Origin of the sequence: Streptomyces sp. NPDC079141 (genome assembly GCF_040686775.1) — a bacterium.
Taxonomy (GTDB): domain Bacteria; phylum Actinomycetota; class Actinomycetes; order Streptomycetales; family Streptomycetaceae; genus Streptomyces.
In genome coordinates this window covers 113,825-170,800 of sequence record NZ_JBFBLP010000017.1, presented here as the reverse complement: position 1 = coordinate 170,800, position 56,976 = coordinate 113,825, and the positions used below count along the sequence as shown (strand labels likewise).

At 70.9% G+C, this 56,976-nt stretch carries 50 protein-coding genes (1 of these 50 running past the window's edge); 26 read left to right on the top strand and 24 right to left on the bottom strand.

What is annotated here, in order from left to right:
• The first annotated feature begins 56 nt into the window (after window positions 1-56).
• From AB0Q90_RS34355 to serA, 4 genes are all read left to right on the top strand, one after another.
• On the top strand, window positions 57-1,907 hold the full coding sequence (locus AB0Q90_RS34355; protein WP_363162444.1) for an acetolactate synthase large subunit: 1,851 nt from the start codon (window positions 57-59) through the stop codon (window positions 1,905-1,907).
• A 19-nt stretch (window positions 1,908-1,926) separates the two neighbouring features.
• Window positions 1,927-2,451: an acetolactate synthase small subunit gene (gene ilvN, locus AB0Q90_RS34350; protein WP_363162443.1), complete on the top strand. Its 525-nt coding sequence runs from the start codon at window positions 1,927-1,929 to the stop codon at window positions 2,449-2,451.
• A 118-nt stretch (window positions 2,452-2,569) separates the two neighbouring features.
• Window positions 2,570-3,568 carry a ketol-acid reductoisomerase gene (gene ilvC / locus AB0Q90_RS34345; RefSeq protein ID WP_363162442.1) on the top strand — a complete coding sequence of 333 codons (999 nt, stop codon included), beginning with the start codon at window positions 2,570-2,572 and terminating at the stop codon, window positions 3,566-3,568.
• Between the two features lie 229 nt (window positions 3,569-3,797).
• On the top strand, window positions 3,798-5,387 hold the full coding sequence (serA, locus tag AB0Q90_RS34340; RefSeq protein ID WP_363162441.1) for a phosphoglycerate dehydrogenase: 1,590 nt from the start codon (window positions 3,798-3,800) through the stop codon (window positions 5,385-5,387).
• A gap of 122 nt (window positions 5,388-5,509) precedes the next feature.
• Here the strand turns inward: serA and AB0Q90_RS34335 are convergent, their stop codons facing one another.
• Window positions 5,510-7,036 (bottom strand): MFS transporter, encoded by a 1,527-nt coding sequence (locus tag AB0Q90_RS34335; RefSeq protein ID WP_363162440.1) that lies wholly within the window; start codon window positions 7,034-7,036, stop codon window positions 5,510-5,512.
• Window positions 7,037-7,119: 83 nt separating this feature from the next.
• On the opposite strand from AB0Q90_RS34335, the gene AB0Q90_RS34330 reads away from it, so the two are divergent.
• Window positions 7,120-7,695 carry a TetR/AcrR family transcriptional regulator gene (locus AB0Q90_RS34330; protein ID WP_363162439.1) on the top strand — a complete coding sequence of 192 codons (576 nt, stop codon included), beginning with the start codon at window positions 7,120-7,122 and terminating at the stop codon, window positions 7,693-7,695.
• Here the strand turns inward: AB0Q90_RS34330 and AB0Q90_RS34325 are convergent.
• The 7 genes from AB0Q90_RS34325 to AB0Q90_RS34295 form a co-directional block, all read right to left on the bottom strand.
• Window positions 7,649-8,359 (bottom strand): dipeptide/oligopeptide/nickel ABC transporter ATP-binding protein, encoded by a 711-nt coding sequence (locus AB0Q90_RS34325; RefSeq protein ID WP_363162438.1) that lies wholly within the window; start codon window positions 8,357-8,359, stop codon window positions 7,649-7,651. The two genes, AB0Q90_RS34330 and AB0Q90_RS34325, sit on opposite strands and share 47 nt — an antisense overlap.
• Window positions 8,356-9,276 (bottom strand): ABC transporter ATP-binding protein, encoded by a 921-nt coding sequence (locus AB0Q90_RS34320; RefSeq protein ID WP_363162437.1) that lies wholly within the window; start codon window positions 9,274-9,276, stop codon window positions 8,356-8,358. Before AB0Q90_RS34320 ends, AB0Q90_RS34325 begins: the two co-directional genes overlap by 4 nt.
• Before the next feature lie 67 nt (window positions 9,277-9,343).
• The gene (locus AB0Q90_RS34315) at window positions 9,344-11,095 is read right to left on the bottom strand and encodes an ABC transporter permease subunit (RefSeq protein ID WP_363162436.1); all 1,752 of its coding nucleotides are present in this window, start codon (window positions 11,093-11,095) and stop codon (window positions 9,344-9,346) included.
• Window positions 11,092-12,576, bottom strand: coding sequence for an ABC transporter substrate-binding protein (locus AB0Q90_RS34310; RefSeq protein WP_363162435.1), 1,485 nt, complete (start codon window positions 12,574-12,576; stop codon window positions 11,092-11,094). The genes AB0Q90_RS34315 and AB0Q90_RS34310 overlap by 4 nt, the downstream gene beginning before the upstream one ends.
• A gap of 148 nt (window positions 12,577-12,724) precedes the next feature.
• The gene (locus AB0Q90_RS34305) at window positions 12,725-14,659 is read right to left on the bottom strand and encodes a collagenase (RefSeq protein WP_363162434.1); all 1,935 of its coding nucleotides are present in this window, start codon (window positions 14,657-14,659) and stop codon (window positions 12,725-12,727) included.
• A gap of 196 nt (window positions 14,660-14,855) precedes the next feature.
• Window positions 14,856-15,794 carry a LysR family transcriptional regulator gene (locus AB0Q90_RS34300; protein ID WP_363162433.1) on the bottom strand — a complete coding sequence of 313 codons (939 nt, stop codon included), beginning with the start codon at window positions 15,792-15,794 and terminating at the stop codon, window positions 14,856-14,858.
• Between the two features lie 50 nt (window positions 15,795-15,844).
• Window positions 15,845-17,032 (bottom strand): helix-turn-helix domain-containing protein, encoded by a 1,188-nt coding sequence (locus AB0Q90_RS34295; protein WP_363162432.1) that lies wholly within the window; start codon window positions 17,030-17,032, stop codon window positions 15,845-15,847.
• 163 nt (window positions 17,033-17,195) lie between these two features.
• Between AB0Q90_RS34295 and AB0Q90_RS34290 the strand changes: the two genes are divergently transcribed.
• The 3 genes from AB0Q90_RS34290 to AB0Q90_RS34280 are packed head-to-tail and all read left to right on the top strand — an operon-like array spanning window position 17,196 to window position 20,182.
• The gene (locus AB0Q90_RS34290; RefSeq protein ID WP_363162431.1) at window positions 17,196-18,122 is read left to right on the top strand and encodes a proline dehydrogenase family protein; all 927 of its coding nucleotides are present in this window, start codon (window positions 17,196-17,198) and stop codon (window positions 18,120-18,122) included.
• A gap of 40 nt (window positions 18,123-18,162) precedes the next feature.
• Window positions 18,163-19,794 (top strand): L-glutamate gamma-semialdehyde dehydrogenase, encoded by a 1,632-nt coding sequence (gene pruA, locus AB0Q90_RS34285; RefSeq protein WP_363162430.1) that lies wholly within the window; start codon window positions 18,163-18,165, stop codon window positions 19,792-19,794.
• A gap of 49 nt (window positions 19,795-19,843) precedes the next feature.
• Window positions 19,844-20,182 (top strand): alpha/beta hydrolase, encoded by a 339-nt coding sequence (locus AB0Q90_RS34280; RefSeq protein WP_363162429.1) that lies wholly within the window; start codon window positions 19,844-19,846, stop codon window positions 20,180-20,182.
• Here AB0Q90_RS34280 and AB0Q90_RS34275 read toward each other — a convergent pair.
• Window positions 20,179-20,385, bottom strand: a complete 207-nt coding sequence (locus AB0Q90_RS34275; protein WP_363162428.1) for a DUF5988 family protein — start codon at window positions 20,383-20,385, stop codon at window positions 20,179-20,181. The two genes, AB0Q90_RS34280 and AB0Q90_RS34275, sit on opposite strands and share 4 nt — an antisense overlap.
• 45 nt (window positions 20,386-20,430) lie before the next feature.
• A complete protein-coding gene (locus AB0Q90_RS34270; RefSeq protein WP_363162427.1) occupies window positions 20,431-21,324 on the bottom strand; it encodes an alpha/beta fold hydrolase in 894 nt (297 codons plus the stop codon).
• A 134-nt stretch (window positions 21,325-21,458) separates the two neighbouring features.
• Between AB0Q90_RS34270 and AB0Q90_RS34265 the strand changes: the two genes are divergently transcribed.
• Window positions 21,459-21,848: a hypothetical protein gene (locus AB0Q90_RS34265; RefSeq protein WP_363162426.1), complete on the top strand. Its 390-nt coding sequence runs from the start codon at window positions 21,459-21,461 to the stop codon at window positions 21,846-21,848.
• Between the two features lie 267 nt (window positions 21,849-22,115).
• Entirely contained in the window at window positions 22,116-22,256 is a 141-nt protein-coding gene (locus tag AB0Q90_RS34260; protein WP_363162425.1) for a hypothetical protein, read from the top strand.
• 44 nt (window positions 22,257-22,300) lie between these two features.
• Here the strand turns inward: AB0Q90_RS34260 and AB0Q90_RS34255 are convergent, their stop codons facing one another.
• Window positions 22,301-23,857 (bottom strand): metallophosphoesterase family protein, encoded by a 1,557-nt coding sequence (locus tag AB0Q90_RS34255; RefSeq protein WP_363162424.1) that lies wholly within the window; start codon window positions 23,855-23,857, stop codon window positions 22,301-22,303.
• Window positions 23,858-23,998: 141 nt separating this feature from the next.
• Between AB0Q90_RS34255 and AB0Q90_RS34250 the strand changes: the two genes are divergently transcribed.
• Entirely contained in the window at window positions 23,999-25,042 is a 1,044-nt protein-coding gene (locus AB0Q90_RS34250; protein ID WP_363162423.1) for a 3-isopropylmalate dehydrogenase, read from the top strand.
• A gap of 241 nt (window positions 25,043-25,283) precedes the next feature.
• The gene (locus tag AB0Q90_RS34245; RefSeq protein WP_363162422.1) at window positions 25,284-26,372 is read left to right on the top strand and encodes a branched-chain amino acid aminotransferase; all 1,089 of its coding nucleotides are present in this window, start codon (window positions 25,284-25,286) and stop codon (window positions 26,370-26,372) included.
• Here AB0Q90_RS34245 and AB0Q90_RS34240 read toward each other — a convergent pair.
• Complete coding sequence (locus AB0Q90_RS34240) at window positions 26,369-27,805, bottom strand: cytosine permease (protein ID WP_363162421.1); 1,437 nt, start codon at window positions 27,803-27,805, stop codon at window positions 26,369-26,371. The genes AB0Q90_RS34245 and AB0Q90_RS34240 overlap by 4 nt on opposite strands.
• A gap of 147 nt (window positions 27,806-27,952) precedes the next feature.
• Between AB0Q90_RS34240 and ureA the strand changes: the two genes are divergently transcribed.
• The 8 genes from ureA to AB0Q90_RS34200 all read left to right on the top strand — a co-directional run bounded on the left by ureA (window position 27,953) and on the right by AB0Q90_RS34200 (window position 40,030).
• On the top strand, window positions 27,953-28,648 hold the full coding sequence (gene ureA / locus AB0Q90_RS34235) for an urease subunit gamma (RefSeq protein ID WP_363162420.1): 696 nt from the start codon (window positions 27,953-27,955) through the stop codon (window positions 28,646-28,648).
• Window positions 28,645-30,354: an urease subunit alpha gene (locus tag AB0Q90_RS34230; protein WP_363162419.1), complete on the top strand. Its 1,710-nt coding sequence runs from the start codon at window positions 28,645-28,647 to the stop codon at window positions 30,352-30,354. The genes ureA and AB0Q90_RS34230 overlap by 4 nt, the downstream gene beginning before the upstream one ends.
• 8 nt (window positions 30,355-30,362) lie before the next feature.
• A complete protein-coding gene (locus tag AB0Q90_RS34225; protein WP_363162418.1) occupies window positions 30,363-31,379 on the top strand; it encodes an agmatine deiminase family protein in 1,017 nt (338 codons plus the stop codon).
• A gap of 10 nt (window positions 31,380-31,389) precedes the next feature.
• Complete coding sequence (locus AB0Q90_RS34220) at window positions 31,390-31,998, top strand: TetR/AcrR family transcriptional regulator (RefSeq protein ID WP_363162417.1); 609 nt, start codon at window positions 31,390-31,392, stop codon at window positions 31,996-31,998.
• 136 nt (window positions 31,999-32,134) lie between these two features.
• The gene (locus AB0Q90_RS34215) at window positions 32,135-33,382 is read left to right on the top strand and encodes a hypothetical protein (protein ID WP_363162416.1); all 1,248 of its coding nucleotides are present in this window, start codon (window positions 32,135-32,137) and stop codon (window positions 33,380-33,382) included.
• Window positions 33,383-33,683: 301 nt separating this feature from the next.
• Window positions 33,684-35,288: a citramalate synthase gene (cimA, locus tag AB0Q90_RS34210; protein ID WP_363162415.1), complete on the top strand. Its 1,605-nt coding sequence runs from the start codon at window positions 33,684-33,686 to the stop codon at window positions 35,286-35,288.
• Window positions 35,289-35,481: 193 nt separating this feature from the next.
• Window positions 35,482-38,487 (top strand): glycoside hydrolase family 3 N-terminal domain-containing protein, encoded by a 3,006-nt coding sequence (locus AB0Q90_RS34205; protein ID WP_363162414.1) that lies wholly within the window; start codon window positions 35,482-35,484, stop codon window positions 38,485-38,487.
• Window positions 38,488-38,689: 202 nt separating this feature from the next.
• A complete protein-coding gene (locus AB0Q90_RS34200) occupies window positions 38,690-40,030 on the top strand; it encodes a hypothetical protein (RefSeq protein ID WP_363162413.1) in 1,341 nt (446 codons plus the stop codon).
• 18 nt (window positions 40,031-40,048) lie between these two features.
• Here AB0Q90_RS34200 and AB0Q90_RS34195 read toward each other — a convergent pair whose 3' ends face one another.
• The 3 genes from AB0Q90_RS34195 to AB0Q90_RS34185 all read right to left on the bottom strand — a co-directional run bounded on the left by AB0Q90_RS34195 (window position 40,049) and on the right by AB0Q90_RS34185 (window position 42,464).
• Window positions 40,049-40,828, bottom strand: coding sequence for a serine protease (locus AB0Q90_RS34195; RefSeq protein WP_363162412.1), 780 nt, complete (start codon window positions 40,826-40,828; stop codon window positions 40,049-40,051).
• Window positions 40,829-40,983: 155 nt separating this feature from the next.
• Window positions 40,984-41,202, bottom strand: coding sequence for a hypothetical protein (locus AB0Q90_RS34190; protein ID WP_363162410.1), 219 nt, complete (start codon window positions 41,200-41,202; stop codon window positions 40,984-40,986).
• A 95-nt stretch (window positions 41,203-41,297) separates the two neighbouring features.
• Entirely contained in the window at window positions 41,298-42,464 is a 1,167-nt protein-coding gene (locus AB0Q90_RS34185; RefSeq protein WP_363162409.1) for a Cmx/CmrA family chloramphenicol efflux MFS transporter, read from the bottom strand.
• 285 nt (window positions 42,465-42,749) lie between these two features.
• Here AB0Q90_RS34185 and AB0Q90_RS34180 point away from each other — a divergent pair, with 285 nt between their 5' ends.
• The 3 genes from AB0Q90_RS34180 to AB0Q90_RS34170 are packed head-to-tail and all read left to right on the top strand — an operon-like array spanning window position 42,750 to window position 44,848.
• A complete protein-coding gene (locus AB0Q90_RS34180) occupies window positions 42,750-43,316 on the top strand; it encodes a YdeI/OmpD-associated family protein (RefSeq protein ID WP_363162408.1) in 567 nt (188 codons plus the stop codon).
• A 26-nt stretch (window positions 43,317-43,342) separates the two neighbouring features.
• On the top strand, window positions 43,343-43,951 hold the full coding sequence (locus AB0Q90_RS34175) for an isochorismatase family protein (RefSeq protein ID WP_363162407.1): 609 nt from the start codon (window positions 43,343-43,345) through the stop codon (window positions 43,949-43,951).
• Between the two features lie 30 nt (window positions 43,952-43,981).
• Entirely contained in the window at window positions 43,982-44,848 is an 867-nt protein-coding gene (locus AB0Q90_RS34170; RefSeq protein ID WP_363162406.1) for an AraC family transcriptional regulator, read from the top strand.
• Window positions 44,849-44,940: 92 nt separating this feature from the next.
• On the opposite strand, the gene AB0Q90_RS34165 is transcribed toward AB0Q90_RS34170, so the two are convergent.
• Window positions 44,941-45,549, bottom strand: coding sequence for a YceI family protein (locus tag AB0Q90_RS34165; RefSeq protein ID WP_363162405.1), 609 nt, complete (start codon window positions 45,547-45,549; stop codon window positions 44,941-44,943).
• A gap of 185 nt (window positions 45,550-45,734) precedes the next feature.
• Between AB0Q90_RS34165 and AB0Q90_RS34160 the strand changes: the two genes are divergently transcribed.
• From AB0Q90_RS34160 to AB0Q90_RS34150, 3 genes are all read left to right on the top strand, one after another.
• Window positions 45,735-48,041, top strand: a complete 2,307-nt coding sequence (locus AB0Q90_RS34160) for a polysaccharide lyase 8 family protein (RefSeq protein WP_363162404.1) — start codon at window positions 45,735-45,737, stop codon at window positions 48,039-48,041.
• A 154-nt stretch (window positions 48,042-48,195) separates the two neighbouring features.
• Entirely contained in the window at window positions 48,196-49,779 is a 1,584-nt protein-coding gene (locus AB0Q90_RS34155) for an acyl-CoA carboxylase subunit beta (RefSeq protein WP_363162403.1), read from the top strand.
• Window positions 49,780-49,825: 46 nt separating this feature from the next.
• The gene (locus tag AB0Q90_RS34150; protein ID WP_363162402.1) at window positions 49,826-50,014 is read left to right on the top strand and encodes an acyl-CoA carboxylase subunit epsilon; all 189 of its coding nucleotides are present in this window, start codon (window positions 49,826-49,828) and stop codon (window positions 50,012-50,014) included.
• 170 nt (window positions 50,015-50,184) lie between these two features.
• Here the strand turns inward: AB0Q90_RS34150 and AB0Q90_RS34145 are convergent, their stop codons facing one another.
• From AB0Q90_RS34145 to AB0Q90_RS34110, 8 genes are all read right to left on the bottom strand, one after another.
• The gene (locus AB0Q90_RS34145) at window positions 50,185-50,766 is read right to left on the bottom strand and encodes an ATP/GTP-binding protein (RefSeq protein ID WP_361694537.1); all 582 of its coding nucleotides are present in this window, start codon (window positions 50,764-50,766) and stop codon (window positions 50,185-50,187) included.
• On the bottom strand, window positions 50,747-51,328 hold the full coding sequence (locus tag AB0Q90_RS34140) for a DUF742 domain-containing protein (protein WP_363162401.1): 582 nt from the start codon (window positions 51,326-51,328) through the stop codon (window positions 50,747-50,749). The genes AB0Q90_RS34145 and AB0Q90_RS34140 overlap by 20 nt, the downstream gene beginning before the upstream one ends.
• Window positions 51,329-51,423: 95 nt before the next feature.
• Window positions 51,424-51,837, bottom strand: coding sequence for a roadblock/LC7 domain-containing protein (locus AB0Q90_RS34135; RefSeq protein ID WP_004983065.1), 414 nt, complete (start codon window positions 51,835-51,837; stop codon window positions 51,424-51,426).
• 10 nt (window positions 51,838-51,847) lie between these two features.
• Window positions 51,848-55,045, bottom strand: coding sequence for a nitrate- and nitrite sensing domain-containing protein (locus AB0Q90_RS34130; protein ID WP_363162400.1), 3,198 nt, complete (start codon window positions 55,043-55,045; stop codon window positions 51,848-51,850).
• 377 nt (window positions 55,046-55,422) lie between these two features.
• A complete protein-coding gene (locus tag AB0Q90_RS34125; protein ID WP_015657619.1) occupies window positions 55,423-55,998 on the bottom strand; it encodes an ATP/GTP-binding protein in 576 nt (191 codons plus the stop codon).
• On the bottom strand, window positions 55,979-56,377 hold the full coding sequence (locus AB0Q90_RS34120) for a DUF742 domain-containing protein (protein ID WP_015657618.1): 399 nt from the start codon (window positions 56,375-56,377) through the stop codon (window positions 55,979-55,981). The genes AB0Q90_RS34125 and AB0Q90_RS34120 overlap by 20 nt, the downstream gene beginning before the upstream one ends.
• Before the next feature lie 110 nt (window positions 56,378-56,487).
• Complete coding sequence (locus tag AB0Q90_RS34115; RefSeq protein ID WP_030231800.1) at window positions 56,488-56,901, bottom strand: roadblock/LC7 domain-containing protein; 414 nt, start codon at window positions 56,899-56,901, stop codon at window positions 56,488-56,490.
• A 9-nt stretch (window positions 56,902-56,910) separates the two neighbouring features.
• Window positions 56,911-56,976, bottom strand: partial view of a nitrate- and nitrite sensing domain-containing protein gene (locus AB0Q90_RS34110; protein ID WP_363162399.1) — the end only. It continues 3,651 nt past the right edge of the window; 66 of the gene's 3,717 nt are visible here — the last part of the coding sequence; the start codon falls outside the window, past its right edge; the stop codon is at window positions 56,911-56,913.

Here is a 56,976-nt window from a genome sequence, read left to right as displayed (position 1 = left end):
CAGGGCAACACCGCACAAACTTCGCAAAAACCCTCAGCATCGAGAAGAGAATGCCGATGACCGAGCAGGCCACCGGGGCCCATCATCCGCAGCCGCGGCCCCGATCCGGAGGACAGCAGTCCGCGCCCGAGCACGTCACGGGTGCGAAGTCCCTCATCCGCTCCCTTGAGGAGGTCGGCGCCGACACGGTATTCGGGATTCCCGGCGGTGCGATCCTTCCGGCGTACGACCCGCTGATGGACTCCACCAAGGTCCGCCACGTCCTGGTCCGACACGAGCAGGGCGCCGGCCACGCCGCCACCGGTTACGCGCAGGCCACCGGCCGCGTCGGTGTCTGCATGGCGACCTCCGGCCCCGGCGCCACCAACCTGGTGACCCCGATCGCGGACGCCCACATGGACTCCGTGCCGCTGGTCGCGATCACCGGCCAGGTCGCCTCCAAGGCGATCGGCACGGACGCCTTCCAGGAGGCGGACATCGTCGGCATCACCATGCCGATCACCAAGCACAACTTCCTGGTCACCAAGGCCGAGGACATCCCGCGGGTGATCGCGCAGGCGTTCCACATCGCCTCCACCGGCCGCCCCGGCCCGGTCCTGGTCGACATCGCCAAGGACGCCCTCCAGGCGCAGACCACCTTCTCCTGGCCGCCCACCATGGACCTGCCCGGCTACCGCCCGGTGACCAAGCCGCACGCCAAGCAGATCCGCGAGGCCGCCAAGCTGATCACCGCCGCCAAGCGGCCGATCCTCTACGTCGGCGGCGGCGTCCTCAAGGCGCAGGCGACGGCCGAGCTGAAGGTGCTCGCCGAGCTGACCGGCGCGCCCGTCACCACCACGCTGATGGCGCTCGGCGCGTTCCCCGACACCCACCCCCAGCACCTGGGCATGCCCGGCATGCACGGCTCGGTGGCCGCCGTCACCGGTCTGCAGAAGGCCGACCTGATCGTCGCCCTCGGCGCCCGCTTCGACGACCGCGTCACCGGCAAGCTGGACAGCTTCGCCCCGTACGCCAAGATCGTGCACGCCGACATCGACCCGGCCGAGATCGGCAAGAACCGTGCCGCGGACGTGCCGATCGTGGGCGACGCCCGCGAGGTCATCGCCGATCTGATCCAGGCCGTGCAGAAGGAGCACAGCGAGGGCCACCAGGGCGACTACAGCGCCTGGTGGACCGACCTGAAGCGCTGGCGCGAGACCTACCCGCTCGGCTACGACCAGCCCGAGGACGGCTCGCTCTCCCCGCAGCAGGTCATCGAGCGCATCGGTCAACTCGCCCCCGAGGGCACGATCTTCGCGGCGGGCGTCGGCCAGCACCAGATGTGGGCCGCGCACTTCATCCAGTACGAGAAGCCCGCCACCTGGCTGAACTCCGGCGGCGCCGGAACGATGGGCTACGCGGTCCCGGCCGCGATGGGAGCCAAGGCCGGCGCCCCCGACAAGGCCGTCTGGGCGATCGACGGTGACGGCTGCTTCCAGATGACCAATCAGGAGCTCACCACCTGCGCCCTGAACAACATCCCGATCAAGGTCGCCATCATCAACAACGGCGCCCTCGGGATGGTCCGCCAGTGGCAGACCCTCTTCTACAACCAGCGCTACTCCAACACCGTGCTGCACTCCGGCCCGGAGGCGGACGGCAAGCAGCCGAGCGCCGGCACCCGCGTCCCCGACTTCGTCAAGCTGTCGGAGGCCATGGGCTGTTACGCGATCCGCTGCGAGGACCCGGCCGACCTCGACAAGGTCATCGAAGAGGCGAACTCGATCAACGACCGCCCGGTCGTCATCGACTTCATCGTCCACGAGGACGCCATGGTGTGGCCGATGGTCGCCGCCGGCACCTCCAACGACGAGATCATGGCCGCCCGGGACGTCCGCCCGGACTTCGGCGACAACGAAGACGACTGAGCGAGAGAGACGTAGAGAAATGTCCAAGCACACGCTCTCGGTCCTGGTGGAGAACACGCCGGGCATCCTGGCCCGGATCGCCGCCCTGTTCTCCCGCCGCGGCTTCAACATCGACTCGCTCGCGGTCGGCGTCACCGAGCACCCCGACATCTCCCGCATCACCATCGTGGTGAGCGTGGACGACCTGCCGCTGGAGCAGGTGACCAAGCAGCTCAACAAGCTCGTCAACGTGCTGAAGATCGTCGAGCTGGAGCCCGGTTCGGCCGTTCAGCGCGAACTCGTTCTGGTGAAGGTGCGCGCCGACAACGAGACGCGCTCCCAGATCATCGAGATCGTCCAGCTCTTCCGCGCCAAGACCGTCGACGTCTCCCCGGAGGCCGTCACGATCGAGGCCACCGGTGGCAGCGACAAGCTGGAGGCCATGCTCAAGATGCTGGAGCCGTTCGGCATCAAGGAGCTCGTCCAGTCCGGCACGATCGCGATCGGCCGTGGCGCCCGTTCGATCACGGACCGCTCGCTGCGCGCCCTCGACCGGTCGGCATAACGACGGATTCGGGCGGTCGGGGGACACCGGCCGCCCGTATACCGAGACCCCGAAACTTCCCTTCCCCCCGCCGTCATACGGTGGGACGCAACACCTGCACTCAAGGAGAGAACCCAAAGTGGCCGAGCTGTTCTACGACGCCGACGCCGACCTGTCCATCATCCAGGGCCGCAAGGTCGCGGTCATCGGTTACGGCAGCCAGGGCCACGCCCACGCGCTGTCGCTCCGTGACTCGGGTGTCGACGTGCGTGTCGGTCTGCACGAGGGCTCCAAGTCCAAGGCGAAGGCCGAGGAGCAGGGCCTGCGCGTGGTGACCCCGTCGGAGGCCGCCGCCGAGGCCGACGTCATCATGATCCTCGTCCCGGACCCGATCCAGGCCCAGGTCTACGAGGAGCACATCGCCCCGAACCTGAAGGACGGCGACGCGCTGTTCTTCGGCCACGGCTTCAACATCCGCTTCGGCTTCATCAAGCCCCCGGCCGGCGTGGACGTCTGCATGGTCGCCCCGAAGGGCCCGGGCCACCTGGTGCGCCGCCAGTACGAGGAGGGCCGCGGCGTTCCCTGCATCGCCGCCGTCGAGCAGGACGCCACCGGCAACGGCTTCGCGCTCGCCCTGTCCTACGCCAAGGGCATCGGCGGCACCCGCGCCGGCGTCATCAAGACCACCTTCACCGAGGAGACCGAGACCGACCTGTTCGGTGAGCAGGCCGTCCTCTGCGGTGGCACCGCCGCCCTGGTCAAGGCCGGTTTCGAGACGCTGACCGAGGCCGGCTACCAGCCGGAGATCGCGTACTTCGAGTGCCTGCACGAGCTGAAGCTGATCGTGGACCTCATGTACGAGGGCGGCCTGGAGAAGATGCGCTGGTCGATCTCCGAGACCGCCGAGTGGGGCGACTACGTCACCGGCCCGCGGATCATCACCGACGCCACCAAGGCGGAGATGAAGCAGGTCCTCGCGGAGATCCAGGACGGCACGTTCGCCCAGCAGTGGATGGACGAGTACCACGGCGGTCTGAAGAAGTACAACGAGTACAAGACGGCCGACTCCGAGCACCTGCTGGAGACCACGGGCAAGGAGCTGCGCAAGCTCATGAGCTGGGTCAACGAGGAGGCGTAAGCCTCAGGGTCACGGGGTCGGAGCGGTCGCTCCGGCCCCGTTGTCCACATCGTCCAGCCACGGACGAGTGATCCTTCCGCCGAGGCGTAAGAGGCCTCGGCTCGCAGCACTACACTGCTGCACAACATACGCGTCAGGCCCACAGCGTCGTGCGTCTTCCACGCGGCAAGCCCCTCCACCGCCTGCGGCCGTCGGGACGGCCGTCCGCATTGGACATGTGAGGACTCACGTGAGCTCGAAACCCGTCGTACTCATCGCTGAAGAGCTGTCGCCCGCGACTGTGGACGCCCTTGGTCCGGACTTCGAGATCCGGCACTGCAACGGCGCCGACCGGGCCGAGCTGCTGCCCGCCATCGCCGACGTGGACGCGATCCTGATCCGCTCCGCCACCAAGGTCGACGCCGAGGCGATCGCTGCCGCGAACAAGCTGAAGGTCGTCGCACGAGCCGGCGTCGGCCTGGACAACGTCGACGTCTCCGCCGCCACCAAGGCCGGCGTGATGGTCGTCAACGCCCCGACCTCCAACATCGTGACCGCCGCCGAGCTGGCCTGCGGTCTCCTCGTCGCCACCGCCCGGCACATCCCGCAGGCCAACGCCGCGCTGAAGAACGGCGAGTGGAAGCGCAGCAAGTACACGGGTGTGGAGCTGGCCGAGAAGACCCTCGGTGTCGTCGGCCTCGGCCGCATCGGCGCGCTGGTCGCCCAGCGCATGTCGGGCTTCGGCATGAAGGTCGTCGCCTACGACCCCTACATCCAGCCCGCTCGCGCCGCGCAGATGGGCGTCAAGGTGCTGTCGCTGGACGAGCTGCTCGAAGTCTCCGACTTCATCACCGTCCACCTGCCCAAGACCCCGGAGACCGTCGGCCTCATCGGCGACGAGGCGCTGCGCAAGGTCAAGCCGAGCGTGCGCATCGTCAACGCCGCGCGCGGTGGCATCGTCGACGAGGAGGCGCTGTACTCCGCCCTCAAGGAGGGCCGGGTCGCCGGTGCCGGTCTCGACGTGTACGCGAAGGAGCCCTGCACGGACTCCCCGCTCTTCGAGTTCGACCAGGTCGTCGCCACCCCGCACCTCGGTGCCTCCACCGACGAGGCGCAGGAGAAGGCCGGTATCGCCGTCGCGCGTTCCGTCCGGCTCGCGCTCGCCGGTGAGCTGGTCCCGGACGCGGTGAACGTCCAGGGCGGCGTCATCGCCGAGGACGTCAAGCCTGGCCTGCCGCTGGCCGAGCGCCTCGGCCGTATCTTCACCGCGCTCGCCGGTGAGGTCGCGGTCCGCCTCGACGTCGAGGTCTACGGCGAGATCACCCAGCATGACGTCAAGGTGCTCGAACTCTCCGCGCTCAAGGGCGTCTTCGAGGACGTCGTCGACGAGACGGTGTCCTACGTCAACGCCCCGCTGTTCGCCCAGGAGCGCGGTGTCGAGGTGCGGCTGACCACCAGCTCGGAGTCGGCCGACCACCGCAACGTCGTCACCGTGCGCGGCACGCTGTCGGGCGGCGAGGAGGTCGCGGTCTCCGGCACCCTGGCCGGCCCCAAGCACCTGCAGAAGATCGTCGCGGTCGGCGACTACGACGTCGACCTCGCGCTCGCCGACCACATGCTGGTCCTGCGCTACGAGGACCGCCCGGGTGTCGTCGGCACCGTCGGCCGCGTCCTCGGCGAGGCCGGCATCAACATCGCCGGTATGCAGGTCGCCCGCGCGGCGGCCGGTGGCGAGGCGCTGGCCGTCCTGACCGTGGACGACGCGGTGCCCTCCGGAGTGATGGCCGAGGTCGCCGCCGAGATCGGTGCCACGTCGGCGCGCGCGGTGAACCTGGTCTGAGGTCGGTATGCCCGGGGGCTGCCGCCCCCGGACCCCCGCTGCGGCCCTGAACGGGCCTCGTCCTCAAACGCCGGACGGGCTGAGTCGATCAGCCCGTCCGGCGTTTTGTGTGCCCGTGTGATTCAGACGGCGGCGGTCGCGTGTTCCGGCGTCTCCTCCGCCTTTCGCACCTCCACCCGCCGCAGTGCCACCGTCGCCAGCCCCGCCGCCCCCGCCAGCAGCAGCGCCCCCGCGATCGCCGCCCCCTGCATCCCGCTGGTGAACGCCTCCCGGGCCGCGGTCGCGAGGCCCGGTACCTGGTCGGCGACCGCCAGCGCCCCGCCGAGCGTCTCGCGGGCGGCGTCCGGTGCCGTGTCCGGCATCTCGTTCCGGTAGACGGCCGTACCGATGGAGCCCAGTACCGCCATGCCCAGCGCGCCGCCGAACTCCGTGCCGGTCTCCAGCAGGGAGGACGCGGAGCCCGCGCGCTCCACCGGGGCGGTGCCCAGCGCGAGGTCGGTGATCTGGGAGATGACCGTGACGATGCCGACGGCGAGCACGCCGCACGCGGTCAGGACGAGCCACAGCGAGTCCGTGCCGGCGAGGGCCAGCAGGCCGTAGCCGCAGGCGCCGATCAGGAATCCCGCGGTGACGACGTGGGCGCGGCTCACGCCCTTCTGCACCAGCTGGGCCGCCACCGGCGCCGCCGCCCCGATCGGCACCGAGGGGAGCAGTGCCCACAGGGCCGCCTCCAGCGCGCTCTTGTCGAGCACCGACTGCAGGTACTGCGTGGTGAAGAACGCCGAACCCATCATCCCGAAGGCCGAGACGAGGTTGAGGACCACCGCGGGGGCGAAGCCGCGGCCGCGGAACAGGGCGGGGGAGATCATCGGCGCGGCCGCCGTGCGCTGACGCTGGACGAACAGGGCCGCGAAGAGCAGGCCGACGGTGATCGAGACGACGTAGCGGACGTTCCAGCCCTCGGAGGGCAGCTCCTTGAGGCCGTAGATCACGGGGAGCACCGCGGCCATCGACAGCGGGACGCTCGGCCAGTCGAAGCGGCCGGGGGCGGGGTCCTTCGACTCGGGGAGCAGGACCGGGCCGAGGAGCAGCAGCAGGGCCATCGCGGGCAGGTTGACCAGGAAGACCGAGCCCCACCAGAAGTACTCGACCAGTACGCCGCTCATCACCGAACCGAGCGCGATTCCGGCCGTCATCACGCCGGACCACATCCCGATGGCCTTCGCGCGCTGACCGGGGTCCGTGAACATCGTGCGGATCAGGGCCATCGTCGAGGGCATCAGGGTCGCGCCGCCGATGCCGAGGACCGCGCGGGCCGCGATCAGGGTCTCGGCGCTGTTCGCGTACGCGGCCACCAGCGAGGCGGCGCCGAAGGCGGCCGCGCCGATCAGGAGCAGTCGGCGGCGGCCGATGCGGTCGCCCAGTGAGCCCATCGTCATCAGCAGGCCGGCCAGCACGAAGGCGTAGATGTCGAAGATCCACAGCTGCTGGGTGCCGCTCGGTGCCAGGTCCGCGCTGATGGCCGGGATGGCGAAGTAGAGGACGGAGACGTCCATCGAGACGAGCAGCAGCGGCAGCATCAGCACGGCGAAGGCGGTCCATTCGCGGCGCCCCGCGCGTGCGCCGACGGGGGTGGTGGGATTCGTCATGACGGCGACTGTACAAGCGTCTTAAACGCTTGTCTAGAACAGATGTATATGACGGCTGTATGGATCGGAGGTAGGCTGCGTGCATGGGACATCGCGAGGATCTGCTGGAGGGCGCCAAGCGCTGCCTGCTGCAGAAGGGGTTCGCGCGCACGACCGCGCGTGACGTCGTCAAGGAGTCGGGGACCAATCTGGCCTCGATCGGCTACCACTACGGTTCGAAGGACGCGCTGCTCGCGCAGGCGTATGTCGCGCTCGTGGAGGAGATGTCGGTCGTCTTCGACGCGGAGGGGGTGACCGGGGCACCCGGGTCGCTGGAGCGGTTCCGGCAGGTCTGGGACAACGTCATCTCGACCATGCGGGAGCCCGGTTCGCTGTGGCGGCTGAGCGTGGAGATCGTGGCCATGGGCGACCAGCTGCCCGAACTGCGCGAACACCTCGCGCGGGCGCAGCGCGAGGCGGCCCGGGGCATCGTCACGATCTTCCACGGCGGGCGGGAGGAGGACGTCGCCGAGGGGACCGTGGACACCCTCGGCGGCTTCTACACCACGCTGATGATGGGTCTGATGATGCAGTGGACCTTCGACCCGAAGGGCGCGCCCGAGGCCGACCGGCTCACAGAGGGGCTGCGACAGGTGATCGAGGCGGCGGCGGAGCACTGACCCGCCCCTCGCGCATCTCCAGCACCCGGTCCGCGAAGTGCCGTACGACGGCCCGGTCGTGGCAGATGAACAGATAGCCGAGGCCCAGGTCGTCCTGGAGGTCGGCGAGCAGGTTCAGCACGCCGGCCCGGACCGAGGGGTCGAGCGCGGAGACCGGCTCGTCGAGGACGAGCAGGCGCGGCTCCGAGGCCAGTGCGCGGGCGATCCCGGCGCGCTGGCACTGGCCGCCGGACAGCTCGTGCGGGAAGCGGTCGCCGTAGGAGGCGTCCAGGCCGACCCGGTCGAGGAGTTCGGCGACCCGGGCCGGGCCGTCGGCCGTCCAGCGGCCCTGCACCTTCAGCGGTTCCGCCACCGCGTCGCGGATGCGGTGGCGGGGGTTGAGGGAGCCGTAGGGGTCCTGGAAGACCGGTTGCATACGGGGGCGGAGCGGGCGCAGTTCGCGTTCGGTGAGGCGGGTCAACTCCCGGCCCACGAAACGGACTTCGCCCGCGTCCGGGCGGCGCAACTGGAGTACGGCGAGGGCGGTGGACGACTTGCCGCAGCCGCTCGGGCCGTTGAGGGCGAGGGTCTCGCCCTCGCGCAGCGAGAAGGAGACGCCGTCGACGGCGGTGGCCGGGCCGTAGCGGACCACGAGGTCGCGGACGTCGAGAAGAGGGGTGCTCACACTTTCTCCCAGTGGTGGCAGGAGACCAGCCGTCCGTCCGCCTGCCGCGGCTCCGGCTCCTCGCGCTGGCACAGGTCCGTGGCGAGCCGGCAGCGCGGGGCGAAGGCGCAGCCCGGCGGGAGTGCGTCCGGGGCCGGGGGAGTGCCGGGCAGGGCGATGAGGCGGCGGCCGCGGGCGTGCTGCGGGAGCGAGGCCAGCAGGCCCGCGGTGTACGGGGCCCAGGGGCGGCTCAACACCAGTTCTGCCGGGCCGAGTTCGGTCAGTCGGCCGGCGTACATGACCAGCGCTCGGTCCGCGTGCGCCCGTACCGCGTCCAGATCGTGGGTGACCAGAACGAGCGCGGCGCCGAGCGCCTCCACCTGCTCGGCGAGCATGCGCAGCACCTGATCGCGGCGCTCCTCGTCGAGCGCGGTGGTGGGTTCGTCGGCGACCAGCACCTCGGGCTCGTTGACCGTGGCCATCGCGATGACCGCCCGCTGCCGCATGCCGCCGGAGAACTCGTGCGGGTAGGCGCGCGCCGCACGGGCGGCGTCGGGGATGCCCACCCGGTCCAGGGCGGCGACCGCCCGCGCCCGGGCCTCCTTGCCGGAGACGCGGGCCACCGACCGTACGGCGGCGGCGAGTTGGTCGCCGACGCGGTGCACGGGGGACAGGGCGGACAGGGCGTCCTGCGGGACCAGCGCGATCCGGCGTCCGCGCCCGTCCGAGAGGTCCGGCCGGATACTCCCGCTCGTCGTCGCTCCGCGCGGCACCATCCCCAGCAGGGCCCGCGCGGTGAGGGACTTGCCCGCCCCCGACTCACCGACGAGCGCGAGCACTTCACGCGCCCGCACGTCGAAGGACACCCCGCGCACGGCCTCGGCGCCGCCGAAGGCGATCCGCAGGTCGCGGACGGTGAGCAGCGCTTCGGGCTTCAACGGGGCCTCCTTGTTTCTGCCGTGCGTGTATGCCGTTGTCGACTCGCGGGCTTGGCGCGGCCGCGCTTCAGGCCTCAACGAGGGCCTCCTTCCTTCTGACGCGGGTGCCGCGCGTGCCGCCAGGGGCTCGTCGGCCCTGTGCGTAGGCGGCCGCCGACACCGCGAGGCCGGCCAGGAGGGCCAGGGCGACCGCCGGGGCGAGGGCCGCCCAGGGGGCGCGTTCGACGTAGGCGCGGGACTCGTCCAGGAGCAGGCCCCACTCCGGGGCGGGCGGCTGGGCGCCCAGGCCGAGGAAGCCCAGGGAGGCCAGGGCGAGGGCGATGCCGGGGAGGCGGAGGAGGGCGTGGCGGGCGACCGGCGCGGCCACCGACGGCAGGACGTGCCGGGTCAGGATCCACAACGGCGGTGCCCCGATGGCTCGTTGGGCCGTCAGAAACGCCGATGCGCGTACCTCCTGCACCAGCGCCGCCGTGTGCGCGGCCAGCGGCGGCCAGGAGATGAGGGCCACGGCGAGAGCCGCCCCGCCGGTGCCGGGCCCGGCGGTCGCGGCGACCAGGATGCCGACGATCACCGGCGGCAGCGCGTTGGCGATGTCGGAGGCGCCCGCCGCGACTCCGGGCAGGAAGCCCAGCGCCAGCCCCACCAGAAGACTGAGCAGGCATACGGCGGCCGCCGTGCCGACCGTCGACGCGGCACCGTGGCCGAGCCGGGCGAGGACGTCACGGCCCAGGCCGTCCGTGCCGAGCGGATGCGCCCACGAGGGGGCGGCCAGCCGGGCGGCGGTGTTCACGGCGTACGGGTCGCGCAGCAGACCCCAGCCGATGGTCACGGCGAGGACGGTGAACAGGGTCAACGGGATCGCGGGAGGTGTACGGACCGGTCGGGGCGGCGGCAGCGCGAGCCCGGCGTCGCGCAGGGCGGGGCCCAGCAGACGGCGCCGCAGCAGCGCGGCCAGCGCGCCGGTGACCAGGCCGAGGAGCAGCAGGGCGAGGACCGAGGCCTGGAGCAGCGGCAGGTCCTGCGACTTGGCCGCGCCGAGCGCGGTGCGGCCGATGCCGGGCACCGCGAACACCGTCTCCACGGCGACCGCGCCACCGGTCAGTCCGACGGCCGCCATGCCGAACTGCGGGACCAGCGGCGGCAGTACGCGCTTCAGCGCCGCGCCGGCGATCAGGCGACGGCTCACTCCGGCGCCCCGCCACAGCTCCACCCACCGCTCGTCGAGCACGGCCGGCAGCGCGTCCGCGACCAGCCGGCCGAGCAGACCGCCCCCCGGGACACCGAGGGCGAGCGCGGGCAGGACGAGGTACTCGGGCCCGGCCCAGCCGGAGGTCGGCAGCCAGCCCAGCCACACCCCGCACACCAGCAACGCGACGGTGGCCAGCAGGAATTCGGGCACGGCCGCCAGCATCGCGGCGAACGTCCCGGCCGTGCCCCGCCCCCGGACCAGGACCGGCGCCACCAGCGCGACGGCGACCAGCGCCGCCACGACGAGCGCCGCGCCCATCAGCCCCAGCGACACCTGGAGCCCGGCCGTCACCGACGGCAGCACCTCGGTACCCGACACCCAGGAGGTGCCGAGCTCCCCGTGCAGCAGATCACCGGCCCAGCTCCGCAGCAGCGCCAGGGGCCCGGCATCCAGCCCGAGGTCCCGTCGTACGGCGTCCAGGGCTTCCTCGGTCGGCTCCTGCTCGGCGGAGCGGGCGCGCAGGACCGTGAGCGCCGGGTCCCTGCCGGACAGCCAGGGCAGCAGGCCGACGGCGGCCAGGACCGCGAGGAGACAGCAGGCCCGGGTCAACCCGGCGGCGGTCGGCCTCACTTGACGTAGGTGTCGGTGGTGACCAGTTCGCGCTCGCGCGGGTCGTGCGCGGCGTCGACGACATTGGCGGCGTCGCCCTGGATCACGCGCTCGTGCAGCATCGGGATCGCGGCGTCCGTGGCGAGGACCGCGGCCTCGGCCGCCATGACGGCCTTGCGGCGGGCGTCGCCGGCCGCGGTCTCGCCGGCCTTCGTCAGCACCCGGTCCACGGACGTGTCCGCGAGCTGGGAGATGTTGAAGGAGCCGGCGGAGGCGAAGTCGCTGTAGAGGTAGGCGGCCGGGTCGCCGGAGTCGAGGACGGTGGCGCGGGACAGGATGAACGCGTCGAACTCGCCGGCCAGCGCGTCGGACTCGATGTTGGCGTACTCGCGGACCTCCAGCTTCACCGTGAACCCGGCCTTCTGGAGCTGCTGCTGGAGCGCGGCGGCGACCTCGGGCAGCTCGGCGCGGTCGGTGAAGGTGCCGATGGTGACCGTCCGGCCGTCGGCCTTCTTCGCCGCGGCCCGCTTTACCTCGGTGCGCAGGTCGGCCGCCCACGGCAGGGCAGGTCCGAGCAGCCCCTCGGCGACATCGGCGCGACCCTCGTACACACCCTTCACGATCGACTCGGCGTCGATGGCCTCACGGGCGGCGGCGCGCAGGGAGGCGTCCTTGAAGGCGCCCTTCTCGGTGTTGAGGTACAGGGTGTTGGTGCGCGGCATCGGCACCTCGGTGATCAGGTCCTCGTCGAGCAGCGCGGCCTGCGACACCGGTACGGCCTCGACGATGTCGGCCTCGCCGCTGCGCAGGGCGGCGGCGCGGGCGGTGCCGTCGGGGACGAACCTCACGTCGATGCCGGGGGCCTTGGCCTTGCCGCCCCAGTAGTCGTCGTAGCGGTCGAGGGTGGCGGAGGTGGTGCCGCTCACCTCGGTCAGCTCGAAGGGGCCGGTGCCGGCGCCGACCGGGTTCACGGTCTTCCCCCGGTAGGCCTTGGCGGCCAGGATCGACAGCTGCGGGGAGCTCAGGCGCTGCGGGACCAGCGGGTCCTCGACGGCGGTGGTGACGGTGACCCGGTCGCCGTCGGCCTTCGCGGTCAGCTCCACGCCGTCGAGGATGCGGGGCTTGGGGGAGGCGGTGGCGGCGGTGGTGAGCGACCGTACGACGGCCTCGGCGGTGAGGTCCGTGCCGTCGTGGAAGGTGACGCCGTCGCGTATCTCGAAGGTCCAGGTCCTGCCGGACTGCTTCCACTCGGTCGCGAGCGCGGGCTCGGCGTCCCCTTCGGCGTCCAGCTTCACCAGCGTCTCGGCGGTCGACCAGCGCGACAGCTTGAACGCGTCGTCGGAGAGCGGCGTGAGGCCGGATCGCGGGGGCTGCATCATTGCCACGCGGATCCGCCCGCCGTCACCCTCCGCCTCCGTGGATCCGGAGAAGCAGCCGGTGAGCAGGGCCGAGGCCGCGGTGAGAGCGGTGAGGGGGAGCAGACGTCGGGCGGGCAGGCGCACGGAACCCTCCGGGTAAAGGGGTGGTCAAGAGAGCGGTTGCGCCGACCGTAACACGATGACAATCGTTTTCAGTAATCCGTCTCGCGCCCCGCACGACAACGCGGACCGGCTCGCGCGAGCCGGTCCGCGGTGCGGGTTACTCCCGAGGTCAGGCCGCCGGTCGCGCGCAGGCGCCCGAGGCGCAGGCGGTGAGCCAGGCGTCGAAGTCGGCGTCGTACGACGTGCCGATGCGGTCCGCGTAGACGGCGTGACCGCCCTCGTAGTCGCCCACGCGGAAGCGCGCGAGCACGGCGGCCACGTCGTCGGGGTGCCGTTCGAGCATGTAGCGCGCCGCGAGGTAGCCCCACGCGTAGGTGCGCGTCACGTCGCTGTTGGAGTACGTGTTCTGGAAGAGGGTGCTCAGCTTGTACGTGTGCTTCCCGGCCTCGGTGATCGCCTGCGGGTAGCTCAGGCCCCGGTAGCTGTAGGAGACGTACTCGGCGATCCCCTCGATCCACCACACGGTCGGCACCGAGATCTGCTGGCCGAAGTCGCCCTTCATGTCGTCACGGGCGTCAAGGTAGTGCGTGTACTCGTGGTTGAGGTTCCAGATCCGGGCCGTGAAGCCGTTGTCCTGCTCCTTCTGGTACATGATCGCGAGCGGCTTGTTGTCCGGGTCGGACGGGTCGCCTATGAGGGTCATGCCGCCGTTGTTCGTGTCGATGCCGAAGATCGTGCCGGCGTAGGTCTGGTAGTCGGTGCGGCTGGCGAACACCACGAGGTCCAGGGTGGATTCGTACTGGCCGGGGATCGGGCCGCCGCTCTTGACGACCTCCCGGAAGTACGGCTCCTGGCCCTGTACGTTCGCGCAGGTGGCGGTCAGTTGTGCGGCGGTCAGTGCCTGTGCCCTGATGGTGGTGGCGGTGTCGCAGGGGTGCGAGACGGGCAGGGCCGCCTTCAGGAGCTTGGCGCGCAGACCGCAGACGCCGTACCAGGAGCAGTGGTCCTTGTCGTAGTACTCCGCCTGGGAGGCCACCGCGACCCACAGCGGCGCGGTCCGGCCGGTGATGCGGGACGCCTGCAGCAGCGTCCGGAGCTGCGGCCGCACCGTCGCGCGCAGCGCCGGGTGCTCCACATGGCGTGCCAGGGTCGTACCGGCGTTGGAGACCAGGTAGGAGCGCTCGCCGCCCAGCATGCCGCGGTGCCGCAGGGCGAAGCGGAACAGGGCGTCGAGGACAGCCGGGTCGGCCGCGACCGCGCTGACATAGCCGGGGTTCCAGTTGCCGCGCCACAGCGGGGTGTGTACGGCGTTGACGGCGCCGAGCATGCTCGGGAACGCGTCGTAGGAGCTGTCGTAGCGGGACAGGAGCCGCCGGTACACCGGCAGATAGCGGGCCTGCTCGTCGGCGCTGTCGGTCAGCACGACCGCCTCGGCGAGGATGTCGCCGTTGCCGGAACTGACGTCCCTGGAATGCCGGTTGGCGAAGAAGGTGTCCAGGCCGCGCCGGGTGGCGCCGGCCAGCGCGGGGCCGTAACTCCCCACGTCCTCGGGGTGGTTGAACTGGACGTAGTAGCCCGCGCGCAGGAACAGCACGAGCTGCTGCACGGCGGTCGAGTTGTCCCCGGGGTAGCCCGCCGCCGAGCCGGCGAAGGCCTCGGCCACGGTGACCATTTGGCCCTCGCGGAAGATGTCGCGCGCGGTCCCGCCGCTGACGCCGAACAGCGTGTTGACGCAGGCGGTGCTCGCGGCGCGGACGGCCGTCACCAGATCTGTTCCGGTGCGGCCGGCGAAGTCGGCCGGGTCGCAGGCGGCGGCGTTCTGCCGTGTGCCGTGCGGTCGTTGGGGTGTGGCGAGCGGCGGAAGGCGGTCGGGGGTGAGCGGGCGGGACTGCCGGGCCGAGTGCTCGTCGGGGGCGGTCGGTGTGCCGGCCCGGGGTGCGGGACGGGGGTCGGGGGGTGCCGCCGCGGGTCGCGCGGCGGCCGGTGTTGCGGGTGCGGTCGTTGCCGGTGCGGCCGTGGCCGGGGTCGCCAGGAGTCCGGCCGCGGTGACGAAGGCGGCGAGGCCGCCGACGACACATCTGGGCAGGGTGAAGCGGTAACGCATCCGCGCTCCTTTGTGGGGGCTGCGCCTCGGGACGGTGAGGAGGCGCGAGTGCACCTTGGCAGGGCGCGGCGAAGCGAACAATGCGATGTGACATAGCACTTGGGGGTGGGACGCCATAACGCGGACGGCCGCTGCCGCTCTTCAAGGGCGCGCGGGGAACTGCGCGACCGGCCACGACGCAGGGCATGGCGGACGCTCAGCGCGACGCCCACGCCCGGAAGTGCTCGGCCTCGCCGATCAACGCCCGATGGGCGGCCGTTGCGCAGGAGAGCAACGTGTCCGCCACCGCGTCCGCCGGGCCGTCGCGACGCCAGGCCAGGACGTAGCGGCACCACAGGGGAGTGCCGGCCAGGGGTTTGACGAGGACCCCGGGGGCCGGGCGGAGGGTCGCCTGGACGACGGAGACGCCGACCCCGTCGGCGATCATGCGCTGCAACTGCTGTGGGTCGCCCAGGAATTCGTGCACGGTGGCGGGGGAGAACCCGGCCGCCCCGCACGCCGCGTAGAACACCCCCGGCCAGCCCGCCCCGTCGTCCGGCGTCAGGAACCACGCGTCCTCGGCCAGGTCGGCGAGCGTGACCTCCTGCGCCCGCCGCAGCCGGTGCCCGGCCGCGAGCGCGACGAACGACGGCTCGGTGGCGATGCCGCGAAGCGCCACGGCCGACGAGTGCCGCAGCTCAAGTCCGGGGTAGTCGGCGGCGATGCCCGCGTCCACCTCGCCCTTCTCCAGCAGTCCGACGATGTCCGAGGAGGCGTACACGCTGCTCACCGTGAGCGCGAGATCGGGCGCCCGGCCGCGCAGCCGGGCGAGCATGCCGGGCAGCACCGGCGAGTTGGTCGCGGCCACGCGCAGCGGCCGGACCGGGGGCGGGCCGTCGCAGGCGGGGCGGCGCCCGATCGCGGCCGCCCGGGCGAGCACGTCCCGGGCCTGCGCGAGCACCTCGGTGCCGTACGGCGTCAGCTCCACGCCCGTGGACCCCCGCTCGAACAGCCGCCGGCCGAAGTGCCGCTCCAGCCGCTGGAGTTGGGCACTCAGGGCGGGCTGCGAGTACCCGAGGTCCGCGGCGGCCCGGCTGATGGTCCCGGCGTCGGCGATCGCGCACAGCACCTTCAGGTGCCGAAGCTCCAGCTCCATGGCGCGGATCGTAGAGATCGCGGGCGGTGCCCGGGAAGGGCGCGGTCCGGCTACAGCCGCGTCCCCTTCAGCGCCATGTGCAGCAGCAGCCGGTCCTCGCCGTCGTCCAGGTCAAGGCCCGTCAGCTGCTCGACGCGGGACAGGCGGTAGTAGAGGGTCTGGCGGTGGATGCCCAGCTCGGCGGCCGTGCGGGCGGCCTGGCCGGCGCAGTCGAGGTAGACCTCGGCGGTGCGGGCGAGCTCGCGGTGGGCGGGGGACAGCAGGGGCGCCACCGCAGGGTCGTGCGCGGCCTCCGGGGACAGGGCGGTCAGCAGGCGGTACGGGCCGATGCGGGCCCACTCCGCGACGGGCCCGAACCGCGGCTCCGCCAGCGCCGCGCGCGCCGCCGCCGACGCCTCCCGCCAGGCCGCCCCCAGCTCCACCAGCCCGGACCGGGCCGCCGCGATGCCCGCCCCGCTGTCCCGGCCCGTCCGCTCCAGCAGCCGTCCCGCCGCGGTCGTCGCCGGGGTCAGGGAGTCCGGCGAGCGCAGCCGCACCAGCACGGCCAGGGACTGGGCCGTCGTCCCCCACGGCACCGTGCACAGCGCGGTCGCGTGCGGCACCGTACGCACCGAGGGCGCGTCGTCCGGGTCGGCCGACGGCCAGGGCGCCACGCACACGACCGTGTGCAGGGTGTCGGCGCGCGGGCCGAGGGCGGTGCGCAGCTCGGCGACGGCCATGTCCCGCTGCCAGTCGCGCTCGGCGGTGAGGACGGCCCGCAGCTCCCGGGTGAGGTCGGCGCCGTGCTGCGCCTCGTCCGCCAGCAGCGCGCCGATCCGGGCGGTGACGTCCATGGCCGCGGCCAGCTGCCGGTCGGTGGGGCCCGGATCGTCCTCCAGGAGCCAGACGTAGCCGAGGACGACACCCCGATGGCGTACCGGCAGACAGATACGGCCGCGGTAGACCCCCGCCTCCGGGGTGGGCGGGATACGGACGGGGCCGGTCGCGCGGGTGATGCCGAAGCCCTCGAACCAGGTACGCACGGCGGCGGTGGAGCGGCGGGTGAGGATCGAGCGGGTGCGCACCGGGTCCAGCGCCGACGCGTCCAGCTCGCCCTCGCTGTCGTACGCGCCGAAGGCGATCAGCTCGAAGTCCCGGCTCTCCAGCGTCGCGGGCACGCCCAGCAGCTCCGAGATCTCATCGACCAGCTCCTGATAGTCAGCCTTGTATTCGGGCGTCACACGGGCATTCTCCCTCATTTCCCGAGGGCGCTCATACATCTGTATGAGATCTGCGGCACGGATGCGTGACAGCTGTCGATAGCAGACGATCGGAGGGATCCTTAGGTTTCACGGTGGTTCTCCGTGCCGTACCCGAGTCGTTGGGTTACGGCCTGTTTCTGATGGTTTGTGGAGGTGCCCCGTGCTGGGTCCCGTGATTCTCGCCGCGTCGCGCAGCGACCGGATGCGACGTCTGGTCTCGGCGGCCCCGGTCACCAAGCAGGTCGTCGACCGCTTCATCCCCGGCGAGACCGTGGACGAGATCGTCCCGATCATCGAGGAGCTCACCGGCAACGGGCTGGAGCTGACCATGGACGTGGTCGGCGAGGACATCACCACCCCCGAGCAGGCCACCGCCGCCCGGGACGCCTACCTGGAGCTGATCGAGCGGATCAAGCCGCTCGGCCTCGGCGAGAAGGTGGAGATGTCCGTCAAGCTCTCGATGTTCGGCCAGGCGCTGGACGGCGGCCACGAGCTCGCCCTCGCCAACGTCCGCCCGGTCGTCGAGGCCGCCGCCGCCATCGGCACCACGGTCACCCTCGACGCGGAGGACCACACCACCCTCGACTCGATGTTCGCCATCCATGACGAGCTGCGGAAGGACTTCCCGCAGACCGGCTGCGTCATCCAGGCCTACCTCTTCCGCACCGAGGCCGACGCCCGCCGCCTCGCCGCGAACGGCAGCCGCGTACGGATCGTGAAGGGCGCGTACAAGGAGCCCGCCGAGGTCGCCTACCAGCAGAAGTCCGAGATCGACAAGGCGTACGTCCGGATCCTGCGGACTCTCATGGAGGGCGAGGGGTACCCGATGATCGGGTCCCACGACCCGCGCCTGATCACCATCGCCCAGGAGCTCGCCCGGCGCGCCGGGCGCAAGCTGGACGAGTACGAGTTCCAGATGCTGTACGGCATCCGCGGCGACGAGCACCTGCGCCTCGCCGCCGAGGGCCACCGTATGCGCGTCTACACGGCCTACGGCACCGACTGGTACGGCTACTTCATGCGCCGCCTCGCGGAGAAGCCGGCCAACCTCCGGTTTTTCCTCCGTTCCATGGTCAGCAAGGGCTGAGCCCGCACCACCCGCTCAAGTTCAAGGAGTTACGGATCTCATGGACGCTGTGACCCAGGTCCCCACCCCCGTCAACGAGCCGGTGCACGGCTACGCCCCCGGCTCGCCCGAGCGTGCCCGGCTGGAGGCCAAGCTGAAGGAGCTGGCCGACAACCCGATCGACCTGCCCTGCACCATCGGCGGTGAGCGCCGGATGGGCGGCGGCGAGGCCTTCCGGGTCGTCCAGCCGCACAACCACCAGTCCCTGCTCGGCACCTACCGCAACGCCACGCAGGCCGACGCGCAGGACGCCATCGACGCGGCCCTCGCCGCCGCCCCGGCCTGGCGCGCGATGTCCTTCGACGACCGCGCGGCGATCATCCTGCGCGCCGCCGAGCTGCTGGCCGGCCCGTGGCGCGAGACGCTGGCCGCCTCCACCATGCTCGGCCAGTCCAAGACCGCCCAGCAGGCCGAGATCGACACCCCCTGCGAGCTCGTCGACTTCTGGCGCTTCAACGTCGCCTACGCCCGCCAGATCCTGGCCGAGCAGCCCCCGGCCAACTCCCCGGGCGTGTGGAACCGGCTGGACCACCGCCCGCTGGAGGGCTTCGTCTACGCGATCACGCCGTTCAACTTCACGGCCATCGCGGGCAACCTGCCGACCGCGCCCGCGCTCATGGGCAACGTCGTCGTGTGGAAGCCGTCCCCGACCCAGACCCACGCCGCCGTGCTGCTGATGCAGCTGCTGGAGGAGGCCGGTCTGCCCAAGGGCGTCATCAACCTCGTCACCGGCGACGGCATCGAGGTCTCCAAGGTGGCTCTGGAGCACCGGGACCTTGCCGGCATCCACTTCACCGGCTCGACCAAGACCTTCCAGTACCTGTGGAAGACGGTCGGCACCAACATCGAGAAGTACCGCTCCTACCCGCGTCTGGTCGGCGAGACCGGCGGCAAGGACTTCGTGGTGGCCCACCCGTCGGCCGACCGCGCGGTGCTGAAGACGGCCCTGACCCGCGGTGCCTTCGAGTACCAGGGCCAGAAGTGCTCGGCCACTTCCCGGGCCTACATCCCCGCTTCGATCTGGAACTCCGGTTTCAAGGAGGAGTTCGCGGCCGAGGTCGACTACCTGACCATGGGTGACGTCACCGACCTGTCGAACTTCATCGGCGCGGTCATCGACGAGCGTGCCTTCGCCAAGAACAAGGCCGCGATCGACCGTGCGAAGGAGGACCCGACCTGCACGATCGTCGCGGGTGGTTCCTACGACGACTCGGTCGGCTACTTCGTCCGCCCGACCGTCGTCGAGTGCAGCGACCCGGAGAACGAGGTCTTCACGACCGAGTACTTCGGCCCGTTCCTCGCCGTGCACGTCTACGAGGACGACAAGTACGACGAGATGCTGGCCCAGATGGAGTCGGTGTCCGACTACGCCCTGACCGGCTCGGTCATCTCCGGTGACCGTGCGGCGGCGGCCCACACGATGGAGAAGCTGCGCTACGCGGCCGGCAACTTCTACATCAACGACAAGTCGACCGGCGCCGTCGTCGGCCAGCAGCCCTTCGGCGGCGGCCGGGCCTCCGGCACCAACGACAAGGCCGGTGCCCCGCAGAACCTGATGCGCTGGACGCTGACCCGCGCCATCAAGGAGACGCTGGTCGCGCCGACCGACTACGGGTACCCGCACATGGGCTGACGTTCCGTCAGACGCATTGAGGGGCCGGGCGGTTGCCCGGCCCCTTCGCGTGTCCGTGGAGGACCGGCCGGACCGGGAAGGGGCGCTGGAGCGCGCCGGGCGCATGGCCGACCCCTGGTTCCCGGTCAACTTCGCGTGCAACAAGGCCCTGAACGCTGAGACGCGACGCCCCTGGGGCACCCCGGAGCTGCACGCGGCCTGCCGGGCCCTGGACATCCCGGTCGTCGTCGACGGCGCCCGGGACATCCGGCCGCGCTCGGCGGTGGACTCCCTGGAGCGGGCCCTGCCGCGGGTTCGGCGGGTGGTCCTGCCGGGGGCGGGACATCTGCCGTGGGTGGAGGACCCGGCGGGGTTCCGGGAGGCGGTCGCGGCGGCGCTCGCGTCCTAGCCCGGCATTTCCGTCCTCTCCCACCACTCGTACACGGGGACCCTGCCCTCGGGCGTGTCCGCCTGGCGCGAGGTCGGCCTGAAGTGTTCGTAGCCGTTCCGGAGCTCGATCTTCACATCCGGGCCGGGGGTCGGGGGCGGGACGATCCGTTCGGGCAGGTCGTCCGGGCCGCCTTCGAGAAGGACTCTCTCCGTGTCGTTCATGACCTCTCCTCTCCCCTCACCACCACCGTAGTCCCGCGGGACGGATCAGTCGTGGGGACGAACGGCCCCGAGGTGCCGGCCGAGGAACCCCCGCATGATCCCGGCGATCTGCTCGACGTGCGTCTCCAGGGCGAAGTGGCCGGTCGGCAGGAGGTGGATCTCGGCCTTCGGCAGATCCCGCTGGTAGGCGAGGGCGCCGGCCGGGACGAAGATCTCGTCGTGGGCGCCCCAGACGGCGAGGAGGGGGACCTGGCTGGTGCGGAAGTACTCGTGGAAGGCCGGGTACAGGGCGAAGTTGGAGCCGTAGTCGGAGATCAGGTCGAGCTGGATCTCCGATTGTCCGGGGCGGGCCAGCAGCGCGGCGTCGTGCTCGTAGGCGTCGGGGCTGACCAGCGACGGGTCCGGAACCCCGTGCAGGTACTGCCACTTGATGCCGTCGAGCGTGTAGATCTCCCGCACGGGCGCCTCGGTCTCGGGGGTGCGCTCGGCGATGAGGGCCAGCACGGGCGCCCAGGCCTGCTCGCCGAGGCCTTCCTGGTAGGCGTTGCCGTTCTGCGTGACGATCGCGGTCACGCGCTCGGGGTGCGCGAGCGCCAGCCGCAGGCCGATCGGGGCGCCGTAGTCCTGGATGTAGAGGGCGTACTTCTTCAGGCCCAGCTGCTCGGTGAACTCGCCGGTGATGTCGGCCAGTTCGGCGAAGGTGTACGGGAATCCGGAGGCGTCCGGCGCGGCCGAGCGGCCGAAGCCGATGTGGTCGGGGGCGATCACCCGGTAGGTGTCCGCAAGCCGGGGGATCAGCTCACGGAACATGTGCGAACTGCTCGGGAAGCCGTGCAGAAGCAGCAGCACGGGGGCATCGGCGGGACCCGCCTCGCGGTAGTACACCGTGTGGCCGCGCACGTCGGTCGTGCGGTGGCGGACCTGGGAAACACTGGTCATGACACGCTCTCCCTAACCCCTCAAAGGTGCTTTGGTGGTGCGAGGTCAGTGCATCACGCCCTCATGTAACCGGTCAAGTGATGTTTGGGGGTTAGGTGGATCGGGGTGCTCACGGCCGACTAGCCTTCAGTGCCGTGTCGACCTTCGAACTCCTGCCCGGACAGGGCCTGGTTCTGCCCCGCGGTGCCGGCCGGCTGCTGTTCGGCATGAGTGAGCGGGAGGCGCAGTGGGCGGTGGCCACGCTCGCCGACGTCCGTGAGGCCTGGGTGTGCGGTGCGGAGTGGAGCTTCGGGGCCGCCTATGAAGGCGTCGAGCTGCTGGTCTGCGGGTCCGCCGACGGGGAGAGGCGGCTCGACTGGATGAGACTCGACTGCCTGGGACCGGGTGCCGTCCCCGTTGTCTGGCGGGGCGTCGACCTCTTCGGCCATGAGCGGTCCGAGGTGGAGCGGGCGTTGGGGGACGCCGACCGTACGGGCGTCAGGCTGGCGAGTTCCTCGGTGACGCTCACGGCGGATGCCGGCTGAGTCTGCCCGTCGGCTGCGTGAAACCCGCAGTTCAGCGCGGTGTGGCCCGCTGTGCCGTCTCAGATAGTAGGAAGTCCGAGTAATTGTGGAGACAGACAGGCTGTCCTCCCTTAGCTTTGTAGGAGCCGAACGTCTCGCTCGATCAAGCGAATGGCGGTCGTGAGCCGGGCCCCGTGCAGGCAACCCCTGCGGCACCGCTCCCCGCCCCACCCGGCGTCTCGAAACCCCCTTGTTGAACTCCCGGATTGTCAAAGGAGTCGATTCCTCATGGCCGAGACGACCGCCCGCCGTCGAGTCCGTCACATCTCCCGTACGAGCGAGTCCGACCGCAAGAACGCAGCCGCCGCCCTCCAGCGCGCCCTCGACCGCAGGGACAACGGCGGAGCGACCGGCCACCAGGCCGCGTAGCGCACCACGAACCGGGAGCCGCACCCGCGAGGTGCGGCGCGGACTCACCTCCCGCGCCGCACCTCGAAATGGTCGATGCGCTCACCGGACTGGGCCAGCGCCGACACCGTCAGCCGCGGCCTCGTTCCGCTCACCGCCTCCACCGAGAGGAACGAGAAGCCCCGGTAGCGCACCCGGGACCACTCCACGGTCTCCGCGTCGGACTGCCGGGACTTCGTCCACCGGAAGGTCTCGACGGACTCCCGCTCGCTCACATGGCCCTCGTAGCTCTCCGCCACGCCCGCCGGGAAGCCGTACAGCTCCTTGCCGCCGCCGCCCGCGGTGACATAGACGGTCCCGTCCCGCGTCGGATCCGTCGACGCGCCGATCGGCACCCGCCGGCCCACCTCGCCGCCCTTGATGGCGTCGGTCCGCTCGTACACGTGGTTGTGCCCGTTGATCACCAGGTCCACCTGGTGCTTCTCGAACAGCGGCAGCCACTCGTCGCGCACCCCGCCGTCGGAGGCGTGCGACGAGGTCGAGTACGCGCAGTGGTGGAAGAAGACGACCACGAAGTCGACCCCGGCGTCCGCCCGCAGTGCGGTGAGCCTCTCGTCCAGCCACGCCGTCTGCTTCCCGCCCGTGTGGCCGAGGTTGGCGGGGATCTCGTACGACACGTCGTTCGCGTCCAGCGCGACGAAGCCGACGTTGCCGTAGGTGAAGGCGTACACGCCCGGTGCCGTGCGCGGGTCGAAGCCGCTGTCCGGCAGGGACCAGCGCGCGAGCTGGCCGCCGTAGCCCTCGGGCGAGTACCAGGCCTCCATGTCGTGGTTGCCGGTCGTCACCATCCACGGCACCGACCGCGCGACCTCCTCGTTCTGCTTCAGGAACAGGTCCCAGAAGCCCGGGTCGTAGCCGTCCGTCTTCTCGCCCCGTCCCTTGACGTTGGCGTAGCAGATGTCGCCGGCGTGGAGGTGGAAGGCGGGGTTCTGGCGCAGCAGGACATGGTCGTTGGCGGCCGCGGCCTTGCTGACGCCCTGGTCGCCGAAGGCGGTGAAGACGAACTTCTCCGGGCTCGCCGGGGCGGTGCGGAAGGACGTGATCGTGGAGCGGCGGTCGGCCGCGGCCGGGTCGAAGCCGTCGTGGCCGACGCCGTAGTAGTACGTCGTGCCGGGCAGGAGGCCGTCCAGGGCCGCGTGCACGTAGTACTGGTCGAGAGCCAGGCGTACGCCCTTGACCCCGGGAGTGTGCAGCGCCCGCACCTCGGCCGCGGTCTTCCGGCCCAGTTCGTCGGGCCGGGTGCCGATCCGTACGTACGGCCTGCGCACCGCGAGCGGGACCTGCCACGAGACCCGCATCTGCGTCCTCGGGTCCGCGCCGAAGGCGAGATGGCGGCCGAAGGGAACGACGGCGGAGCCCGGCGCCTTCGTGGTCGCGGAGGCGGACGGCGTCGAGGTGGCCGTACCCGATGACGAGCACCCCGTCAGCAGTCCGCCCGCCACCGCGCCCGCAGTCACCAGCGTGCGGCGCCGGGTCAGCTTCGTGCGCAGGTACTCGTGCTGCTCGGCCATGCTCATACGGCGCGCGAGCTGCGGGGGAATGCCGACGTCGGGAAGGTCCATGCCGGTGAAGTTCCCAGCGAAGGCCAACGTCCGCCTCACGTACGGGTGAACGCCAGTCGAAGGGCTGACGCCCAGCGGCGCCCCGTGTCCGTATCGCGGACATGGCATGTCATCCCATGGGACGAGGAGTAGGGTGCCGACATGTCTCGCAGCATCAATCTCGCAGTGATCCCCGGTGACGGCATCGGGCAGGAAGTCGTGGCCGAAGGCCTGAAGGTCCTCTCCGCCGTCCTCCCGCAGGATGTGAAGCTGGAGACCAAGGAGTACGACTTCGGCGCCCGGCGCTACCACGCCACCGGTGAGACCCTCACCGACGCCGACGCCGAAGCCCTCAAGCAGCACGACGCCATCCTGCTGGGCGCGATCGGTGACCCGAGCGTCCCGTCCGGCGTCCTGGAGCGCGGCTTCCTGCTCAAGCTCCGCTTCCTCTTCGACCACCACGTCAACCTGCGTCCGTCGAAGCTCCTCCCGGGCGTCGCCACGCCGCTGGCCGGCGAGCCGTCCATCGACTTCGTCGTCGTCCGCGAGGGCACCGAGGGCCCGTACACCGGCAACGGCGGCACCATCCGCAAGGGCACCCCGCACGAGGTCGCCACCGAGGTCTCCGTCAACACGGCCTTCGGTGTCGAGCGCGTGGTCCGGGACGCCTTCGCCCGCGCCCAGGCCCGCCCCCGCAAGAAGCTCGCGCTGATCCACAAGAACAACGTGCTGGCGTTCGCCGGACACCTGTGGACCGGCGTCTTCAACAAGGTGGCCGAGGAGTTCCCGGACGTCACCACCGAGTACATGCACGTCGACGCGGCGACCATCTACCTGGTCACCCAGCCCGAGCGCTTCGACGTCATCGTCACCGACAACCTCTTCGGCGACATCATCACCGACCTCGCCGCGGCCGTCTCCGGCGGCATCGGCGTCGCCGCGAGCGGAAACATCAACCCGAGCGGCGAGTTCCCCTCGATGTTCGAGCCGGTCCACGGTTCCGCGCCCGACATCGCCGGCCAGGGCAAGGCCGACCCCACCGCCACGGTCCTGTCCGTCGCCCTGCTCCTGCGCCACCTGGGCTACGAGGCCGAGGCCGCCCGGATCGACGACGCGGTCGCCGCCGACCTCACCGAGCGCGCCGGCAAGCCCGCCCGCTCCACCTCGGAGATCGGCGACGCGCTCGCCGTACGCGTAGCCGGCTGACCCTGCCGCTACCGCAAGCCGCCGGGTCTCTCAAGTGCCCGGCGGCTTCCCCATGTCCCCCGCCGGGTGCCACCATCATCCTCTGGGCCGCATTCACGCCGTTTTCTTCCACGGCAGCCCGCGCGCGATAATCGAACGCGGAGCCGCGGAATGAGGGAATGCTCGGACGTCCTAACACTGGCCACTGGCAGTACGGGCGTGAGCGCGGCCCGTCACTACAACCGGTGAAGGACAACCACTCATGACGACGCCCACGATCGAGCTCAAGCCCTCCGCCAGCCCGCTCGCCGACGCCGAGCGCGCGGCGATCCTGGCCAACCCGGGGTTCGGCCGCCACTTCACCGACCACATGGTGACGATCAAGTGGACCGAGGGCCGCGGCTGGCACGACGGCCAGCTCGTCCCGTACGCGCCGATCTCCCTCGACCCGGCCACCATGGTCCTGCACTACGCGCAGGAGATCTTCGAGGGACTCAAGGCCTACCGTCAGCCCGACGGCACCGTCGCCACCTTCCGCCCGGACAAGAACGCCCAGCGCTTCCAGGCCTCCGCCCGCCGGCTCGGCATGCCGGAGCTGCCGGTGGAGACGTTCATCGAGGCGTGCGACGCGCTGGTCAAGCAGGACGCGGCCTGGGTCCCGGCGCACGGCGGCGAGGAGTCCCTCTACCTGCGCCCGTTCATGATCGCCACCGAGGTCGGCCTGGGCGTCAAGCCGGCCAACGAGTACCTCTTCCTGGTCATCGCCTCCCCGGCCGGCGCCTACTTCCCGGGCGGCGTGAAGCCGGTCTCCATCTGGGTCTCCGAGGACCACGTCCGTGCCGTGCCGGGCGGCATGGGCGACGCCAAGACCGGCGGCAACTACGCCGCGTCCCTGCTCGCCCAGGCCGAGGCCGCCGCCGAGGGCTGCGCCCAGGTCTGCTACCTCGACGCGGTCGAGCGCAAGTGGGTCGAGGAACTCGGCGGCATGAACCTGTACTTCGTGTACGGCAACAAGATCGTCACCCCCTCGCTGACCGGCTCCATCCTGGAGGGCGTCACCCGCGACTCGCTGCTGAAGGTCGCCCGTGACCTCGGCTACGAGGCCGAGGAGGGCCGGGTCTCCGTCGACCAGTGGCAGCGGGACTCCGAGAATGGCACGCTGACGGAGGTCTTCGCCTGCGGCACGGCCGCGGTGATCACCCCCGTCGGCACGGTCAAGCGCACCGGCGCCCAGTGGCAGCAGTCGAACGGCGAGCCCGGCGAGGTCACGCTGAAGCTCCGCCAGGCTCTCCTGGACATCCAGCGGGGCACGGCCGAGGACGTGCACGGCTGGATGCACAAGCTGGGCTAGATCTCGCTGCTCGCCAGGACCGCCTCGGACTCCGCGTCCGGGGCGGTCCTGTTGTTCTCCCGACTCGTCAGCGCCAGGTACAGCACCCCGCCGACTGCCCCCGACAGCAGGAAGCTGCAGTCCACCCCGCCGGTCAGCGACAGCAGTGGACCCTCGTACGACGGCAGCGCCACCGCGAGGACGCCGACTGTCGCGCCCAGTGCCCAGGACACCGTCGCCGGGATGTTCCAGCCGCCGGTGAACCAGTAGATCCCGCCCCGCGCGCGGCGGTTGAAGACCTGGAGGGCATCCGCGTCGTACTCGCCGCGGCAGCGGGCGAAGCCGATCAGGGTGATCACCGCCCACGGGGTGCCGATCGCCGTCAGCAGCAGGACGAACGACGTCATCGCGTCCTGGGCGGTCGAGGCGTAGTGGCCGACGAAGACGCAGGCCGTGGCGAGGACGGCGACCGCGCAGGTAGCCGTGGCGCGGGACAGACGCGGCAGGATGGCGTCCAGGTCGAGACCCATGGAGTACAGCATCAGCCCCGCGTTGCCCACCGAGCCGGCCGAGGCGGCGAGCAGCAGCGGCAGCAGGTACCAGGTGGGCGCGGCCTCGGTGAGCGGCCCGGCGTAGTCCAGGGCGGCACGGGCGGCGTACGAGGTGAAGGTGCCGAAGAGCTGCGGCACCAGCAGGCCGAGCAGCAGACCGAGCCAGGTCGCGTGCAGCACCTTGCGGGAGGAGTGGCGGGCGGGGGAGATGTAGCGGGTGTAGTCGCCGAGCAGGGTGATGAAGGCGACCGGCCCCGACAGACCCGCGGCCACCGTCGCCAGCAGCCACGTCGGCCAGAACCCGCCGAGCAGATAGCCGCCCGCATCCGGCAGCGCGGACGTCGTGAAGTCCGGGGCGTAGGCGACCAGGCCGAGGACCAGCAGGGCCGTCATGCCGACCGCGAGGACGCGGGACATCGTCAGCAGCACCCGGTAGCCGTACACCGCGCCCGCGACCGTCGCCGCGGCGAGCAGCCCGTAGACCACGGCGTACGACACTCCGCTCGCCTCAAGCCCGAACATCCGGCCGAGCACGCCCACCGTCACATCGCCGCCGATCCACACGGTCAGCGCGGTGTAGCCGAGGGCGAGCAGCAGGCCGACCACCGAGCCGACCAGCCTGCCGCGCACCCCGAACTGGGCGCCGGAGGACGTGGACAGGTTGGTCGCCGTGCGCAGCGAGATCAACGCGAGGGGGGCAGTGAGGGCCGTGCCGACCACCGTTCCGACCACGATCGACGACACCGACGCCCACCAGTCCAGTCCGAAGGACGGGGGCAGCCAGCCGAAGACGATCACTCCGAGGCAGAGGTTCGAGCCCAGCAGGATCGAGACGAGGTCGCGGGGCCCGCTGGTGCGTTCCTCGTCGGGGATGGTGTCGACTCCGCGCTGTTCCATCGGCATGGCAGGTCTCCCTTGATCGGCCGCCTTGAAAGTTAGAGCGACGTTCAATGTGACGTTGTCGAAGCTGACCCGTCAATGTTTCCGTCGAATGAATCTGGTGTTTAGAGTGTTGCTCTAACGTGTGGAAGGCAAGGAGGTGCCCGCGTCATGAGACTGACCCCCACGGAACGTGACCGGCTGCTGCTCTTCGGAGCCGCCGAGCTGGCCAGGGCGAGAAGGGCCCGGGGCCTCAGGCTGAACGTCCCCGAGGCGACCGCGCTCATCGCGGACACCGTGTGCGAGGCGGCCCGGGACGGCCTCAGGCTCGCCGAGGCGATCGAGCGGGCCCGTTCGGTCCTCGGCCCCGACGACGTCCTGCCGGGCGTCGCCGACGTCGTCACCGAGGTGCATGTCGAGGCCGTCTTCGACGACGGTTCACGGCTCGCGGTGGTGAGCGACCCGATCGGCGGAGGGCTCGGGCCGCAGGCCCCCGGCGCGCTGCTGCCGGGACCCGAGCACGCCGAGCCCGAGGCCGCCGTCCGGCTCACGGTCACCAACACCGCCGGGGTGCCGGTCTCCGTCACCTCCCACTTCCACTTCTTCGAGGCCAACCCGCGCCTGGACTTCGACCGGGCGGCGGCCTACGGCATGCGTCTCGCCGTACCCGCCGGATCGTCCGTGCGCTTCGGGCCCGGCGAGAGCGCCGAGGTGGGCCTGCTGCCGATCGGCGGCGCCCGGATCGCGATCGGTTTCGCCGGCCTCGTCGACGGGCCGCTGGACGCACCCGGCGCCCGCGAGGAGGCGCTGCGCCGCGCCGCCGCCTGCGGCTACCTGGGAATCCACGACGAGGAGGCCGAGCGATGAGCCGCCCCGGAGGCCACCCGGCCGAAGCCCGCCGTCTCACCCCCCACGAGTACGCCGCCACCCACGGCCCCCGCGCCGGGGACCGCGTCCGCCTCGGTGACTCCGGGCTGACCATCCAGGTCGAGTCCGACGCGCAGAAGTACGGCGACGAGTTCCTCGCCGGCTTCGGCAAGACCGCCCGTGACGGGCTGCATCTCAAGGCCGCCGCCGTCCGCGAGACCTGCGACGTCGTCATCAGCAATGTCGTGGTGATCGACGCGGCGCTGGGGATCAGGAAGGTCTCCATCGGCATCCGCGAAGGGCGGATCTGCTCGATCGGGCGGGCCGGGAACCCCGACACGCTCGACGGCGTCGACGTCGTGGTCGGCACGGGCACGTCCATCGTCTCCGGCGAGGGGCTCATCGCCACCGCCGGTGCCGTGGACACGCACGTCCATCTGCTGTCGCCGCGGATCATGGAGGCCTCGCTGGCCTCCGGCGTGACCACGATCATCGGGCAGGAGTTCGGGCCCGTGTGGGGCGTCGGCGTCAACTCGCCCTGGGCGCTCAAGCACGCGTTCAGCGCCTTCGACGCCTGGCCGGTCAACATCGGCTTCCTCGGGCGGGGTTCGTCCTCCGGGGAGGCCCCGCTGATCGAGGCCCTCGCCGAGGGCGGCGCCTCCGGCTTCAAGGTGCACGAGGACATGGGCGCCCACACCCGGGCGTTGGACACCGCCCTGCGCGTCGCCGAGGAGCACGACGTCCAAGTCGCCCTGCACAGCGACGGGTTGAACGAGTGCCTGTCCGTCGAGGACACCCTGCGGGTGCTGGCGGGCCGCACCATCCACGCCTTCCACATCGAGGGCTGCGGCGGCGGACACGTGCCCAACGTCCTGAAGATGGCCGGAGTCCCGAACGTCATCGGCTCCTCGACCAATCCGACGCTGCCCTTCGGCCGGGACGCGGTCGCCGAGCACTACGGCATGATCGTCTCCGTCCACGACCTGAAGACCGACCTGCCCGGCGACGCCGCCATGGCCCGCGACCGCATCCGCGCCGGGACCATGGGCGCCGAGGACGTGCTGCACGACCTGGGCGCGATCGGCATCACCTCCTCCGACGCGCAGGGCATGGGCCGGGCCGGCGAGACCGTCCGCCGCACCTTCGCCATGGCCGGAAAGATGAAGGCCGAGTTCGGCGCGCCCGAGGAGCACGACAACGAGCGCGTCCTGCGCTACATGGCCAAGCTGACCATCAACCCGGCCATCGCCCACGGGCTTTCGCACGAGGTGGGGTCGCTGGAGGTCGGCAAGCTCGCCGACATCGTGCTGTGGCGCCCGGAGTACTTCGGCGCCAAACCGCAGCTCGTCCTCAAGTCCGGCTTTCCGGCCTACGGCGTCGTCGGCGACCCGGGCGCGGCCACCGACACCTGCGAACCCCTCGTCCTGGGCCCGCAGTTCGGCGCGTACGGCGCCACCCCGGCCGACATCTCGGTCGCGTTCGTCGCGCAGGCCGCGCTGGACCAGGGCGGCGACACGATGCCCACCCGGCGGCGCCGGGTCGCCGTGCGCGGCACCCGCGGCATCGGACCGGCCGACCTGCGCCTCAACTCCCGTACCGGAGCCGTCGACGTCGACCGGCGCACGGGCCTCGTGACGCTGGACGGAGAGCCGCTGCGCTCCGAACCGGCCGACTCGGTCTCCCTGAACCGCCTCTACTTCCTCTAGGACCTGTGATGACCTACCGCATGCCCCCCGAATGGGCCCCGCACGAGCGCACCTGGATGGCCTGGCCCGGACCCAATCCGACCTTCACCAACGAGCGGGAGCTGGCCGAGGCCCGCGCGGCCTGGGCCGCCGTGGCCCGCGCGGTGCGCCGCTTCGAGCCGGTGACCATGGTGCACGGTCCGGGGCAGGGCCAGTCGGCGCGCGAACTGCTCGGCCCTGACGTCGAGTTGGTCGAGCGGGAGCTCGACGACGCGTGGATGCGGGACATCGGCCCCACGTTTGTCACCGACGGTCGTGAACTGGCCGCCGTGGACTGGGTGTTCAACGGCTGGGGCGGCCAGGACTGGGCCCGCTGGGAACACGACTCCAAGATCGCCCGCCATGTCGCCGACCTGGCGCAGGTGCCGGTGCTGTCGTCGACGCTGGTCAACGAGGGCGGCGCGATCCACGTCGACGGCGAGGGCACGGTCCTGCTCACCGACACCGTCCAGCTCGGCTCCGGCCGCAACCCCGACTGGACCCGCGAGCAGGTCGAGGCGGAGATCCACGCCAAGCTGGGCACCACCAAGGCGATCTGGCTGCCGCACGGCCTCGCCGGCGACTACGGCAGGTACGGCACCCAGGGCCATGTCGACATCGTCGCGGCCTTCGCACGGCCCGGCACCGTGCTGGTGCACAGCCAGCGCGACCCGGCCCACCCGGATTACGCCCGCTCCCGGGCGTACCTGGAGATCCTGCGCGGCCGGACCGACGCCAAGGGCCGCCGCCTGGAGGTCGTGGAGGTCCCCGCGCCCACGGTCCTCAAGGACGAGGAGGGCGACTGGGTCGACTACTCCTACATCAACCACTACCTCTGCAACGGCGGAGTCGTCCTGTGCGGCTTCGACGACCCGCGCGACGAGATCGCGGCCGGGATCTTCCGCCGGCTCTTCCCGGAACGGACGGTCACCCTGGTGGACGCCCGTACCATTTTCGCGGGTGGTGGAGGCATCCACTGCATCACGCAACAGCAGCCGAAGATCTAGGAGCCGAGGGATGGCCGGTGCGGCCCGAGCGCGGAAGAACGCGCCGCCGCGTGAGGACGTACTCACCGCCGCCATGGAGATGATCGCCGAGCGCGGTCTGGAGAAGCTCACCATGGCGGCGCTCGGCCGCGAGGTCGGCATGAGCAGCGGCCATCTCCTGTACTACTTCCACTCCAAGGACGAGCTGCTGCTGCAGACCCTGGAGTGGAGCGAGGGCCGGCTGGGCGCCGAGCGCGGCCGGCTGCTGACCCGCACCGCGCCCGCCCGGGAACGGCTGGATGCGTACGTCGACCTGTACGTCCCCGACGGCCACCGCGACCCCCACTGGACGCTGTGGCTGGAGGTCTGGAACCGCTCGCAGAACGCCGACGACGGCGCGCGTGAGCGGCAGGCCGCGATCGAGGGCGCCTGGCACCGCGACCTGGTGGCCCTGCTGGCGGAGGGGGTGTCGAGGGGGGAGTTCCGAACGGTCGACCCGGACCGTTTCGCGGCCCGCCTGCGGGCGCTCCTCGACGGCTTCTCCATCCATGTCGCGATCGGGCTGCGGGGGACGGACCGGGCGCAAGTTCTCGGCCACGTAAGGGAGTTCCTGGAGGAGGGCCTCCTCGCGGACGCCTGAGGGCGTGCCCGGGTTGTACTCAATTCGGGCGATTGACGCGGTGACGCGTGGTGCGTTTGCCTCGGGGGGAGCCCTCGGCGCGGGGCCGGGGGTGGAGCGTCAAACGGGGGTACCTGTGTTGAGAACCATGCGTGGGGTGTCCGTCGCCGTGCTCGCGGGGGCGATGGTGGTGCTGTCGACGACCGCCGCGACGTCGGCACCGAAGCCGGAAACCCAGCGGGTCAGCGTCTCGGCGTCCGGCGCGCAGGTGTCGGCCGACTCGCGGGGCGGGTCGATCAGCGGCGACGGGCGCTTCGTCGTCTTCGAGTCGGACGCGGCCGACCTGGTGCCGGGGGACACCAACGGACTCACCGACGTCTTCCTGCGTGATACGCGCCGGGGCACCGTCGAGCGGGTCAGCGTGCGGGACGACGGCGGCGAGTACGTGCTCGCCTTCAACGCACGGATCAGCGCCGACGGGCGGTATGTGATCTTCCAGGGCGGCACGGGATCGCCCGAGGACGGCACGTACTTCTCGGGCGTCTTCCTCTGGGACCGGGTCAAGGACCGCACCGAGGTCGTGAGCCTGACCGACGACGAGAAGCCGGTCTCCGGAGGTGACGCCGTGATCAGCCGCGACGGCCGGTACGTGGCGTACGTCTCCTGGCTCGGCGACCACGGCGACACCGGCACCCGCATGTCCGCCGGCGTCTACCTGCGCGACCGCGAGACTGGCACGACCCGTCTCGTCAGCGTCACCGAACCGCCGCCCACCGGCGACCGGTACGGCTGGATCGTCGGCTACCCCAGCATGAGCGCCGACGGCAGCCGCATCGCGTACTCCATGAACCAGGCCAGGCCCGGCCTCCACGGCGCCGTGTACACGTACGACCGCCACACCGGCCGCAAGGAGCGCTTCGACAGCGACGAGCGGCGCACCAGCGTCCCCAGGTTCAGCGGCGACGGCCGGTACGCGGCCTTCTCCTCGGGCGCGGCCGACCTGGTTCCCGGGGACACCAACGGCAAGGAGGACATCTTCGTGCGCGACCTGCGCACGGGAGGCAGCGAGCTCGTCTCCCTCGCCGCGGACGGCGGTCAGCTCGACACCCACTCCCGCTGGCCGGTGATCACCGAGGACGGCCGCCGTGTCGTCTTCAACACCGGGTCCACCACCCTGGTGCCGGGCGACATCCACCGCGGACCGCTCTTCGAGCGGGACCTGCGCACCGGTGACACCCGGCGGGTGTCCGTCGCCCACGACGGCGGGCAGGGCGACTACCAGGGCTCGTCGGCCTTCTCGGTGAGCCGTGACGGCCGGTTCGTGGCCTTCGAGTCCTGGGCCACGAACCTGGTGCCGGACGACACCAACGACACCCGCGACGTCTTCGTCCGCCGGCTCAGGTGACCGACCGCATTCTGAGACAACGGTGAGTGAGGCACGGGGGTTGTGCCAGACTGCCCCCGTGCTCTCGTTCGCCATGATTATTGGCAGCAGGCGCGCCGGTCCGCAGTGACCGCCACGTACGACCAGGTACGGGCGGACACCGTCGTCCTCGACCCGCGCGCAGACCTCTCGCACCCGCGAGAGGTTTTTCGCATTTCTGGCCCACCTTCAGCCGGGAGCGCAGCGCGAGGGATCATTGGAGGACGGTGGAGCCGGTCATTCCGGTAAAGACCGAGATCCATACATCAGGAGCCTTCAGACCATGACGGAAACCAGCGAGCTCGACGACTCGTTCCACGTCTTCGACACCACCCTGCGCGACGGCGCCCAGCGTGAGGGCATCAACCTCACCGTCGCGGACAAGCTGGCCATCGCACGGCACCTGGACGACTTCGGCGTGGGCTTCATCGAGGGCGGCTGGCCCGGCGCCAACCCGCGGGACACCGAGTTCTTCGCCCGCGCCCAGCAGGAGATCGACTTCAAGCACGCCCAGCTGGTGGCCTTCGGCGCCACCCGCCGGGCCGGCGCCAAGGCCGCGGAGGACCCCCAGGTCAGGGCCCTTTTGGAGTCGGGCGCCCCGGTCGTCACCCTCGTCGCGAAGTCGCACGACCGTCATGTGGAACTGGCGCTGCGCACCACGCTCGACGAGAACCTGGAGATGGTCCGCGACACGGTGTCCTTCCTCAAGGACCAGGGCCGCCGCGTCTTCGTCGACTGCGAGCACTTCTTCGACGGCTACCGCGCCAACCCGGAGTACGCGAAGGCGGTCGTACGGGCCGCCTCGGAGGCCGGGGCCGATGTCGTGATCCTCTGCGACACCAACGGCGGCATGCTCCCGGCGCAGGTCCAGGCCGTGGTCTCGACCGTGCTGGCGGACACCGGCGCCCGGCTCGGCATCCACGCCCAGGACGACACCGGGTGCGCGGTGGCGAACACGCTGGCCGCGGTGGACGCGGGCGCGACCCACGTCCAGTGCACGGCGAACGGCTACGGCGAGCGGGTCGGCAACGCCAACCTGTTCCCGGTGGTCGCGGCCCTGGAGCTGAAGTACGGCAAGAAGGTGCTGCCGGAGGGCAAGCTGCGCGAGATGACGCGCATCAGCCACGCCATCGCGGAGGTCGTGAACCTCACCCCCTCCACGCACCAGCCGTACGTCGGTGTCTCGGCCTTCGCGCACAAGGCCGGCCTGCACGCCTCCGCGATCAAGGTCGACCCGGACCTGTACCAGCACATCGACCCCGAGCAGGTCGGCAACACCATGCGGATGCTGGTGTCGGACATGGCGGGCCGCGCGTCCGTGGAGCTCAAGGGCAAGGAACTCGGCGTCGATCTCGGCGGCGACCGCGAGCTGGTCGGCCGGGTCGTCGAGCGGGTCAAGGAGCGCGAGCTCGCGGGCTACACCTACGAGGCGGCCGACGCCAGCTTCGAACTGCTGCTGCGCGGCGAGGTGGAGGGAAAGCCCCTGAGCTACTTCGAGGTCGAGTCCTGGCGGGCCATCGTCGAGGACCGCCCCGACGGCAGCCACGCCAACGAGGCCACCGTCAAGCTGTGGGCCAAGGGCGAGCGCATCGTCGCCACCGCGGAGGGCAACGGCCCGGTCAACGCCCTGGACCGCGCCCTGCGCGTGGCCCTGGAGAAGATCTACCCCCAGCTCGCCAAGCTGGACCTCGTCGACTACAAGGTCCGCATCCTGGAGGGCGTCCACGGCACCCAGTCCACGACCCGAGTCCTCATCTCCACGTCCGACGGCACGGGCGAGTGGTCCACGGTGGGCGTCGCGGACAACGTCATCGCGGCCTCGTGGCAGGCCCTGGAGGACGCTTACACGTACGGACTGCTGCGGGCGGGCGTGGCACCGGCGGAGTAGCAGTCAAACGCCGGACGAGCTGGCCCGGCCCGTCCGGCGTTTGTTCACTTCCCGAAGCGACAACGACCCTCATCCAGACGTCAGTTACCCCTGTACCAGTCCTGACGTGAAGTCTTGACGGCATCCTGGCGCGCCAGTTAACTCACGGCGTGATCTAAGTCGTATGTGGACTATGAGAGTCGAGGGATGTTCCATGCGAAGAACCGCCCTGCTCGCCTGTGCCGCCCTGCTCACCGGACTGCTCCCGCTCGCCACCGCTCAGGTCGCGGCCGCGGCCGATCCCGCCCCCGTGCCCGTCGACCGCTTCGAGGGCGAGGTGCCCTTCGCGAACCCGCCGGCCGAGGGGCTGTTCACGTGGGGGAGTGACAACGACGATCCGCCCACCCTGACGCTGGCCGCCCGGGACGACGCCCCCGAGGGCGGCCACGTTCTCTCCGGCACCTATGACATCAGCGGCTGGGGCGGCTTCACGCACGACTTCGCCTTTGCCGAGCCCGCCCACGACTGGTCCGCCCACAAGGGCATCCGGTTCTGGTGGGAGGGGCGGAACAACGGCAAGCGGATCGCCTTCGAGATCAAGGACGGCGGCGCCAACGGCGAGGCCTCCGAGCTGTGGACGACCTCCTTCACCGACGACTTCAGCGGCTGGAAGCAGATCGAGATTCCGTTCACCGACTTCACCTATCGCACGGACTACCAACCGGTCGGCGGCATCGACCAGATCCTCGGCCTCACCGAGATGTGGGGCTACGCCCTCACCCTCCCCACCGGCGCACCGGGCGAGTTCGCCATGGACGGCGTCGAGCTCTACGGCGCCGCCGACCAGTCCCTGCGCGCCGGTATCACCACCGACGCCGCCGTCTACCCGGTGGACGAGGGCGGGACGGCCACCGTCGAGGTCACCCTCGGCACCACCGGCTCCGCCCCCGTCGAGGAGCCCGTGACCGTCGCCTACGAGACGACCACCGGCGGAACCGCCTCCGACGGCGACTACACCCCCGTCACCGGCGAGTTCACCTTCCCCGCGGGCACCCCCTCCGGCACCACCCGCACGATCCAGGTCCGCACCCTCAAGGACAGGTCCGCCGAGTCCGCCGAGACGATCCCGCTCAAGTTGACCGTCACCGGCGCCAAACCCCCGTCCGAGACTCCGCAGATCGTCGTCGACGCGCACGGACTGCCGTATCTCGACGCCGAGTTGCCCGTGAAGAAGCGCGTCGCCGATCTGCTCGGCCGCATGTCCCTGGCGGAGAAGGCCGGCCAGATGACCCAGGCCGAGCGTGGCGCCGTGGGCGGCGGGGCCGACGTCGCCGGCTACGGCCTCGGCTCGCTGCTGTCCGGCGGCGGTTCCACGCCGACGCCCAACACCCCCGAGGCCTGGGCGAAGATGATCGACGCCTTCCAGCTGCGCGCCCAGGCGACCCGCTTCCAGATCCCGTTGATCTACGGCGTCGACGCCGTCCACGGCCACAACAACCTGGTCGGTGCGACCGTCATGCCGCACAACATCGGCATCGGCGCGAGCCGTGATCCCCAAGTCGCCTACAAGGCGGGCGCGGTGACCGCCGCCGAGGTCCGCGCCACCGGCATCCCCTGGGACTTCGCCCCCTGTCTGTGCGTGACCCGCGACGAACGCTGGGGCCGTTCCTACGAGGCCTTCGGTGAGGACCCCGGCCTCGTCGAGTCCATGGAGACGGTGATCCAGGGCCTGCAAGGGCACGCGAGCGGCAGGGACCTGGACCGGGGCGACAAGGTCCTCGCCACCGCCAAGCACTTCGTCGGCGACGGGGGCACCGAGTACGGCTCCTCCACCACCGGCAGCTACACCATCGACCAGGGCGTCACCGAGGTCACCCGGCAGCAGCTCGAAGCCGTGCACCTGGCGCCGTACGAGGACGCCGTGGACCGGGGCGTCGGCACGGTCATGCCGTCGTACTCCTCCCTCGACCTGATCGGCGACGGGCAGGGCCCGGTGAAGATGCACGCACGCGGCGACATGATCAACGGCGTGCTGAAGGGCCGTATGGACTTCGACGGCTTCGTCATCAGCGACTGGAACGGCATCGACCAGATCCCCGGCGACTACCCGAGCGACGTGCGTACGTCGGTCAACGCCGGGGTCGACATGGTCATGGCCCCCTACTCCTACAAGGAGTTCCACTCCGCGCTCGTTGCCGAGGCCGAGGGCGGGCGGGTGAGCGCGGAGCGGATCGACGACGCCGTCTCCCGCATCCTCACGCAGAAGTTCCGGCTGGGGCTCTTCGAGAAGCCGTACGCCGACACCGGCGGCGCGGACCGGATCGGTTCCGCCGGACACCGGGCCGTGGCGCGCGAGGCGGCGGCGAAGTCGCAGGTGCTGCTGAAGAACGCGGGCGGTGTGCTGCCGCTGAAGCCCACGCAGAAGGTGTACGTCGCCGGGTCCAACGCCGACGACATCGGCAACCAGAGCGGCGGCTGGACCATCACCTGGCAGGGGTCGTCGGGGGACATCACGCCGGGCACGACGATCCTGGAGGGCATGCGCAAGGCCGGTGACGTCACCTACTCCAAGGACGCGTCCGAGCCGTTGGGCGGCCATGACGTCGGCGTGGTCGTCGTCGGCGAGACCCCGTACGCCGAGGGCATCGGCGACGTCGGCAACGGCCACGACCTGGAGCTGTCCGCCGCCGACCAGGCAGCCGTCGACAAGGTGTGCGCCGCCATGAAGTGCGCGGTGCTGATCGTCTCCGGCCGGCCGCAGCTGATCGGCGACCGCCTCGCCGACATCGACGCCCTGGTCGCCTCCTGGCTGCCCGGCACCGAGGGCGACGGCGTGGCGGACGTGCTCTACGGCGAGCGGCCGTTCACCGGACAGCTCCCGGTGACCTGGCCGAAGTCCGAGGCACAGTTGCCGATCAACGTGGGCGACACCTCGTACGACCCGCAGTTCCCGTACGGCTGGGGCCTGACCACGCTGACCAAGGTCCCGCAGGGCGGCGCCACGACGCTCAAGGCGCTCGGCGTCGCGGCCGCGGCGGCCGAACGGGCCGGCGCCCATGAGACGGGACGCACGCTGGTCACCAAGGCGCGGCTGATCGTCCAGCAGAAGACGATCACCCCGGCCCTCGCCAAGCCCTTCGCCGAGGCGGACCGCCTGCTGACGGCCGGCCGCTACGGGGCCGCCGTGGAGAAGCTGACCGCGGCCTACCGGGCGGCCTGAGCCGCCGTACACACACCGATTCCGGCGGGGATTGCCCCGCCGGAATCGATGACGGGCGGATTCGGGCCGGGCGACGGCCATGGAACCGGCGTGTCGCCGACCCGAATCCGCCCGTTGCTCCCGCCTGGCGGGCCGAGGCAACCGCGTCGATTGTGCCGACGGAGGCGGTCCGTTTGCCCGTTTCGTCAGGTAGCGTCGAAGTATGAGGACTCAGCTGTCGCGCCTTGCGCGCTGGGCCTTGGTGCCGGTTGCCGCCGGGCTGCTGGTGCTCACGGCCGGTGCGCCCGGCGCACTCGCGGCCAGCGACCTTTCCACGGTCGCCGAGGCGCTGCGCGAGGATCCCGTCTATGTCGATCCCGCCGCCTCCGACCAGCTGTCGTCGGCCGACGCGGAGGCGCTCGCCGACAAGATCAGAGACGCCGACAAGCCCATCTTCGTCGCCGTTCTTCCCGCCGATCAGCCCGAGCAGGACCTGTTCGTGAACCTGCGTACCGAGACCGGCATCACCGGCCTGTACGCCGTGCGCAGCGGCGACCGCTTCGGAGCGCAGGCCGATTCGTCCGTGCTGAGCAACCAGGCGGTGGACAACCTGGTCACCGCCGTGCGGGGCACCGACGACGTCAAGGCGCAGCTGAACGACTTCGTCGACAGCGCGCTGCTCAACGTCGGCGGCTCGGCCCCCGCGTCCTGGGACTCCTCCACGTCCGACGGTGTGCCCGTCGCCGGTCTGATCACCACCGGCGTGGTGCTGGCCGCGGGCGGAGCGGGCGCGTACGCACTGGTGCGGCGCCGGCGCCTCATGCACGAGCAGGAGCAGCGGGCGGCGCTGGAGAAGCTGCGGGTGGTGGTCGACGAGGACATCACCGCGTTCGGCGAGGAACTGGAACGCCTGGACTTCCACCCCGGCGAGCCGGGCGCCGACGACGCCATGCGCGAGGACTACGAACACGCCCTGGACGCCTACGAACAGGCGAAGTCGCTGATGGCGGCGACAACGAGGCCGGAGGAGGTGCGGGGCGTCACCCAGGCCCTGGAGGACGGCCGCTTCTCGCTCGCCCGGCTCGCCGCCCGCCGCGAGGGCCGGCCGCTGCCCGAGCGCCGGCCGCCCTGCTTCTTCGACCCCCGGCACGGCCCGTCCGTCGCCGACGTGACCTGGACGCCGGCGGGCGCCGCGACCCGCGAGGTCCCGGTCTGCGCGGCCGACCGGGTCCGCCTGGCCGACGGCCGGGACCCGATGATCCGCGAGGTCACCACCGACTCCGGCGCCCGCCGCCCGTACTGGGACGCGGGCCCCGCCTACGGCCCCTGGGCAGGCGGCTACTTCGGCGGCGGCATCCTGCCCGGCCTGCTCATCGGCACGATGCTCGGCAGCATGATGGCCAGCCCCGCCTACGCCGCCGACTACGGCGCCGGTTACGGCTACGGCGCCACCGGCGGCGGCTACGAGGGCGGCGACGTCTCCGGAGCCGACTTCGACTCCGGAGACTTCGGCGGCGGGTTCGGGGACTTCGGGGGCGGCGGGGACTTCGGCGGAGGCTTCTGACCGCCGCCCTCTGACGGCTTAGAGCGACGCCGCCGCGGAGGCGATGGCCGAGGCGAAGGTGGAGACCTCGGTGTAGACACCGGGGGCGTTGGGGCGGGCGCAGCCTATGCCCCAGCTGACGATGCCGACCTGGATCCATGCGTTCGAGGCGTCCCGGCGGAACATCGGGCCACCGGAGTCGCCCTGACAGGTGTCGACGCCGCCCGCGGTGTACCCGGCGCAGATCTCCTCGCTCGGGATGAGCCCGCTGTAGCCGCTGTACGACCGGCAGGTCGCGTCACTCACGAACGGCACGGTCGCCTTGAGCAGGTAGCGCTGCTGGGCGCCGCCCTCGGTGGCCGCGCCCCAGCCGGCGACGGTGAAGGTGCCGGTGTTGTACTGCGTGGTCGTGGCGATCTTCAGGGTGGGCAGGTTGATCGGCTGGGCGAGCTTGATGAGCGCCCAGTCCTTGCCGTCGCCGTTGTAGCCGGGGGCGCGGTAGACGTAGGTGGAGCGGACCTGGATGCGGCTGCTGGACTGGAGGTCCACGACGCCGGCGGTGGCGGTGATGCTGGTGTTGGCGCCGGTGCGGCCCACGCAGTGCGCAGCGGTGAGCACGATCTGCTGGGTGTAGAGCGCGCCGCCGCAGCCCATCGAGAGCCGGACCATGAACGGGAACTCGCCCTGCGCGGCGCGGGTGCCGCCGACGACGGGCGCCGGGGCCGCCTGTGCGGCGGACACGGGCTGAAGGCTGAGGACGGCGAGGGCGGCCGTGGCGGCGACCGCGCATCTCTTCAGGTTCTTGAGGAGAGTCTTCAACGGGATGCCTTCCGTGGGGGGTTGGTGGAGGCATGCGTGGTCGCGGCTGGTGAGCGCCGCGCTGCGTTGTCGCGAGCATGCCAACCTTGTGCTGGGATTATGAGAACCCTGTGAGTGCGCGCACAAGAGGGGTAATCCGGCCAGTCGGGCCGCGCTCAGGAACCGTGGTGCGCCACCGCGTACCGCTCACCGGCGGCATGCCACCACCCGGGCGGGGAAGGCGAGTTCGGCCCGACCGTCGGCTGCTCGGGATGGAGCCCGAGCAGCCGCAGGGCACCGGCGTCGACATGGACCGTGATCCACGCACGCCAGTGCCCGTCGGCACCCGGACCGCACACGCGGTCCCAGCGGACCTCGTCCCCGCCGAACGGCATCCAGTCGATGCCGCGCTCACGCAGTCAAGCGCGAACGGCGGCCAGGGGACGGGGACTTCCCTTTCCGAGCTCGTAGGACGCGATGGTCACCCACGTCATGCCGACCAGGATGCCGCAGTACGCCGCCGGCGTGCAGCCTTCGCACTTACGGCCACCAGAGACAGGGCGACCAGCCCGGCACTGACCCACACCGGCGACCGGTACCCGAGGCCCGCCCCGATCGCCGTACCGCCGAGCCAAGGTCCCAGCGCGGCCCCGACGTTGAACGCGGCCGTGGCGAAGCCGCCGCCCAGGGTGGGGGCACCAGGAGCTGCGTACAGCGCCTGCGCGATGAGTGTGGACCCGACGCCGAAGGAGAGGGCGCCCTGCACGAGGACGAGCCCGAGGGCCAGGGCGGGCTGTCCGGCGCCGAGGCCGAGGACGATCCACCCGAGACAGAGGGCGCCACCGCCCGCGCCCAGCACCACCTCCGGCCGCCGGTCGGCGAACCGCCCCCCGACGCTCACCCCCACGAACGCCCCTGCCCCGAACAGCGCAAGGACGACGGGTACGTACACCTCGCCCAGTCCGGTCACGCGCGTGACGAGGGACGCGAGGTAGGTGAACGTGCAGAAGGTCGCCCCGTTCACGAGGGCGCCCAGCAGCAGCGTGACCCGGAGCCGCCGGTCGCGCAGCGCCCGCACCTCGCCGCGCAGCGCGGGACGCGCGGAGCCGTCGGCACCGCGCGGAACCGACACCGCCACCGCGACCAGCGCGGGCGCGGACACCAGCGCCACCGCCCAGAACGCGGCCCGCCAGCCCCAGAGTTGACCGAGCACCGCGCCCGCGGGCACCCCCACCACACAGGCCAGCGTCACCCCGCCGAGCAGCGTGGACGTGGCCCGCCCCTTGGCGTCCGGCCCGACCATGCCGACGGCCGCGACAAGAGCGACGGCCAGAAACCCGGCGTTGGCAAGCGCACCGAGGACACGAGTGACGAGCAGTACGGCGAAACTCTCGGTCAGGGCGCCGACGACATGAACCCCGAGAAAGACAACGAGAAACCCGAGCAACGCCCCCCGACGCGACCACCGCCGGGCAACCCCGGCCATCAGCGGCGCCCCGACGACCATCCCCCCGGCAAAGGCCGAGGTCAGCGCACCGGCGGCCGGCACGGAGACCCCGAGGTCCCGCGCGATGTCCGGCACCAGCCCGGACAGCATGAACTCGGACGTCCCCTGAGCGAAGACAGCAAGGCCCAGCAGATGTAGAGCAAACGGCATGAAGAAACTCCGCAACCCGAAGTCGAGATCGAAAACGGCACGTCGGAACGGCCGCCGGTGGCGGAGCGAGCGAGCCCTGATCAGGTCAGCGCGGCATCACGAGCAGCCACCGGAGAGCCGGTGGCCGGAGTCTGGATGCTTCGGGGCTGGACATGGGGGCAGGGTAGGCGGGCCTGGTGGAGTGGGGCCAACCGTTTTTGGGGAAGTGCGTTTCCGGGAAACGCACTTCCCCAACCATGCCGACCTAGGACACTTTCTGACCTATATCCCTCCTACGGTCGTCCCATGACGCCCCCCGCCGAGCTCGAAACCCACCCCTTCCCCTCCGCCGCCGCCCTCGACACCTGGCTGGCCGCCCACCCCGCGCCCCACCCCGGCCTCTGGGTCAAGGTCGCCAAGAAGGGCTCGGGTGTCGTCTCCGTCACCGCTGCCGAGGTGAACGATGTGGCCCTCTGCCACGGCTGGATCACCGGGCAGCGCAAGGGACTTGACGCCTCGTACTTCCTGCAGAAGATCACCCCGCGCCGGCCCGGCAGTGTCTGGTCCATGGTCAACGTGCGGCGGGTGGCGGAGCTGAGTGCGGAAGGGCGTATGCGGCCCGCCGGGATCGCGGAGGTCGACGCGGCGAAGGCCGACGGGCGGTGGGCGGCGGCGTACAAGTCGCAGAGCGAGGCCGGTGTGCCCGAGGATCTGGTGCGGGAGCTGGAGCGGCATCCGCAGGCCAAGGCCGCGCTCGAGCGGCTCGGGAAGACGGACCGGTACCTCGTCATGCTGGGCCTGCTCCAGGCACGTACCCCGGACCGGCGCAAGGTCCAACTGGCCGCGGCCATCGCGAAATTGCAGGCGAAGTGAGCCGAACCCGCGGCTAGCGTGTGCGCATGCCGTACACCCCCGCCCTCCTCGTGATCGACATGCAGAACGCCCTGATGCCCCTCGCGCACCGGGCCGCCGAGACCACCGAAGTGATTGCCGGGCTGCGCCGGCGGGCCCTCGCGGCCGGCGTGCCGGTGGTGACCGTCCAGCACCGGGGCGCGGAACTGGTCCCCGGCACCGACGGCTGGCGCACGGTGCCCGCGCTCGCGCCCGCCGCCGGCGAGCCGGTCGTCCACAAGACCAGTGCCGACAGCTTCCTCGCCACCGACCTGGACCGGACCCTGAAGGCGCTGGGTGTCACCGAGGTGATCGTCACCGGGTTCGCCACCGAGATCTGCGTGGACACCACGGCACGACAGGCGCTGAGCCACGGCTACGACCTGCTGCTGGTCGCCGACGGACATACGACGTCCGAGCGGGACGGGGAGGGTGACTACGTAGCTCCGGCACGGTCGATCGCCCACCACAACGAGATCTTCCGCCACCTCGACTTCCCCGGGCGCGGCATCCGCGTACGGCCCGCGGCCGGCGTGGACTTCGGTGCCGACACGCCCCGCCGCACCCGACCGGACCGGGCACGGAATGTCGGGTCCAGCAGGGTGGGTCCTTCCTAACGTGAGTGATCGAAAGGGAAGGAGTCCGCAGTGCTGGAGGGGCTCAACCAGGCCATGGCGCACATCGAGGGCCACCTCGACGGGCGCATCGAGGCGACCGACCTCGCACGGATCGCGACGACCTCGGAGTACCACTTCCGGCGGCTGTTCTCCGCGCTCGCGGGGATGCCGCTGTCGGAGTACGTCCGGCGCCGGCGGCTGACGGTCGCGGGTGCGGAGGTGCTGGCCGGTGAGCGGACGCTGCTGGAGATCGCGGTGCGGTACGGCTACACCTCGGGGGAGGCGTTCGCGCGGGCGTTCCGCGCGATGCACGGCGTCGGCCCCGGCGAGGCCAGGCGGACCGGCGCGAGTCTGCAGTCCCAGCCGCGGATGTCCTTCCGTCTGGTCATCGAAGGGAGCAGCAGCATGCGATACCGGGTCGTGGAGAAGGACGAGTTCCGGGTGGTCGGCAGGAAGGCACGGGTCCCGCTCGTGCACGAGGGGATGAACCCCGCCATCGCCGACTTCATCCGGAGCATCGACAAGGAGACGCTGGAGCGCGTCAAGGGCCTCTCCGACCAGGAGCCGGAGGGTGTGGTCGGGGTGAGCGCCGATCTGGCCGAGAGCCGTGCCGAGGGAACCGAACTGGACTACTACCACGGCGTGGTGACGGGTGCCCCGGCGCCCGAGGACCTGGACGCGCTCACCGTCCCGGCCGGGACATGGGCGGTCTTCGAGAGCTCCGGGGAGTTCCCGCAGGCGCTCCAGTACCTGTGGCGGGACGTGTTCACCCAGTGGTTCCCGGCCAACCCGTACCGCAGCCGTCCGGGACCGGAGATCCTGCGCACCCGGCTCTCCGAGGACGCCTCACACGCGGACGCGGAGCTGTGGATCCCCGTGGAGCACACCACGGACTGAGCCGGCCGGACAGCCGAGCGCCCGCCCTCCCGTACGGGGGAGTGGAGGGCGGGCGCGCTCGGGGGATGCGGCGGGGAGCGGTCGTAGGGCCGTCACGCGTTCTTGATCGCCGAGATGTCGAAGTTCAGCTTGATCTTGTCGGAGACCAGGACGCCGCCGGTCTCCAGCGCCGCGTTCCAGGTCAGGCCCCACTCGGAGCGCAGGATCTCGGCCTTGCCCTCGAAGCCGACGCGCTCGTTGCCGAAGGGGTCCTTCGCGGCGCCGTTGAACTCCAGGTCGATGGTGAGCGGCTTGGTGGTGCCGAGGATCGTCAGCTCGCCGGTGATGCGGTAGTCGTCGCCACCGAGGGCTTCGGCCTTGGTGGAGCGGAACGTCATCGTCGGGAACTCGTCCGCCTTGAAGAAGTCCGCGCTCTTGAGGTGACCGTCGCGGTCCGCGCTGCCGGTGTCGATGCTGTCCATCTTCACGTCGATCGAGGCGGTCGACTTCGACGGGTCGGTGCCGTCCAGCCGCAGCGAGCCGCTGAAGTCGAGGAACTTGCCCTTGACGTTCGTGACCATGGCGTGCCGGGCGACGAAGCCGAGCGTGGAGTGGGCCGGGTCGATGGAGTAGTCGCCGGTCAGCGCGGCGAGCTCGGGGTTCACCGCGGCGGGGGTCTCGGTGGCGGTGTCGGTGGCGGGCTTGCGGCCGAAGATGCCCATGATGTGCTCCTGGGGAGATGATGTTGAATGTTCAACGAGGTGAACACGGACGACGATAGACCTATTCCGTTCAAGTTTCAACATCATCCGCTGCGTGTTTTCGGAATTACTCCGTGTAATCGCAGTAATCGCGCCGACCGGGCCAACCCCCGCTTCCGCTGCGGCAGTTGAGGGGAGTAGAGCGTATGGACATGACACGCCGGGCCCTGCTCCTCGCCACCGCCCTGAGCCTCACCACGGCCACCGGGACCGCCCGCGCCGCCGACGACGACGCCTACGACGTCCTGCGCCGCCGCTGGCTCGACATCGCCCTCGGCACCGGCTACGACCCCACGGCCGAGCCCTACGCCGCCCGCCTCGCCGAGACCGGCACCCTGGCCCGCGGCTTCCGGGCCGGCATGGCGCCCACGGCCACGTCCCTGTGGCCGACGCACCCGTACACCCCGCCCTCCGGCATCACCCAGAGCTACAGCCGTCTGTGGACCATGGCCCAGGCGTACCTCCAGCAGGGCACCGGATCCACCGGCGACGAGACCCTCCTCGCCGACGTCCTGCGCGGCCTCGACCACCTCTCCGCCACGGTCTACAACCCGTCCACCACCCGCTACGGCAACTGGTGGGAATGGCAGATCGGCAGCCCACGCCTGCTCATGGACATCGTGGCGGCCCTCCACGACCACCTCGGCGAAGCACGGATCGGCGCCGCCTGCGCCGCCGTCGACCACTTCGTCCCCGACACGATGCTCACCGACTACTCCGGCACCTCCACCGGCGCCAACCGCGTCGACCTGTGCCGCTCCGTCGCCCTGCGCGGCATCCTCGGCCGGGCCCCGGCGAAGATCGCACTTGCCCGCGACGCGCTCTCGCCGGTCTTCCCGTACGTCACGAAGGGCGACGGGCTCTACGCCGACGGCTCCTTCGTCCAGCACACCTGGGTCGCCTACTCGGGCACCTACGGACAGGTCCTCCTCGACGGCCTCGGCCGTCTCTTCGCCCTGCTCGCCGGTTCGGAATGGGAGGTGACCGACCCCAACCGGCAGATCGTTCTGGACAGCGTCGAGCACGCCTACGCCCCGCTCATTCACGACGGCCTGGTCATGGACAGCGTCAACGGCCGCGCCATCAGCCGGGGTTACCTCAAGAGCGACGAGCGCGGCGTGCTGCGCGGCGACCACTTCCACGGCCAGGGCATCATCGCCGCGACGGCCCTGCTCGCGGGCGGCGCGAGCCCGGCGGAACGGGACCGCTGGTACGGCCGTATCAAGGGCTGGATCGCACGCGACACGGTCAGCCCGATCCTCACGGCACGGCAGTTCGGCGTGGCCGATCTCGCCCGGCTGCACGCGGTCGCCGCGGCGCCGGTCGAGGCCGCCCAGGACCCCGTCGGCCACCGGCTCTTCGCCGCCATGGACCGGGCCGTGCACCGCCGCCCCGGCTTCGTCGCGAACATCGCCATGGCGAGCGATCGCATCGCGTACTACGAGTGCGGCAACGGCGAGAACCCGCGCGGCTGGCACACCGGCGCCGGAATGCTGTCCTGGTGGGCGGACGGCAACGGCGGCCAGTACACGGACTGGTACTGGCCCACCGTCGACTGGTACCGCCTCCCCGGTACGACGGTCTCCAGCAGACGCCTGCCCGACCGGGCCGGCGGCGAGTGGGGCGAGCCCAAGCCCGACGTGCGCTGGGTCGGCGGCGCCACCGACGGCGAGTACGCGGCGATCGGCCAGCACCTGAAGGGCCTCGGCTCGACGCTTGAGGCCCGCAAGTCGTGGTTCTGCGCCGCCGACGCCGTGATCTGCCTCGGCGCCGGGATCACCTGCACCGACGGCGTCCCGGTCGAGACGGTCGTCGACAACCGCAATCTGGGGGAGGACGGCACCCGGACCTTCGTACGCGGGGAGGGCTGGGCCCACCTGGAGGGGCACGGCGGCTGGCTGGTCCCGGACGGAGACCTGAAGACCCTCCGGGAGGACCGCACCGGCGCCTGGTCCGACATCAACACCACCAGTACGACCGAACGGCGCACCCGCCGCTGGCAGACCCTCTGGCTGGACCACGGCACCGACCCGACGGACGCCGGGTACCTGTACGTCCTCCTGCCCGGCGCCTCCCGCACCGCGGTCGCGGCCCGCGCGGCCGACCGCGCCTGGCTGTCGGTCCTCGCCAACGACCCCGGCTGCCAGGCGGTCCGGATCTCCTCCCTCGGACTGACGGCCGCCAACTTCTGGCAGGCCGGTACGGCGGGCCCGCTCACCTCCTCGGCGGGCGCGAGCGTGCTGCTCCGCCGCCGGGGCCGTACCGCTACCCTCTGCGTGAGCGAGCCACCGCGCACGGGCGCCCCGCTGGAGATCGTCTGGGACCACCCGGTGCGCTCGGTGATCCGGGCCGACGACACGGTCGAGGTCATCGCCACGGGCCGCCGACTGCACCTCCGCGTCACTCCGGGGAGGGCATGTGCGAGCCACGAATGTGAGGTGGCTCTCAGCTGACGGCTTTGTGTGACCCCTACAAGCCCCAAGCCCCCTGAGCAGTCGGAACGGCTGCATGCCGTCGCGGTTCTGTTCAGGGGTACCAGGAAAACGGGTCGGAGACTGTACGGAGTCGACGGCCCGCTTTCCTTGGCGGGCTTCGTAAGGTCGCTACATGACCGTTTTGGAAGAGACGACGGGTGAGCCCACGGACGCACGCGGCCGGGTCGCCGAGCTGCACGAGATCCGTGCGGCGGCACTGGCCGGTCCCAGCGAGAAGGCGACCGCGGCGCAGCACGCCAAGGGCAAGCTGACCGCCCGGGAGCGGATCGAGCTGCTGCTCGACCCGGGCACCTTCCAGGAGGTCGAGCAGCTGCGCCGGCACCGGGCCCAGGGCTTCGGCCTGGAGTCCAAGAAGCCGTACACCGACGGTGTCATCACCGGCTGGGGCACGGTGGAGGGCCGCACGGTCTTCGTCTACGCCCATGACTTCCGCATTTTCGGCGGCGCGCTGGGCGAGGCCCACGCCACCAAGATCCACAAGATCATGGACATGGCCATCGCGGCCGGTGCCCCGCTGGTCTCCCTGAACGACGGCGCCGGCGCCCGTATCCAGGAGGGCGTCTCCGCCCTCGCCGGCTACGGCGGCATCTTCCAGCGCAACACCAAGGCGTCCGGTGTCATCCCGCAGATCTCGGTGATGCTCGGCCCGTGCGCGGGCGGCGCGGCGTACTCGCCCGCCCTGACGGACTTCGTCTTCATGGTCCGTGAGACCTCGCAGATGTTCATCACGGGCCCGGACGTCGTGAAGGCCGTGACGGGCGAGGAGATCACCCAGAACGGCCTCGGCGGCGCCGACGTGCACGCAGAGACCTCCGGTGTCTGCCACTTCGCCTACGACGACGAGGAGACGTGCATCGCCGAGGTGCGCTACCTCCTCTCCATGCTCCCGCAGAACAACCGCGAGAACCCGCCGCGGGTGGAGTCCACCGACGAGGCGGACCGCCGCAGCGACGTCCTGCTCGACCTGGTCCCGGCCGACGGCAACCGCCCGTACGACATGGCCAAGGTCATCGAGGAGATCGTTGACGACGGCGACTACCTGGAGGTCCACGAGCGCTGGGCGCGGAACATCATCTGCGCGCTGGCCCGCCTGGACGGCCAGGTCGTCGGCATCGTCGCCAACCAGCCGCAGTCCCTGGCCGGCGTCCTGGACATCGAGGCCTCGGAAAAAGCTGCGCGCTTTGTCCAGATGTGTGACGCTTTTAACATCCCGATCATCACTTTCCTCGATGTCCCGGGCTTCCTTCCCGGCGTCGACCAGGAGCACGGCGGAATCATCCGCCACGGCGCGAAGCTGCTGTACGCCTACTGCAACGCGACCGTGCCGCGGATCTCCCTCATCCTGCGCAAGGCCTACGGAGGTGCCTACATCGTCATGGACAGCCAGTCCATCGGTGCGGACCTCACCTACGCGTGGCCGACGAACGAGATCGCCGTGATGGGCGCCGAAGGTGCCGCCAACGTCATCTTCCGCCGCCAGATCGCGGAGGCAGAGGACCCCGAGGCCATGCGGGCCCGCATGGTCAAGGAGTACAAGTCCGAGCTGATGCACCCGTACTACGCGGCAGAGCGCGGCCTGGTGGACGACGTCATCGACCCCGCCGAGACGCGCGAGGTCCTCGTCCGCTCCCTGGCGATGCTCCAGTCGAAGCACGCCGACCTGCCGTCCCGCAAGCACGGCAACCCCCCGCAGTAACCCACCGGTACCGCTGCGGAAACCTCTCTCACGGAGACTGACACCCATGAACCTCCCTGACATTCGCGTCGAGAAGGGCCACGCCGAGCCCGAGGAAGTCGCCGCCATCACGGCCGTCCTGCTGGCCCGCGCGGCCGCCCAGCCGACGCCTCCGGCCCACCGCGGCCGCGCCAAGGCCGGCTGGCGCCGCCTGGAGCGCGAGCCCGGCTTCCGGGCACCGCACAGCTGGCGCTAAAGACCACGAAGAAGGGCCCCTCTCGAAGGAGAGGGGCCCTTCTTCGTGCCCCAAAGGGGCGCGGGGCTGTATCGACATGCGGCTCCGCCGCGTGGGCGCGACAAGCCAATGGGCTGCCGCAGACGGCAAACAACCGTCCGAGGCAGCCCAGTAGCCGCAAGAACCGATACCTACCGCAGTCGAGCCATCAACGCATGCTCGACCAGCGTGATCAGCGTCGACTTGGCGTCCGCACGATGCCGGGCGTCCGTCGTGATGATCGGGGTGTCCGGACCGATCTGCAGCGCCTCGCGCACCTCGTCCGGCTGGTACGGCTGGTTGCCGTCGAAGCCGTTGAGGGCGATGACGAACGGCAGACCCGAGTTCTCGAAGTAGTCGACCGCGGGGAAGCAGTCGGCAAGGCGCCTGGTGTCGACCAGGACGACCGCGCCGATCGCGCCGCGCACCAGGTCGTCCCACATGAACCAGAAGCGGTCCTGGCCGGGCGTACCGAAGAGGTACAGGATCAGGTCCTGGTCCAGGGTGATACGGCCGAAGTCCATGGCGACCGTCGTGGTCGTCTTGTCTCCGGTGTGGGTGAGGTCGTCGATGCCCGCCGAAGCAGACGTCATGACGGCCTCTGTGCGCAGCGGGTTGATCTCCGAGACGGCGCCGACGAACGTGGTCTTGCCCACGCCGAAGCCGCCCGCCACCACGATCTTCGCGGAGGTGGTGGAGCGGGAAGGACCGCCGCTAGAGCTTGCGAAGTCCACTGAGCACCCTTTCGAGCAGTGTCACGTCTGGCTGGCCGCCGGCGTTCTCGTCGCCGCCGGGCTGATGGATGGCGACCAGGCCCGCCTCCGCCAAGTCGGCGACGAGGATCCTGGCCACGCCGAGAGGGATCGTGAGCAGGGCCGAGATCTCGGCCACCGACTTGATCTCCCGGCAGAGGTTGCAGATCCGCTGATGCTCGGGCAGCTGGCCCTGCATCTGGTGCGGAGCCGCGGTGGTGTGCACCAGCGCCTCGATGGCGAGCTGGTACCGCGGCCTGGTGCGGCCGCCCGTCATGGCGTACGGGCGCACCAGGGGGTTGTTCGACGCCCCGGCGGGCGTCGGCTCAGGGGCGCGTCGCTGCGGCTGCACGGGCTGGATGCGCGGCGCCTGCGGCTGGTCGTACGGACCGGGACCCTGCGGGCCCTGCGGTGCGTACGGCTGCTGACGCCGGTGGCTCGGCGTGGAGGGGAAGTTGTACCGGTTCTGGGAACCGTCGTTCTGGCCCTGGGCAGGGTTGTACGACCAGTTGCCCGACGACGAACCGTCTGGGGGTGTTGCCACTTTCTCTCCTCCTCCGACTGTGCCTGGCACCCATCATGTGGAGCCGCGTCCCGAAACCTTACGGCCCCGGGACGCCAAAACGCACCGTCTGTCTGTTAGTTGAGAAGGCTCCCTTGGAGCTCGGCGCGCAGATCCGGCGTCAGAACCGTGCCCGCACGGTCCACCAGAAGGGCCATCTCGTACCCAATGAGGCCGATGTCCGCCTCGGGGTGGGCGAGAACCGCGAGCGAGGAACCGTCGGAGATGGACATGATGAAGAGGAATCCCCTCTCCATCTCCACAACCGTCTGGTTCACACTGCCGCCCTCGAAAATGCGCGAGGCGCCGGCAGTCAGCGAGGTCAGACCGGAGGCGACAGCCGCAAGCTGGTCGGCGCGGTCGCGCGGGAAGCCTTCGGACATCGCCAGAAGGAGTCCGTCGGCGGAGACCACCACCGTGTGCGACACCCCGGGGGTGTTGTCCACGAAATTGGTGATCAACCAGTTCAGGTTCTGTGCCGCCTGGCTCATCGGGCTCACACTAACGCTCCTGGTTGTAGGTGCTGTCAGGACCGAAGCCCTGGCCGTTCGTTTCACTTCCCGCGCTGCGGCCCCGCTGGACACCGCGGCGCAGGTTGCTCAGCCTGCCCCGGACGTCCTCGGGCGCGCGGGAGACCTGTGGGCCCCCCTGGGGGGTGGACTCGGCGGCTCCCTCGACCAGGTTGGCCTTGGGTACCCGCCGCGGCAGACCGGAGGAGGTGACCCCGCCTGCCTTGGGCTTGCGGAGCTGCGCCGCCTGCTGCCAGCGATCGTCGTTCGCCGAACGCCAGCCGTTGTCAGCGGGGCTCTCCGCGGGGGCCGGCGCTTCCTGCTGCACGGGCCGGGTGCCGTTCGTGCCGCTCGCGGTGGATCCGCGGCGGGGGAGCCCGGCGTCGGTCAGCTCGTGGGCGGCGGAGGGGGCCGGTCCCGGACGCTCGAAGCCTACGCGGTCGCGCTCACTTGCGTCAGCGGCCTGCACAGGTTCCGGTTCCGGAGAGTACTGGTCCGAGTGGCCGTTCCGGTAGTCGTCCTGCTGCGGCCAGTCGTCCTGGTAACGCCGCTCCTCGAAGGCCGGGAAGGATTCCGGTACGGCCGCCGTACCGCCCTCCTGAGCCGGCTCCGCATACGCGGGGTCGGGGTAGCCGCCGTTGGACGAGTAGCCACCGTTCTGCGGCAGACCGCCGTTCGGTGCGTAGTACTGCTCCTCGTACGCCGGCTGCTGCGGCTCGGCGTACGCCGTCTGGGGGTCGTACGCCCCCGGCTGCTCGGCGTAGCCGCCCTGGCCGTCCTGGCCCTGGCCGTAGGCCTGCTGTCCGGTGAACTCGTCGTACGCGGGCGCCTCGGGGCCGTCCTGGACGTCCTCCGGGCCGCCGGACTGGGCCTCCAGGGCCGCGCGGCGCTCCTCGCGCATCAGGGAGCGGCCCACGGGGTCCAGCTCACGGATGTCGTCGGGGACCTCGGTGTAGCGGCTGTCGTCGAAGCCGAGTTCGGCCGCCGTGCGCATTGGCTGGTGCTGGGGGCTGAAGTTCTCGCCCTGGAACTGCTGCTCCGGGATAATCTGCGAGACCGTGAACTCGTCGCGGTCGAGCTGCTGCTCGCCGCCACCGCCGTGGGTGATCGCGTCGGGCAGCATGACCAGCGAGGTGGTGCCGGCCTGCTCGCCCGAGGGGCGCAGCTGGACCCGGATGCCGTGCCGGTCGGACAGCCGGCCGACCACGAACAGGCCCATGCGCTGCGAGATCGCGGCGTCCACGGTCGGCGGGTTGGCCAGCTTGTGGTTGATGTCCGCGAAGTCCTCGGCGGTCAGGCCGATGCCCTTGTCGTGGATCTCGACCATGACGCGGCCGTCGGGCAGCCGGGTCGCGGTGACGCGGACCTTGGTCTGCGGCGAGGAGAACGTCGTCGCGTTCTCCAGCAGCTCCGCGAGCAGGTGCACGAGGTCGGTGACCGCGCGGCCGTGGATGTCGGCCTCCGGCACGCCGGACAGCTCGATGCGCTCGTACTGCTCCACCTCGGAGGAGGCGGCGCGCAGCACGTCGACCAGCGGGACCGGCTGGTCCCAGCGGCGGCCGGGCTCCTCGCCGGCGAGGACCAGGAGGTTCTCGCCGTTGCGGCGCATACGGGTCGCGAGGTGGTCCAGGCGGAAGAGGTTCTCCAGCTGGTCCGGGTCGGCCTCGTTGTTCTCCAGGTCGGTGATCAGGGTCAGCTGGCCCTCGATCAGCGACTGGTTGCGGCGCGACAGGTTGGTGAAGATCGCGTTGATGTTGCCCCGCAGCAGGGCCTGCTCGGCGGCGAGCCGGACGGCCTCGCGGTGGACCTGGTCGAAGGCGCGGGCGACTTCGCCGATCTCGTCGCGGGTGTTGATCGGGATGGGCTGCACCCGGGTGTCGACGCGGCCGGGGTCGGTGCGCGAGAGCTGGTCGACCAGCATCGGCAGCCGCTGCTCGGCGATGCCGAAGGCGGCGTTGCGCAGCTGGCGCATCGAGCGGCTCATCTGGCGGGCCACCATGCCGGCCAGGATGAACGCGGCGAGCAGGGCGACCACGACGGCGGCACCCACGACGAAGGCGTCACGCTTGGCTTCGTCGGCGATCGACGCGGCCTCGTTCACCGCGGTGTCGGCCATGTCCGACTCGATCTGGCGGTAGGCGTCGTACTTGAGCGTGTTGACCGCCCACCAGTTCTCGGCGGTGACGCCCTTCTGGGCGAGCCCGAGACGCTCGGAGGGGTCGGTGGTCTTCAGGCCGGCGACGGCCTTGACCATGTCGGTCGGGTTCTCCGGCGGCGCCACGTACTCAGGGTTCTTCGCCTCGGCCTGCTTGGCCATGGCCGCGCCCTTGGCCTTGATGTCGGTCTCGGCGTCCTTGAGCTTCTGCGCGTCCGCCTCGGTGCCACCGCCGATGTACTCCTGGACGGCGATGCCCTCCAGGTAGGCGTACGAGGACAGGGCGACCTTCTGGCTGGTGAGGCTGCCGGTGCCGGGGCCGGGCTGGACCAGCAGGTGCATACCGATGGAGCGCTGCAGCGACAGGGCCGCCTTGGTCAGCTCCATTGCGTAGACGGTGCGACCGTAGGAGGTGATGTTGCCGGTGCCCAGGCCGAGCTCGTTGGCGAACTCGGTCAGCGGGTGCGCGACCTGGACGTAGCCCTCTTCGGTCTCCACGCCGGGACGCTTGGTCGTGTACGCCTCGTCGCGCAGCGTCTCCAGCTGGGGCTCGACCTCGCGGAACAGCGACAGACGGCGCTCCAGGCCGGGCTTCGCGGGCATGCTCTGGGCTGCCTGGTCGAAGGCCTCGGCGGCGGCGTCCGTCTTCTTGCGGGCGTCGGTGACGACCGACTTGTCCCGGTTCAGCAGCAGCGGGGCCGCGGTGATGTCACGCTCGTTGTACAGGGCGTCCGCGTAGTTGAGGGAGGCCCGCACCAGGCGCGCGGTGTTCTCCGCGTCCTCGGCCTCCTGCCACGTGTCGATCGAGCTCTTCACCTGGAAGCCGCCCATGACGAGGCCGACCAGCACGGGTATGAGCAGGATCGCGTTCAGCCGGGTCGGCACCCGCCAGTTGCGCGGGGAGAGACGGCCGCCGCTGGGAGCGGGTGCGGCCGTCGGTTCCGAACCGGGCACAGGGGCGGGCGCCGCTCCGCGCGGCGGCGGGGTGAAGTTGCCCCGGGCCGACGGCTCGGGACCGTTCTTGCTTCGCCTCACTCGACCAACAACCTTCCGGCGGTCGGCACCTACGTTGTGCCGCAGTGTCTCAGAGCCCAGTACGCCATCGACTGTTGAGTACGTCATTGACTATTGGGCAGTTCAGGCATTCCAGCACGTGGACCTGCGCACTTCCAAACAGTGGAAAGCGTGGATTCCACGTGATGTAAGCCCCAGATAAAACGGTCATAAAGAGCGAGCCCCGCCAAAAGGCGGGGCTTTCGTGCGCGCAGCGAGACCGGTTGACCGCGACGCGTGGCGGTACCACCCGATTCCTCTGCCGAAACGTTATGAACACCGGGGCCGGCCGTGTCAAAGGCCACAGCCGGCTCCGGGACATCTACGACAACTGCCGTATGCGACCAGCGACTTGATCGTTACCGCAGTCGTGCCATGAGGGCATGCTCGACCAGTGTGATCAGCGCACTCTTGGCATCGGAGCGGTGCCGGGCGTCCGTCGTGATGATCGGGGTGTCGGGTCCGATCTGGAGCGCCTCGCGCACCTCCTCGGGCGCGTAGGGCTGGTGCCCGTCGAAGCCGTTGAGCGCCACGACGAACGGCAGTCCGCTGTTCTCGAAGTAGTCGACCGCCGGGAAGCAGTCGGCCAGGCGCCGGGTGTCGACGAGGACGACGGCACCGATCGCGCCGCGCACCAGGTCGTCCCACATGAACCAGAAACGGTCCTGACCGGGCGTACCGAACAGGTACAGGATCAGGTCCTGGTCGAGCGTGATGCGGCCGAAGTCCATGGCCACCGTGGTGGTGGTCTTGTCCCCGGTGTGCGTGAGGTCGTCGATGCCCGCGCTCGCGGACGTCATCACGGCCTCCGTGCGCAGCGGGTTGATCTCGGAGACGGCGCCGACGAACGTCGTCTTGCCGACGCCGAAGCCACCCGCCACCACGATCTTGGCGGAGGTGGTCGCCCGACCTCCGTCAGAGCTTGCGAAGTCCACTGAGCACCCTTTCGAGCAGCGTCACGTCCGGTGCGCCACCGTTGTTCTCGTCGCCACCCGGCTGGTGAATGGCGACCAGGCCGGCCTCCGCCAGGTCGGCGACGAGGATCCGGGCCACGCCCAGCGGCATGGACAGGAGCGCCGACACCTCGGCGACCGACTTCACCTCACGGCACAGGTGGCAGATGCGCTGGTGCTCCGGGAGCAGCCCCATGAGCGCTGCCGGGTCGGCCGTGGTGCTGATCAGGGCCTCGATGGCCAGCTGGTAGCGCGGCCGGGTCCGGCCGCCGGTCATCGCGTAAGGACGTACCAGCGGCTGGTCGCCCTCATCCTCGTACGGCTCCGCGTACGGATCATGAGAGGCGTTGGGCGGGGTCATGAATCCTCCGGGCGGGACAGCATGTTGTCAGTCGTGCCGTCTGACGGGGCCGGTGGGGGGACTGTGGCGGCCTGACGGTGATTTGGTGAGGCGGGTGGATCCGAGGTGGGTCAGTGGAGCAGACTGCCTTGCAGCTCGGCACGCAGATCGGGCGTGAGCACCGCGCCCGCGCGGTCGACCAGCAGCGCCATCTCGTAGCCGACGAGGCCGATGTCGCACTCCGGGTGGGCGAGGACGGCGAGGGACGAGCCGTCGGAGACGGACATGAGGAAAAGGAACCCTCTCTCCATCTCCACGACCGTCTGAGCGACGTCGCCGCCCTCGAAGATCCGGGAGGCTCCTGCGGTCAGCGAGGTCAGCCCGGAGGCGACGGCCGCGAGCTGGTCGGCGCGGTCGCGCGGAAAGCCCTCCGACAGCGCCAGCAGGAGACCGTCGGCGGACACGACGACGGTGTGGGACACCCCGGGGGTGTTGTCCACGAAGTTGGTGATCAACCAGTTGAGGTTCTGTGCCGCCTGGCTCATCTGGCTCAACTAACGCTCCTGCTGGTGAGTGGGGCTCGGGAAGCTGCCGGTCTGGCCGTTGCCGGCCTGGCGACC

What these genes read in the sequence shown, in the direction of transcription:
- AB0Q90_RS34180 (WP_363162408.1), top strand. Translation starts at nt 42,750, where the DNA reads ATGACGCCCCCCGCCGAGCTCGAAACCCACCCCTTCCCCTCCGCCGCC.
- AB0Q90_RS34230 (WP_363162419.1), top strand. Translation starts at nt 28,645, where the DNA reads ATGAGCCGCCCCGGAGGCCACCCGGCCGAAGCCCGCCGTCTCACCCCC.
- AB0Q90_RS34190 (WP_363162410.1), bottom strand. Translation starts at nt 41,202, where the DNA reads ATGCCGTTCGGCGGGGACGAGGTCCGCTGGGACCGCGTGTGCGGTCCG.
- AB0Q90_RS34305 (WP_363162434.1), bottom strand. Translation starts at nt 14,659, where the DNA reads ATGCGTTACCGCTTCACCCTGCCCAGATGTGTCGTCGGCGGCCTCGCC.
- AB0Q90_RS34245 (WP_363162422.1), top strand. Translation starts at nt 25,284, where the DNA reads ATGACGACGCCCACGATCGAGCTCAAGCCCTCCGCCAGCCCGCTCGCC.
- AB0Q90_RS34225 (WP_363162418.1), top strand. Translation starts at nt 30,363, where the DNA reads ATGACCTACCGCATGCCCCCCGAATGGGCCCCGCACGAGCGCACCTGG.
- AB0Q90_RS34330 (WP_363162439.1), top strand. Translation starts at nt 7,120, where the DNA reads ATGGGACATCGCGAGGATCTGCTGGAGGGCGCCAAGCGCTGCCTGCTG.
- AB0Q90_RS34205 (WP_363162414.1), top strand. Translation starts at nt 35,482, where the DNA reads ATGCGAAGAACCGCCCTGCTCGCCTGTGCCGCCCTGCTCACCGGACTG.
- AB0Q90_RS34260 (WP_363162425.1), top strand. Translation starts at nt 22,116, where the DNA reads ATGGCCGAGACGACCGCCCGCCGTCGAGTCCGTCACATCTCCCGTACG.
- AB0Q90_RS34200 (WP_363162413.1), top strand. Translation starts at nt 38,690, where the DNA reads ATGAGGACTCAGCTGTCGCGCCTTGCGCGCTGGGCCTTGGTGCCGGTT.
- AB0Q90_RS34270 (WP_363162427.1), bottom strand. Translation starts at nt 21,324, where the DNA reads ATGACCAGTGTTTCCCAGGTCCGCCACCGCACGACCGACGTGCGCGGC.
- AB0Q90_RS34175 (WP_363162407.1), top strand. Translation starts at nt 43,343, where the DNA reads ATGCCGTACACCCCCGCCCTCCTCGTGATCGACATGCAGAACGCCCTG.
- AB0Q90_RS34355 (WP_363162444.1), top strand. Translation starts at nt 57, where the DNA reads ATGACCGAGCAGGCCACCGGGGCCCATCATCCGCAGCCGCGGCCCCGA.
- AB0Q90_RS34295 (WP_363162432.1), bottom strand. Translation starts at nt 17,032, where the DNA reads ATGAGGGAGAATGCCCGTGTGACGCCCGAATACAAGGCTGACTATCAG.
- AB0Q90_RS34300 (WP_363162433.1), bottom strand. Translation starts at nt 15,794, where the DNA reads ATGGAGCTGGAGCTTCGGCACCTGAAGGTGCTGTGCGCGATCGCCGAC.
- AB0Q90_RS34220 (WP_363162417.1), top strand. Translation starts at nt 31,390, where the DNA reads ATGGCCGGTGCGGCCCGAGCGCGGAAGAACGCGCCGCCGCGTGAGGAC.
- AB0Q90_RS34165 (WP_363162405.1), bottom strand. Translation starts at nt 45,549, where the DNA reads ATGGGCATCTTCGGCCGCAAGCCCGCCACCGACACCGCCACCGAGACC.
- AB0Q90_RS34240 (WP_363162421.1), bottom strand. Translation starts at nt 27,805, where the DNA reads ATGCCGATGGAACAGCGCGGAGTCGACACCATCCCCGACGAGGAACGC.
- AB0Q90_RS34150 (WP_363162402.1), top strand. Translation starts at nt 49,826, where the DNA reads ATGAACCTCCCTGACATTCGCGTCGAGAAGGGCCACGCCGAGCCCGAG.
- ureA (WP_363162420.1), top strand. Translation starts at nt 27,953, where the DNA reads ATGAGACTGACCCCCACGGAACGTGACCGGCTGCTGCTCTTCGGAGCC.
- AB0Q90_RS34135 (WP_004983065.1), bottom strand. Translation starts at nt 51,837, where the DNA reads ATGAGCCAGGCGGCACAGAACCTGAACTGGTTGATCACCAATTTCGTG.
- AB0Q90_RS34155 (WP_363162403.1), top strand. Translation starts at nt 48,196, where the DNA reads ATGACCGTTTTGGAAGAGACGACGGGTGAGCCCACGGACGCACGCGGC.
- AB0Q90_RS34185 (WP_363162409.1), bottom strand. Translation starts at nt 42,464, where the DNA reads ATGCCGTTTGCTCTACATCTGCTGGGCCTTGCTGTCTTCGCTCAGGGG.
- pruA (WP_363162430.1), top strand. Translation starts at nt 18,163, where the DNA reads ATGGACGCTGTGACCCAGGTCCCCACCCCCGTCAACGAGCCGGTGCAC.
- AB0Q90_RS34255 (WP_363162424.1), bottom strand. Translation starts at nt 23,857, where the DNA reads ATGGACCTTCCCGACGTCGGCATTCCCCCGCAGCTCGCGCGCCGTATG.
- AB0Q90_RS34115 (WP_030231800.1), bottom strand. Translation starts at nt 56,901, where the DNA reads ATGAGCCAGGCGGCACAGAACCTCAACTGGTTGATCACCAACTTCGTG.
- ilvN (WP_363162443.1), top strand. Translation starts at nt 1,927, where the DNA reads ATGTCCAAGCACACGCTCTCGGTCCTGGTGGAGAACACGCCGGGCATC.
- AB0Q90_RS34250 (WP_363162423.1), top strand. Translation starts at nt 23,999, where the DNA reads ATGTCTCGCAGCATCAATCTCGCAGTGATCCCCGGTGACGGCATCGGG.
- cimA (WP_363162415.1), top strand. Translation starts at nt 33,684, where the DNA reads ATGACGGAAACCAGCGAGCTCGACGACTCGTTCCACGTCTTCGACACC.
- AB0Q90_RS34120 (WP_015657618.1), bottom strand. Translation starts at nt 56,377, where the DNA reads ATGACCCCGCCCAACGCCTCTCATGATCCGTACGCGGAGCCGTACGAG.
- AB0Q90_RS34275 (WP_363162428.1), bottom strand. Translation starts at nt 20,385, where the DNA reads ATGAACGACACGGAGAGAGTCCTTCTCGAAGGCGGCCCGGACGACCTG.
- AB0Q90_RS34160 (WP_363162404.1), top strand. Translation starts at nt 45,735, where the DNA reads ATGGACATGACACGCCGGGCCCTGCTCCTCGCCACCGCCCTGAGCCTC.
- AB0Q90_RS34335 (WP_363162440.1), bottom strand. Translation starts at nt 7,036, where the DNA reads ATGACGAATCCCACCACCCCCGTCGGCGCACGCGCGGGGCGCCGCGAA.